Source organism: Phreatobacter aquaticus (genome assembly GCF_005160265.1).
Lineage (GTDB): Bacteria > Pseudomonadota > Alphaproteobacteria > Rhizobiales > Phreatobacteraceae > Phreatobacter > Phreatobacter aquaticus.
Map to the genome: position 1 here is coordinate 962,823 of NZ_CP039865.1, position 56,345 is coordinate 1,019,167.

Below are 56,345 nucleotides of genomic sequence, written 5' to 3' on the forward strand. Positions count from 1 at the left end.
ACGATTGCGCTGCCTTGCTGCAGAAGAACCTCGACGAGGAAAAGGCGGCCGACACCAAGCTGACCTCCCTCGCAGAGGCGCGGATCAACCTGCGCGCCGTCAGCGCCTGAACAACAGCCCTCAACACCGGATCGGTCCCAGCCGAACCGGCACTAGACCAGGCATCGTCGCGGCCCCCGCGATGCAGTCGAACACAAGGAAACGCATCATGCGACGCTCAACTTTGATGGCAGCTACTCTGCTTGGCACACTCGCCCTTCCGGTGGCGGCCTACGCCCAGGCCCAGGTTTCACCAGGCGTGGCGACGGGCGCGACCACCGGCGCGGTCGGCGGCGCGATCGTCGGCGGGCCGATCGGCGCTGTTGTGGGAGGTGTCGGCGGTGCTGTTGTCGGCGCCATCGCTGACAATAACCGCCCGCGCTTCCGCGAATATGTCGTGACGAAGCGCCACCCGTCCTACACCTATCAGTCCGAGGTGGTCGTGGGCGCCGAACTGCCGACCGCTGGCGTTCAGTACTACGAGGTCCCCCCGGACTACGGGCAGACCGAGTACCGCTACACGATCGTCAACAATCGGACGGTCCTGGTCGATCCCCGGACTCATCGGATCGTCCAGGTCATCGACTGATCCCTCCCGCAGGACGAAGGACGGGCGCCCTCGGGCGCCCGTCTTGCGTTGTTCACTCCCCATTCCGGCAGCGAGTCCCCCCATGCTCGATCCTGAGACGACCCGGCAGGCTGATCTTCGAGAGGGTCGAGGTCCCTGGCGCGACAATCGCATCGACCTGCCATGGCAGCCCAACACCGATGAGCGATGCGATATCCTTGTGGTGGGCGCCGGCATAACGGGCGCCCTGGTTGCCCATCATCTGACCGAGCTCGGACATCAGGTCCTGATCATTGATCGCGAAAGTCCGGGTGAGGGCAGCACGGCGGCCAGCACCGCACTGCTGCAATGGGAAATCGACACGCCACTTGGCAAGCTGTGCGACCTCTATGGTTTCGAGCGCGCCAGTCGGACCTATCATCGAAGCTTCCAGGCAGTGCGGGGCCTGAGCGCGCTTGCCGCTGCGCTGCCGGGACCGCATGGGTTGATCCGCCGTCCCACGCTCTATCTTGCGCCGCAGGCAAGCGGTGCCGAGCTTCTGGAGCGCGAACACGCCATGCGCCGACGCGCCGAGCTGCCGGGCGGCCTGCTGACGCGCGCCGACCTGCTCGCCCAGTTCCGCATCGATCGCGAAGGCGCGATCCTGTCGCCCGGTTCGGCCGAGGCGGACCCGTTGGCGCTGGCCCACGCCCTGCTCCGGCAGGCTGCCACCAATGGCGCGCGTCTCCGACACGGCGAAGCTTGCGCCTATGAGCCTCGTATCGGCGGCACTGTCGTGACCTTGGCCGATGGCTCGATCATCGAGGCCTCGCGTGTGGTCCTGGCGACCGGCTATGTCATGCCCGACTTCGCGCGCAGCCCGCTGCACAGCACGGCATCCAGCTTTGTGATTGCGACCGCCCCTCAGTCCAAAGAGAACCTCTGGCGCGACGGCGCTCTCATCTGGGAGGCCTCGGACGACTACATGTACGCCCGGACAACCACGGATAGCCGGATCATCCTCGGCGGAGGCGACGAAGATTGCGAGGATGCCGAAGCACGCGAGCGACTTGGGCCGGCCAAGACCGCGAGCCTGCAGCGCAATCTGGCCGAGCTCTGGCCCCATGCCGATTGCGAGGCTGATCGCGCCTGGTCGGGCGCGTTCGGAAAAACCTCAGACGGCCTGCCTTTGATCGGTCCGATCGCCGGCTATCCCGGTGTCTTCGCCGCCTATGGCTATGGCGGCAATGGCATCACATTCAGCTACATGGCATCCCGCATGATCGGCGCGATGATCGCAGGGGAAACGCGACCGTGGTTCGCCGATTTCTCCATCGACCGCCCCGACCCAGGAGGCTGACCGATCACGGCAGCTGGGGTTCGCCTGCAATCATGCTGCGCACACGCGACGCCAGCGCTTCCATCGCGAAGGGCTTGGTGATCATGGCCATTCCCGGCTCCAGAAAGCCGCCGGCAATGGCCGCGTTCTCGGCGTAGCCGGTCATGAACAACACTTTGAGGTTCGGTCGCTTCATGCGGGCAGCTTCCGCAACCTGCCGGCCGTTGAGCCCAGGCAGGCCGATATCGGTCACCAGGAGATCGATCCGTTCGCCAGACTGAAGAATGTCGAGGCCGGCCGGTCCCGTTGAGGCTTCAATGGCACGGTAGCCAAGTTCGGTCAGGACCTCGACCACCAGGCTGCGAACCACGGCCTCATCCTCAATCACGAGAACAGTCTCGCCGATTTCGGTCGCATGATCGTCGAGCAGGCCGGGCAGAATCTCCTCGTCTGTCGCCTCCCCGCGATAGCGCGGCAGGTAGATCTTGACCGAGGTGCCACGGCCGACCTCGGTGTGAATCTTGGAATAGCCCTCGGACTGGCGGGTGAACCCATAGATCATCGACAGACCAAGGCCTGTCCCCTGGCCAATCGGCTTAGTGGTGAAAAACGGGTCGAAGGCGCGCTCGGCAACATCGGACGTCATGCCGGTGCCGGTATCGCTGACGGCAATGCAGACATATTGCCCAGGCGTCACATCATGGGTGCGGGCCGCATAGGCATCGTCGATCTGGGCATTGCTTGTCTCGATGGTCAGCCGGCCACCATCCGGCATGGCGTCACGGGCATTGATGACCAGATTGAGGATGGCACTTTCCAGCTGGTTCGGATCGCAGCGCGTCAGCCAAAGCGAGGGTTCCGTCACCACGCTGAGCGCAATAGTCTCCCCGATCGTCCGGCGCAGCATGTCCTCCATCGACCCGATCAGCACATTCGCCCGGACGGGCTTCGGGCTCAGCGGTTGGCGGCGCGAGAAGGCGAGAAGGCGGTGTGTCAGGGATGCCGCACGGGTCGCCGCCGTCATGGCACCGGTGACGAAGCGATCAATGTCGTTGGTGCGGCCCTTCGCGATGCGCTTCTGGATGATGTCGAGCGAACCGACGATGCCCTGGAGGAGATTGTTGAAATCGTGGGCGATGCCGCCGGTCAATTGACCGACCGCTTCCATCTTCTGACTTTGACGCAGCGCCTCATGGGCTTCCGTCAAAGCGGCCGTGCGTTCGGCCACCCGCTCCTCAAGCGTTGCCGCCAGACGCGCCAGCGCCTCGACGGCCGACTTCTGGTCCTCGATATCGGTATTTGTGCCCAGCCAACGCCGTGATCCATCCGCAGCGCCGATCACGACCGCGCGGGCAATATGCCAGCGATAGACACCATCGAAGCGGCGAAGTCGAAACTCCACCTGATACGGGGTACCCGTTTCAACCGCGCGAGCCCATGCGACCGCTGAGTGGGCGATATCGTCGGGATGGACCATCAAGGCCCAGTTCGAATTGTCGAGTTCTCCAGGCTTCAACCCGGAATAGTCGTAGACCTGATCGTTGAACCAATCGAGGCGGCCATCTGCGGGCGCCGTCCAGACGTGGTTCGGCATGGCCTGCGCGAAGGTCCGGAATCGCGTCTCGCTCTGGGTGAGGGCCGCTTCGGCCGCCTTGCGCTTTCCAATGTCGAGGAACAGCACGGCGAAGCGTTCCGGGCCGGTCCGGTGGGCGCGTGCCTCGAACCACCGCTCGTCAAGCGTGCCGACGTGGATCTCAAGCGAGGCTGACTGGCCGCTGTCGACCACCCCGGCATAGGCTTCGATCACGGCCTCCTCGATACCCGGCAACACGTCTCGGCAATTGCGTCCGAGCGCTTGCTGGGCGGAAATCCCGGTATGCACCTCGAAGGCGGGATTGAGCTCCAGGAAGCGGAAATCGATCATTCGCCCATCAGCGGAACGGACCGCCTCTGCGAGGAAAAAGCCCTCCTGCATCTGACTGAACAGATCGAGCAGGCGTGCATCGCTCTCCTGCCGGGCCTCCTCCGCCTTCCGCCGATCCGTCACGTCCATCGTCACACCGACGTACCGGCGTCCGGCACTGTTCGGTGTGTCGACGATCTCACCCCTTCGGGCAATCCAGCGTTCTTCGCCAGTATCCCCCCGGTTGATGCGGTACTCGGCATATTCGAGCGGATTGCCGGATGAGATACGGCCCTTGGCCGAGAGCGGCCGATCGCTATCGTTGATCAAGTCGAGCAGCAGGGAATCGGTGGGTACAACGTCGGGAGACAGGCCCCATATGCGCCGGAACTCATCGGAAACTTCGAGAAGGCCCGTATCCGGGAACCACTCGAAGGCCCCGACCCCGCCCGCCTCCTGAGCGATCCGCAGTCGCTCTTCGGCACGCACACGAGCGGTCGTCTCGATGACGATGGCGAGGACCCCGCCGGGGCTTCCGCTCTCGTCAAGGACCGGGCTGTAATCGAGATCGAGCCATACATCCTCGGCGACCCGGCCCCGCTGCAGCACCAGATGCTGGTCCCGGTAACTGAGTGTCTGACCTTCGTCGCGCACCGACTTCAGAATGTGGGCGTTGAATTCGGAGACTTCCGGCCAGCCTTCCAGCACCTTGCTGCCGAGCAGCGTCGGATGCCGCTGGCCGGCAAATTCGGCATAACCGTCGTTGTAGATCATCACGCCATCTGGCCCCCAAAGCAGCACCATCGGCAGCTTGGAGCGCAGCAGCAGGCTGGTCGTGAACTTCAGGCTGACAGGCCAGGCTGACGGCGGGCCTAAGGTTTCAGACCAGTCGCGCGCAAGAATCAGCTCCCCGGCTTCACCACCATGGGCCAGGAATGCAGGTCTATCCTGATGGGATTGGGAGAGCATTGCACCTTTCGAGATCAGCAAGGCCTAAGCACGTTGAACGACCTCTGTGGCTCGGCCAGCGATCTATTGCGAATGCGAGCGGTCCGGGGACTTCTTGGGCAGCAGGCCCGCCAGCTTGGCCGAAAGATCGCGCTGCTGATAGGGCTTTCCCAGGCGGGGCAACGTACTGCTGACGCCGGGCGGCAATTCGGCATAGCCGGTTGCAAGCAAGATCGGAATGTTGGGCCGCAATTGGCGCGCTCGCTCGGCAAGTTCGGCCCCGGTCATGCCCGGCATCGCGTGGTCGGTGACAATGGCGTCGACATGTTCGCCGCTCTCCAGAATGGCGAGCGCTTCCTGCGCGGAGCTGGCTTCTATGACGCGATGACCAAGGTCTTCCAGCATGTCGACCGTGCTCATTGCGATCAGATAGTCGTCATCGACGAACAGAATGGTCGCCTCAGGAACGTCCTTCGGCTTGATTTCATCATCTTCTGACATGCCAATACGCGCCTTGCCGATGCACCTGATATCACCCGACAACAGATCCGAACCCTGATTCGCGCCTCGTGACGCAAAGCCGTTCAACGGCCCTGCTGCCCGGCTCCTAGAATGGAACCGACCTGATCAAACGCACCGGACATGGATCGGTTCCATACCTCCGGAAAGATTGTTCAAGACGCAGAATTCTCAGACTTTTCAGGCCTGTTGACCTGCCGTCACGAGTGGACAACACACCGATCCTCGCTCAGGTTCCCTCTCCAGTCGAAGATGGTTCTATCGCATTCGAGGGCGAGGCGGCTGATCCACGCTTGTACGTGGTCATCCAGTGGAACCCATTTGCGCGCCGCCGAGTTGGTCCCATCGGGCGAACTATGTGATGTCCGAGCCCCCCGAGGAATCCACCGCTTGAGTGCCGCCTCAGACGATTGCCAGGAACAAGCCGGCCCCCCGTTAGGCCACAATGACATCGAAGCGCGACTTCGCGCGCGGGAAGCCGAACTCGCGCGGGTCCAGAAGATCGGTCAGGTCGGAGGCCTGGAGGTCGACCTTCGGGGTGGCGCCTTCACCAATCGCCGGTCACCGGAATATCTGCGCGTGCACGGGCTGCCGCCCGAGGCTGCATCCGAGACGCACGAAGCGTGGGTGGCTCGCATTCATCCCGACGATCGCCAAAGGACCGAGCAGCATTTCCGTGAGGCGGTGACGGGCCGCGCGATGGAGTATGAAGCAGAATATCGGATCATCCGACCGAGCGACGGCGAGGTTCGCTGGATTCTCGCAAAGGCGGAGATCGAGCGCGACGTGATGGGCAAGGCCGTCCGGCTGGTCGGCGCGCATATCGACATCACCGACCGGCGATCGGCGGAAGAGCAGACGGAACTGATTGCCCAGGAACTGTCCCACCGGATCAAGAACATCTTCGCCGTGATCAACAGCCTCGTCATGCTCTCTGCCCGTGGCAAGGATGGCGATGGTGATTTTGCAAGGGCTCTGTGCGCACGCATTGGTGCCCTCGGCCAGGCGCACGAGTTTGTCCGGCGCCATGCTCTGGGGCAATCATCCGGCCGGGACGCCCAAAGCCTCAAGGCCCTTCTCGATCTGCTTCTCGCCCCCTATCGCTCGGAACTGTCCGATCAGATTTCGGTCGCGGGCGATGACGCCGTGGTCGGCGAGCAGGCGGCGACGGCCCTGTCGCTGGTGATCCACGAGCTTGCCACCAATGCAGTGAAATACGGCTCGCTTTCGATGTCCGCCGGCCGCCTGTCGGTCATCTGCCGGGTGGCCGGGGAGGCGTTCGTCATGACCTGGCAGGAGCGCAACGGTCCGGGCCTAAACGGGCGACCCGGTCGCCAGGGCTTCGGCACGATGATGTCGGAACGTGCGGCGAAATCGCAGCTCGGTGCGGTCGTCCGGCACGACTGGGCAGCCGAGGGCCTGACAATCGACCTCGAGATCCCACTGGCGAAGCTCGCTCGTTGACACCCTTCGACCGGTAGACCTTCAGCCGCGCGCGCAGCGGCCAGCCGTGGCATGATCGCGCCGGGCCGAATCGGCCACTGAAGACAGATCGAGAGACATCGCCCGGTGGTGCGTTTCGAGAATGTGGGCTTGCGGTACGGCCTCGGGCCGGAAGTGCTGAGGGACTTGACCTTTGGCATCGACCCGCATTCGTTCCAGTTCCTCACCGGTCCGTCGGGCGCCGGCAAGACCAGCCTGCTGAAGCTGCTTTTCCTGTCGTTGCGTCCAACCCGTGGCCTGGTGACGGTCTTCGACCACGATACGGCGCGGCTGACCAAGGACGAATTGTCGATCCTGCGCCGGCGCATTGGCATCGTCTTCCAGGACTTCCGGCTGCTCGATCACCTCACGACCTATGAGAATGTCGCGCTGCCGCTGCGTGTCATGGGCAAGGAGGAGGCGAGCTATCGTTCCGAGGTCGTCGATCTGCTGGAATGGGTCGGCCTCGGCCACCGGATCGACGCCTATCCGCCAATCCTGTCCGGCGGCGAGAAGCAACGCGCTGCGATCGCCCGCGCGGTCATCGTTCGTCCCGAGATGCTGCTCGCCGATGAGCCGACCGGCAATGTCGATCCGCCGCTTGCAAAGCGCCTGCTGCGCCTGTTCGTCGAGCTGAACCGCACTGGCACTGCCGTGCTGATCGCCACCCATGATCTGTCATTGCTGGAGCAGGTGGAGGCCCGCCGTCTGATCATCCAGCAGGGTTCCATCTCCATCATCGACCCGAACGGCGAGGAGGACGAAAGGTGGTGATACGCCATCTCCGTGCTGTCCTGGCGCGCGCGCGTTCGGAGCCGGACGATCAGGGGGCAGAGGACCAGCCACGCCCCAGCGGGGCCTCGCTTGTCCCGCCCTCCTCGATCGCCGGCCGGGCGCTGGTGGTCATCATTGCGATCATGACCTTCCTCGGATCTCTGACGGTTGGCGCGGTCAATCTGGTGCACACCGCGGCCGAGGACTGGACCAGTTCCATCATCCGCGAGGCGACCATCCAGATCAGGCCGATCACCGGCCGCGACCTTCAGGCCGACGTCGTCCGCGCCACCGAGATCGCGGTGCGCTTTCCTGGTGTCGCCGATGTCTCGCCCTACACGGCCGAGGAAACCGTCCGCATGCTGGAGCCTTGGCTCGGCACGGGATTGTCGGCCGAGGATCTGCCCGTTCCGCGCCTCATCGTGGTCAAGCTTGCCGACGATCGGCGCGCCGATCTCTCCGGCCTCCGCAAGGCCCTGACCGATGTGTTGCCATCGGCCAGCATCGACGATCACCGGCAATGGTTCGACCGACTCCGCGCCATGGCCCGCACCGTCGTTGTGGTTGGCATCGTCATCGTCACGCTGATGATTTCGACCATGGGACTATCGGTGATCTTCGCGACGCGCGCGGCCGTCGCCACGAATCGACCCGTGGTCGAAGTGCTGCATTTCGTCGGCGCGCGCGATGCCTTCATTGCCGGTGAATTCCAGCGCCACTTCTTGTGGCTCGCGCTGAAGGGCGGGATCGCCGGCGGCACGGCGGCGCTCGCCGTCATCCTGCTGGCAGGCTTCATTGCCAGCCAGTGGCGTGCAACGGCTGGAGGCGATCAGATCGAGGCGCTGTTTGGATCGTTCTCGCTCGGGACCGGCGGCTATGTCGGCATCGCCGTGCTGGTCGCGCTGGTCACAGGCGTTGCCGCGCTGACGTCGCGCTGGACCGTCATGCGCACCTTGTCGGCGATCGACTAAGCGGCCTATTGCAGGATGCGCTCGTAATTGATGCGGAACAGCCGCTGGTCCGGCCGGCGCGTCGTGTCGAGATTGTGCACGGCGACCGAAGTCTCGAAGCCCTGCGCGTCGAAGACCGTCCATTGACGCAGTGCGAAATCGGACGCGTTGAACAGGATCATCAGGCGATTGGTACCGCCGATGGCCTGGCGCTCCTCCAACATGACGATGACATAGTCGGGGTCGCGGGTGACCGAGGTCACATTGGCGTCGCGCAGGATGTCGACGCGATCCGACAGCAGGAAGCGCAGCGGCGTCTGCGAAAGCGGATAAATGTCCTGGGTGTTCAGCCGCCGGTCGCGCACCGCCACGGACTGGCCGTCAGCAATGATCTCCACCGGGCTCGGCGCATTGTACTGGAAGCGGATCTTGCCCGGCTTGTCGAGATAGAGCTTGCCGGTCGTGCGCCGCCCGTCCGGGCCGATCTGGACGAAATCGCCCTGCATGAAGCGGATGCCGTTGAAATAATTGTTCACCTGGGTGGCGATATCGCGCGCGGACGCATCGACACCGCGCGCCTGGCGCGGCGCGCTGGGCGGGCGCACAGGTGACGCCAAAGGCGCGCTAGCCGCCTGCGGGACGGCGGGCGCCGTCGGTGAATCGGTCGATGGGCGCGATGGCGGTGTACCCGGCCGTGCCGGTGCCGGTCCGCCAGGCGGCGGGCCAAGCTGCAGCGGCGCTCCCTGGGCGAGCAGGAACGGCGCTTCCGTTGCCGCAGCACCACCAATGGAGATCAGAGCCGCGACGCCGGCCGCGAGAAGGCGGGATAATCCCGCTTGGGTCGGGCGTCTGGTCATCGATCCTCCGAGAGCATGGTCAGGCGTGCCAGATAGGAAGGGGGTGGGGCGATTTCGAGGCGGCAAGACCCGCGAAGCCACAAAGCAGGGAGCGGCCTGACGGTCAATCCGCCGCTTCCGGCACAAGGATCTCGCGCTTGCCCGCGTGATTGGCGGCACCGACCAGACCTTCGCGCTCCATGCGCTCGATGAGCGAGGCCGCACGATTGTAGCCGATCTGCAACCGCCGCTGGATATAGGAGGTCGAGGCCTTCTTGTCGCGGATGACCACCTGCACCGCCCGGTCGTAGAGATCGGCGGGTTCGTCGCCAAAGGCGCCCTTGTCGAACACCGCGCCATCATCGCCGTCACCAGCGCCCTCGTCATCATCCGTCGTGACGGCGTCGAGATAGTCGGGCTGGCCCTGCATCTTCAGATGGGCGACGACGTGCTCGACCTCCTCGTCGGAGACGAACGGACCGTGAGTTCGGCTGATGCGGCCGCCGCCGGCCATGTAGAGCATGTCGCCGCGTCCGAGCAGCTGTTCGGCACCCTGCTCGCCAAGGATGGTGCGGCTGTCGATCTTGGACGTCACCTGGAAGGAGATGCGGGTCGGGAAATTCGCCTTGATCGTGCCGGTGATGACATCGACCGAGGGTCGCTGCGTCGCCATGATCAGATGAATGCCGGCGGCGCGTGCCATCTGGGCAAGCCGCTGGATCGCGCCTTCGATATCCTTGCCGGCGACCATCATCAGGTCGGCCATTTCGTCGACGATGACCACGATATAGGGGATGGCATCGAGACCCATCTCCTCCTGCTCGTAGATCGCCTCGCCGGTCTCGCGGTCGAAGCCGGTCTGCACGGTACGGGTCAGCACCTCGCCCTTGGCGCGGGCCTGTGCCATGCGCGCGTTGAAGCCATCGATGTTGCGCACACCGAGCTTCGACATTTTCTTGTAGCGCTCTTCCATCTCGCGGACGGCCCATTTGAGCGCCACGACGGCCTTCTTCGGATCCGTCACCACTGGGGTCAGCAGATGCGGAATGCCGTCATAGATGGAAAGTTCCAGCATCTTCGGATCGACCATGATCAGCCGGCACTGGGCCGGCGTGAGCCGGTAGAGCAGCGACAGGATCATGGTGTTGATGGCGACCGACTTGCCCGAGCCGGTGGTACCGGCGACCAGCAGATGCGGCATCTTGGCGAGATCGACGATGACCGGATCGCCACCAATGGTCTTGCCGAGAGCGATCGGCAGCTTCTCCTTGGCGGTGATGAAGTCCTGGCTCGACAGCATTTCGCGCAGCAGGACGTTCTCGCGCTTGGCGTTGGGCAGTTCGATGCCGATCGCATTGCGGCCGGCAACCAGCGCGACGCGGGCGGATATTGCCGACATCGAGCGGGCAATGTCGTCGGCAAGTCCGATGACGCGGTTGGAACGCGTGCCGGGGGCCGGCTCCAGTTCATAGAGCGTCACGACCGGGCCCGGCCGAACATTGATGATCTCGCCGCGCACGCCGAAATCGTCGAGGACGGCTGCCAGCGTCGTCGCGTTCTCCTGAAGCGCTTCCATCGACATGGACGGATGGCGCTCGGATGGCTTCGGCTCGGTCAACAGGTCGAGTGGCGGCAGTTCATAGGTGCCGGGCGCACCATCAGGCGGCGGCAGCGGCAATTTCTGCTGAATGGCGACCGGTCGCGGCGCAGGCGGCGGGGCGTGAATGCGGGGGCCCTGCTGCGGGACCGGCGGTCGCGCATCGACCTCGAACGGCGGCTCGTCGATCGCGTCGGGCTCGACCGGATCATAGCTGTGGTCGGGCGCAATCGGCGCCACGTGCTGCCCAGTAACATGCGGCTCGGTGACGGGCGGCTCGACAATGTCCGGGCGGCGATTGGTGACGGGCGCATGGTAGGTGCGCGGGTGCCGCTCGGGCTGAGCCTCCATCACCGGTTCGCGGCGCAGGCCCGTGACACGGGGACCGGCCGGCAGGGGCGCCTCGTCGGGCTCGGTGAAGAAGGCCTTGGCGCGGGCGGCAAGGCCGGGCGATGAGCGATCGTCCCCGGCGGCAACCGGGCGCGGTGCAACGCCCGCCGCCGCGCGAGCCTGGTCGGGCGCTTCCGACGCCATGCGACGAAGCTTCGCCTTGGCCGACAGGACCGAATGGGTAACAGCGCCCAACGTATTAGTCATCAGACCGCCGAAACGACCTGGTTCGTCTTCGTCGGACTGGTGACGGCGCACAGGCGCGATCACCGCGATGTCAGCCTCAAGCGTATCCTCCGCGGGGCGGATAAGGATGCCGGTCGCGATGGCAGCGACCACCAGACCGAGGAGCGTCATGCCGCTGCCGACGAAGAAGCGCGACGCGCCATCCAGACGCCCCAGCACGGACGAGAGCACGGCAAGACCGCCATCGCCGATGACGCCGCCAATGCCGGTCGGCAGCGGCCAGCCGGCAGGAGCTGGAAGCGTTGCGGCTGCGACCGACAGCACCATGGCGGCGGCAATTCCGAGCGGAATGCGCAGGGCTTCGCGGTCAAAGGCACGGTTGCGCAGAAGACGCCAGCCCCAGGATGCGCTGACCGCCAGGAGCACGATGGCCGCAAGGCCGAAAAGCTGCATGAAAAGGTCGGCGAGAATCGCGCCTGGACGGCCGATCCAATTCTTGACCGGAGCGTTGCTGGCCTGGCTTAGCGACGGATCGCCTGCGGTCCATGTCAGCATGGCGATTGTGGCAATGGTCACGGCGGAGAGCACGCCCAAGCCGATGAGCTGGCCCATCTTGCGGCGCAACGCGCCCTTCAGTCCCTCGGGAAGCAGGGAAAGTCCGGTGTGCTGGCGCGCCACAGCCATCTCGCTTGCATCCTGATCAGGGGAGTGACCGCGCGGGAAAGTCCACGTCGCCGCAGACGCCCAGACGACCACCCGGTTCGTCGAGCGACCTTAGGCGGGCAACGGTTGACGGGGGATTAACCATCGCCCTTCCGCCCATTCAGCCAAGGCGCCGGCCCCAAAGAAAAACCCCGGCGATGGCTCGCCGGGGTTTGCAGGCTCCAAGAGTTTGGAGGATCAGCTGTTGTAGGCGCGCTCGCCATGCTCGGCGAGGTCGAGACCCTCGCGCTCGCGGTCGGCGGTCACGCGCAGACCAACGATCACGTCGACGATCTTGAACAGGATGAACGATCCGACACCCGACCAGACAAGGGTGAAGAGCACCGCCTTGACCTGCGCGAGAACCGCATCGGACAGCACATAGGCGCCGACAGCCAGTTCGCCGGGCTTGGCTTCGTAATCCGGGATGCCAGCGCCGCCAAGGGCGGTGTTGACCAGGATGCCGGTGCCGATGGCGCCGATGATGCCGCCGACGCAGTGGATGCCGAAGACATCCAGCGTGTCGTCGTAACCGAAGGCATTCTTCACCGTCGAGCAGAAGATGAAGCAGACACCGCCGGCAACGAGGCCGAGGATGATCGAGCCCATCGGGCCGGCAAAGCCGGCAGCCGGCGTGATCGCGACGAGGCCAGCAACCGCACCGGAGGCGGCGCCCAGCATCGACGGCTTGCCCTTCGCTGCCCATTCCACGAACAGCCAGGCGAGCGTGGCAGCGCCGGTTGCGACGAAGGTATTGATCGCAGCCATGGCGGCCGTGCCGTTGGCCTCGAGGTTGGAACCGGCGTTGAAGCCGAACCAGCCGACCCAGAGAAGGGCAGCGCCGATCAGCGTCATCACCAGCGAGTGGGGAGGCATCAGCTCCTTGCCGTAGCCGATGCGCTTGCCGATGACGAGGCAGCCCACCAGACCGGCAATACCGGCGTTGATGTGAACGACAGTGCCGCCCGCGAAGTCGAGAGCGCCCCACTGGAACAGCATGCCGGCATCAGCCTTCACTGCGTCGAGCTTGGCCTGCGCTGCAGCCTTGGCGGCGGCATCGGTGCCGGCGGCGGCAAGCGCCTTGGCAGCATCGCCGATCGCGTCGGGGCCGGCCCAGTACCAGACCATATGGGCCATCGGGAAGTAGATGACGGTGACCCAGAGAACGACGAAGAGCAGCAGCGCCGAGAACTTCACGCGCTCGGCGAAGGCGCCGACGATGAGGGCCGGCGTGATGCAGGCAAACGTCATCTGGAACAGGATATAGGCGAATTCCGGAATGACGACGCCGTTGGAGAAGGTCGCGGCGGTCGAATTGGTGTCGACGCCCATCAGGAAGGCCTTGGAGAAGCCGCCGACGAAGCTGTTGAGACCGCCACCCGAGGTGAACGACAGCGAGTAGCCGTAGGTCACATAGATGATCGAGACCAGGGCGACGATGACGAACACCTGGGTCAGAACCGACAGCATGTTCTTGGTGCGGACGAGGCCGCCATAGAACAGCGCGAGGCCCGGGATGGTCATCATCAGAACGAGATACGAAGACACCAGAACAAAGGCCGTGTCGCCGGAATTGGGCTTCGGCGGGGTCGGCGCCGGCGTCTGGGCGAGAACCGGATCAATCAGGAAAGCGGCAGCTGCCAACAGCGCAAGCGCCGCGAGCCCCCACCGGGAAAGGAACGACTTGGTCATATGGAGGTACTCCGGAAGGATGTCAGGGCAGGATTCGCGAGGTCACAAGGCGTCGATGTCGGTCTCACCGGTGCGGATGCGCACTGCGTGCTCGATCGACGTGACGAAGATCTTGCCGTCACCGATCTGGCCGGTCTTGGCGGCGCCCGCGATGGTGGCAACCACCTTCTCGACATCGCTGGCCGGAACAGCCACTTCGATCTTCAGCTTGGGCAGGAAGCTGACGGCATATTCCGCACCACGGTAGATCTCCGTATGGCCCTTCTGCCGGCCATAGCCCTTCACTTCCGTCACTGTCAGACCATGAACGCCGACGCCGGTCAGGGCGTCGCGGACTTCCTCCAGTTTGAATGGCTTGATGATCGCCATTACAATTTTCATCTCGTCATCCCCGGTTTTGGCTTCCCTCGAGTTTCGCCCGATCGAAGCTTGGCTTGCTGCATTCGACGCGCTTTCCCAAAGGGTCCGAGCGCCGTACCGGGGACTCAGGAATCAAGTCGCGTGCCATCTCACCCAGCGCCTTGAAATCACGAGGATTTCGGCTCGAGTCGCTGTTCCCGGGGCCGGATGCCGCAGGGTTTCATCCCCGCAAGACGATCGATCCACGAGAGTCGCTTAATTATTGGGCATGAGACAGAGGGTGCGGCAAATGCGCCACGCAAATGCCGCGATTTATTGCCTATTTTTGTGGCACATCGTCCGGTGGCCGAACATCCCTGACCACCCCCTCCTGCGCGACCGACGCCACCAAGGTGCCATCGCGCGTATAGATCGAGCCCCGGGAGAAGCCGCGCCCCCGCTGCGCTGACGGGGAATCATGGGCGTAGAGCAGCCAGTCATCCGCCCGGAAAGGCCGGTGGAACCACAACGCATGGTCGAGACTGGCCGCCTGGATCGAGCCATCGAACAAGGTTCGTCCGTGAGGCACCATTGCGGCATCGAGCAATGTCATATCGGTCGCATAGGCCAGCACGCAGCGATGAACAATCGGATCGTCAGGGAGGGGTCCTGTCGTCTTGATCCAGACATTGAAACGGCCCTCAGGCTGTTTCTGACCGAGATAGCGTTCGAACTCGACCGGCCTCATCTCGATGGGACGATCCATCTCGAAGTAGGACCGCATGGTCTCCGGCATGCTGTCGCGCCACCGGCCGTTGACATCGGAATCCGGCGCCAGATCCTCCGGCGGTGGCACGTCGGGCATGCCGAACTGGTGATCGAAGCTCCCCTCCTCCTCGATGTGGAACGAGGCGGACAAGGCAAAGATCGGAGCACCGTGCTGGATCGCAAGGACGCGGCGGGTCGAGTAGCTGCGACCGTCGCGGACCCGCTCGACATTGTAGATTATCGGCGTCTTGGGATCGCCCGGCAGGATGAAATAGGCGTGCAGAGAATGGGGGTTCCGGTTTTCCACTGTACGGCATGCGGCGACCAGCGCCTGCCCGATCACTTGCCCCCCATAGACCCGCTGCCAGCGCGATTGCGGGCTCTGGCCGCGGAAGAGGTTCACCTCCAGCCGTTCGAGATCGAGGATCGACAGAAGGCCCTGGACGGCTGACGACATGGCGGAAATCCCTGCGACGGACATGAGCCATCACGAACACCGCCCGCGTGCAGCGGTCAATCCGGCTGCCCGGTTCTTTGATCCGCAAGAGCTGCGCGCTTGGTCGCGAGCGACGAGCCGATGACCAGAACAGCGACAATGCCGATCATGATCGTACAGATCGCGTTGATCTCCGGCGTCACGCCAAGGCGCACCTGGCTGTAGATGCGCATCGGGAGCGTCGTGGCGCCAGGCCCCGTGGTGAAGCTCGCAATGACCAGATCATCCAGCGACAGCGTGAAGGCCAACAGGAAGCCCGCGATGACCCCCGGCGCGATAAGCGGCAGGGTGATACGGCGGAACACCTGAAATGGCGCGGCGCCGAGGTCGGCGGCGGCTTCTTCCAGCGACCGGTCAAGCGTGACAAGACGCGACTGGACGACCACTGCCACAAAACCGGCTGTGAAGGTCGCGTGGGCCACCGTCACCGTCCAGAAGCCACGATCGATGCCCAGCGCCACAAACAGCAGCAGAAGCGACAGCCCGGTGATCACTTCCGGCATCACCAGCGGCGCATAGACCATGCCGGAGAACAGGATACGGCCACGAAACCGGGCGTAGCGGTTGAGGGCGAGTGCCGCGAAGGTGCCGATGACCGTGGCAAGCGTAGCCGAGGCCAGGCCAACCTTCACCGTCATCCAGCCCGCGTCGAGCAATTGCCGGTTCTCCAGGATCGCCCCGTACCAGCGGGTCGAGAACCCTCCCCAGACGGTCACCAGTTGGCTCGCATTGAACGAGAACACGATGAGGATGACGATCGGCAGGTAGAGGAACGCGAAGCCGAAGGTCAGCGCGGTCGCGTCGATCAGGCGGGATCCGCGCGTCATCGCCGGCTCTCGATCTGGCGGGCCTGAAGATGCTGGTAGACCATGATCGGACCGACCAGCACGACAAGCAGCAGGATGGCGACGCTGGACGCCACCGGCCAGTCGCGGTTGGAGAAGAACTCCGTCCACAGCGTCTTGCCGATCATCAGCGTGTCAGATCCGCCGAGCAGGTCCGGGATCACGACTTCGCCGACGATCGGGATGAAGCAGAGGAAGCATCCCGCGGCAATGCCGGGAAGCGTCAGCGGCACGGTGATGCGCCAGAACGCCCGCCAGGGCGGGCAGCCGAGATCGCCCGCCGCCTCCAGCAATGTCCGGTCGAGCCGTTCGAGCGCGGCATAGAGCGGCAGAACCATGAACGGCAGATAGGAATAGACGACGCCCACCAGCACGGCCGCCTCGGTATTGGCGATCTGCAGCCGCTCGGAGATGAGACCCACAGCCAGCAGAACCTCATTGAGCAGGCCCTCGGGCTTCAGGATGCCGATCCAGGCATAGATGCGGATCAGAAAGCTGGTCCAGAACGGCAGGATCACCGCCATCACGAGCAACGGCCGGATGCCGGCGCTCGCCCGTGCCATCGCATGCGCCATCGGATAGCCGATGATCAGCAGGATCAGGGTGCCGGTTGCGGCGATGCGGAGCGAAGTCAGGAACGCATCGATATAGAGGCTATCTCCGAGGACCACGGCATAATTGTCCGACGATAGCTCTCGCGCCTTGTCGAGCCAGCCGGACCATCCGTCGCCCCAGCCGAAGTTCGGCACATAGGGCGGCACGGCGGTCGCGACCTGAGACAGGGACATCTTCGCCACGATGCCGAACGGCACGAGGAAGAACAGCACCAGCCAGAGGTAAGGAATGAGGATGGTGATGCGGCGCGCGGCGCGGTCGGACATCGTTGTCACCGCGTCAGCAGGATGAGGGCTTCGGGCGCAACGACCAGGCGCACCGTCTCGCCGGCAACGATCGGCTGGTCGGAGAGCCGCGTCACATTGGCGACCGCCGCGCGCAGCGTCTGACCTGACGTCTCGACAACGTAAGTGGACCAGTCGCCGAGATAGCCGACATCGCGGACCTGGCCCGGCAAGACGATCCGCCCACCGGCGATCGGCTCAGCTCCGCGGACGAGCCGTGTCTTCTCCGGACGCCAAGCCACCGCCACCCGATGACCCACCGCGACCGCCTCGGCGCACTCCAGCGCGATGTCGCCGGCAAGTTCGGTCGACACCGTCACCCTGCGCCCATCGACCGCGGCGACCAGACCCTCGACCATGTTGATGTCACCAATGCAGCCGGCAACATAACGGCTCGCCGGCTGTTCGTAGATGATCCGGGGTGGCGCCACCTGGACAACGCGCCCCTTGTCCATAACGGCGATGCGGCTCGCCATGGAGATGGCTTCATCCTGATCATGGGTGACGATGACGAAGGTCATGCCCAGGCGCTCCTTCAGCGCCACCAGCTCGAACTGCGTCTCTTCACGCAGCTTGCGGTCGAGCGCGCCCAGAGGCTCGTCGAGCAGGAGCACCTTCGGACGCTTCACCAGCGCTCGGGCCAGCGCGACGCGCTGGCGCTGGCCGCCTGAGAGCTGATGTGGCTTTCGGCTGGCATAGGCATCGAGCCGCACGAGGGTCAGCATGGCCGCGACCCGATCGCGGATCTCGTCGCGGCCAATGCCATCCATTTCCAGTCCGAAGGCGACGTTCTTCTCCACGCTCATATGCGGAAAGAGTGCATAGGACTGGAACATCATGTTCACCGGCCGCTGGTGCGGCGGAACGCCGGCGAGATCGTTCCCGGCCAGAAGCACGCGGCCTTCGGTCGGCGTTTCGAAACCTGCGAGCAGGCGCATGAGCGTGCTCTTGCCGCAGCCCGACGGCCCAAGAAGGGCGAAGAACTCCCGCTCATGAATAGAGAGCGACAGGCCATCGACGGCTGTTTCGGATCCAAAGCGTTTGGTGACACGATCGAAGGTCACCAGCGGCAGAACCGACGGATCATCCCAGGGTGAAGGCGCGACGGGGGCGGCGGACTGAGATGCGTTCACGGTCGCGCGCAGCCTCAGCGTCCGGTCTTCGCGCGGGTCCAGGCGCGCGTAATGGTCCGCTGCAGGCGCGCATCCGGGCTGGTCACCGTGAACAGCCGCGCGATCACCGCATCCGGCGGATAGACGGAAGGATTGTCGCGCACGGCCGGCGCGACCAGCGGGCGCGCGGCGAGATTGCCGCTGGCATAGGACACGAAGCTCGCGATCTTCGCGATCACCTCCGGCCGCATCAGGTAATTGATGAAGGCGTGGGCGAGATCGGCATTCGGCGCATCGGCGGGGATCGCCATCTGGTCGAACCACATCTGCGCGCCTTCCTTCGGAATGACATACTGGATGTCGATCCCGTTATTGGCCTCTTGCGCCCGCTTCTGAGCCTGGAAGATGTCGCCCGAATAGCCAACGACCAGGCAGATATCGCCGTTGGCGAGCGCCGAAATGTACTCGGACGAATGGAACTTGGTGACCAGCGACCGCAAGATCTGGACATGGGCGGCGGCGGCCTCCCAGTCTTCCGGCTTCTTGGAATTGGGATCGCGGCCGAGATAGCGCATCACCGAGGGGAGGAAGTCCTCGGCCGTGTCGAGGAAATGAATGCCGCAATCCTTGAAGCGCTTCAGCGTGTCGAAATCGAAGGCGAGCTTCCAGGAATCGAGCGGCGCATCGGGCATGCGCTCGCGGATCTTCGCGGCATTGTAGCCAATCCCGGTCGTGCCCCAGAGATAGTTGACCGAATAGGCATTGCCCGGATCATAGGCGGCGATCCGCCGCTGGATGTCCGGCCACATGTTGGAGAGGTTCGGGATCTTTGCCGGATCCAGCCGCTGGTGCACATTGGCCGCGATCTGGCGCGACAGGAACGGCGCAGACGGCACCACGATGTCATAACCGGTCCGTCCGGCCAGCAGGCGGGTCTCCAGCACCTCGTTGGAATCATAGGTGTCGTAGATGACCTTGGCGTTGAACTCGCGCTCGAAGTCGCGCAGCACCTGCTCGTCGATATAGTTCGACCAGTTGAAGATCCGGAGCTCGCGCGGCGCCTGAGCCTGAACGGGTGACACAGCCCAAAGGCCAGCGCACGCCGCCAGAGCCATTGCGCCTCGCTTCACCGCGTCAACCATCGTCATGTCGATCCAAGCCCCCTTGTCCGGCGGAGGCGACCATGCCTTGCCTGCTGCTGATTTCCAAGAGGCGGTGTGACGGCCCCTGCCCGCTCAGCAGCAGCCGAGGCGGTCGCTGAAGTGCTGGCAGATGACGGTTTCAAGCTCCGGCAGGACGCAACGGAACGATTCGCGATCAGCCATGCCGGCGCGCAATTGTGCCCGCAGTTCCCGATGGATCGCATCGAGATCGACGCCCGAGACCTTGCCGACGAGCGCGACGGTGCGGCCGGCCACGATCGATTCCTTCAGATGGCGGGCAGCGCCTCGCGCGAACAGGAGATCGACCGGATCGACCGGCATCAGGGCATCGTCGTCGAGCGCGGCGCGATCGATGACCAGCAGATCCGCCGGCGCACCAGCCTCGATCAAACCCGTCACCGGCGAATTGACCGAGCGATGGCCGTTGACGAAGACAGCCCGCATCACATCCGCCGTCGAGACCTCCGCGTCGAAGCCCCAGCCGGCATGCAGCGACCAGACGAGCCGCATTTCGCGCAGCAGATCATCGTCCTCGTCGAAGGCCTGTCCGTCGATGCCAATACCCACCTTGCAGCCGGCCTTCAGCATGGCGGCGACCGGAGCAAGACCCGAACGCAGCGCCAGATTGGACGATGTGTTGACCGAAATGGTCGCGCCGCTCTCGGCGATGATCGCGAGATCCTCCGGCGTCGCCCAGGTGCAATGGGCGAGCGTCAGGCGCGTCGAGAGCAGACCGATGTCCTTCAGGTGTCGGGCAATGCCTTGAGGGAAATGCTGGTCGGCATAGGCGCGCTGGTACTTGGTTTCGAGCAGATGCATGTGCACCCGCCGCCCGGTCGCAGCGGATGCTTCCGCGATGGCCTCAAGCAGGGCGGGCGTCGACCATTGCACGCCATTCGGACCGTACTGGACATCGACCATCGGCGAGGCAATCGCCTCGGCGACCGCATCGACGCGGGCCAGCTGGTCTTTCACGCTCATCGGCGGGCTGAGGAACCGGCCTTCGACCTCGGCGCGAGCCGCATCCGATAGGCCCGCGAGGATCGGCTGGCTGTCGCCGTAGACCAGCGGATTGGTGTCGCGAAGCGCGATGCCGAAGGCGATCCTGAGACCCACGTCCTTGGCCGCCCGCGCCACCACCTTCGCTTCGCTCACATAGTCGGTCAGGCCCTGGGCGCGGGTATAGTGGACCATCGAGGCCCCCTGGCCGCCGAGCACGGCCCGACCGAAAGGCGCTGCCGCCGCCAGATATGGATCGACCGGTCCGAACAGCTGGAGCCGGTGCAGCCAGATTTCCAGCGGCTTGCCGAAGCCGCCGATCGACGAGGTCCGCACCTGCCGTCCATGGTCGTGTGCGTTGGCCAGCGCCGGCATGACCAGCACGTCGTCGAAGGATGCACCTGCCGGCAGGGCCGCAACCGACGTGATGCGGTCGCCCTCAAACGTGATCGCCGATGGCCCCCGGCTCTGGCCGCTGGCGTCGATGATGGCAGCGGCTGTCAGGATGCGGGTCATGGCAGGCTCACTCGACCAAGGGCGTTGAAGGCGTCAGGCGCCGACCGCACGCTCCGCTGCTGGCGGCAGGAAGGCGCGGCTGAAGACATCGGCCGGCGCGGGCGTCTTCGGCAATTGGAACACATCGACGATCTGGCCGATGGCCTTGGTCATCCGGGCATCATCGACATCGCCGAAGCCCAGCGACCGCACTTCCGGCGTGATCATCGAGGTCTTTGCGGCATAGTCGACGCGCCGGGCCTCAAGCGCCGCATTGAACAGCGGCTCAACCTTGGTCATCGGCGCCATGGCGGCGGTCGGGTTGGCAAGCGCTTCCTTCATCGCCTTGTTGACCGCGCCGACCAGGCCACGAACGGCGCCGGGATTATCCTTCGCGAGCTTCTGCGAGACCATGATGCCGTTCGAATAGGAAGCGATCCCATAATCGCCGAAGATGAACCAGCGGAAGTCCTTGTCCGGGTCCTGCCGCATGCCGACAAGGTTCATGTAGCTGGTCAGCGTGAAGATCAGGGAGGCCTGCACCTGGTCCTGGATGAGCATCTGCTCCTGCAGGTTGGGCGCCATGTTGATGATCTCGTTCTTGGCGGGATCGAGGCCGTTGAGCTTGGCGAAGGCCGGCCACATGCGCGTGGTGGCCGAGCCTGCCGGACCGCCGAGCTTCTTGCCCTCGAGGTCCTTGACCGTGTTGATGCCGCTGGAGGCCTTCACCACGGCGCCGAACGGGGCCTTGTTGTAGATCATGTAGACCATCAGCGGCTGTTCGCCCGGCCGCTGTGCGGCGTTCTGGATGATCGCGTTGATGTCGCCGAAGCCCGCATCATAGGCCCCGCCCATGATCCGCGTGACGGTCGCCGCCGAGCCCTCGCCCTGGTCGATGGTCACGTCGAGGCCGGCGTCGCGGAAATAGCCCTTGTCCTGCGCGAGATAGTACCAGGAATGGACGCCCTGGAACCGCCAGTCGAGCGTGAACTTGATGGCAGTGCGGGCCTGAGCGAGCGCGGGGGCTGCAATCAGCGACGTGCCGGCAGCAAGAACCAGGCGACGGGAAAGGGTCATGTCAGGTCCTCAAGGTCGGGGTTTGGGAGGAAATCCGGTCAGGTGACGGCGAGATCCTTGCGGTGCGCCCAACCAGTCACCCGGGATTCGAACACCGAGAAGATCGCGTAGAGACCCACGCCGAGGCCGGCGAGCACGAACAGGCCGGCAAAGACCAGCGGCACGTTGAAGGTCGACGATGCGATCATCATCATGTTGCCGATGCCGCGGTTGGAGGCGACCGTCTCGGCCACGACCGAACCCACGAAAGCCAGCGTGATGGCGACCTTCAGGGACGCGAAGAAATAGGGCATGGAGCGCGGCAGCGAGACATTCCACAGGATGTCCCACTTCGACGCCTTCAACGTCTTCATCACGTCTTCCAGCTCCGGCTCGACGGTGGCGATGCCGGTCGCGACATTCACGACGATCGGGAAGATGCAGATGATCGCGGCAGTCAGGATCGCCGGAACCGTCCCGGCGCCGAACCAGAGGACGAAGATCGGCACGACCGCGACCTTGGGGATCGACGAGAAGCCGACCAGCAGCGGATAGGCCGTGTCATAGGCGAGCTTGGACGAGCCGATCAGCACGCCGAAGAACATGCCGATGACCACGCCGAAGCCGAAGCCGACCAGCGTCGTGTAGAGGGTCTGGTAGGTGTGCGGCCAGATGGCCGGCCAGTACTGCCAGAGCGAGGCGACGATCTGGGTCGGGCGCGGCAGCACGATGTCGGAAATGCCGCCGACCAGGCAGGCCAGTTCCCAGAACACGAAGACACCGACGATCAGGCCGATCGAGGCGGCTTTCTCCCGGGCAAGCTCCACAAGACGTTCCATGTCAGTGGCTCCCTGCCTGAACGATGCCAGTGCCACCGCGCGCCGAAACGATCAGGCTGCGCAATTGCTGGTTCAGCGCGACGAAGTCGGGCTGGTAAGTCATGTCGATCGTGCGCGGCCTCGCAAAGGCCACCTCGGAATCGTCGAGAATGCGGCCCGGACGCGCTGACATCACGCAGATGCGGTTGCCGAGGAAAGCGGCCTCGCGCAGGTCGTGAGTCACCAGAAGAACGGTCGTCTTCTTGGTCATCCAGAGCTCCTGCATGATCTGCCAAAGCTCTTCGCGGGTGAACTGGTCGAGCGCGCCGAACGGCTCGTCGAGCAACAGAAGCTCCGGCTCGTGGATCAGCGCGCGGCAAAGATTGGCGCGCTGCATCATGCCGCCGGACAATTGCCAGGGAAACTTGTCGCCAAAGCCGCTGAGCCCGACCTGCGCCAGCAGCGCCTCGGCACGCTCGCGAAACTCGGTCTTGCGCTTCGCGCGGAACTCGCCCCGGAAGGGCGGCACGATCTTCAGCGGCATCATCACGTTGTCGCGGATGTTGAGCCACGGCAGCAGGGTCGGGTTCTGATAAGCCATGCCGATCCGCACCGGCTGGGCGCCGATCTCGCGACCCGCGACATAGACATAGCCGGACGACGGCTTGATCAGATCGCCGACCAGCTTCAGAAGCGTGGACTTGCCGCATCCGGACGGACCGACAAGCGCCACGAAATCGCCCTCGGCGATCTCCAGCGAGGTCTCCGACAGCGCCTGGACCTGCTTGGCGCCTCGGCCGAACGTGACTGTCACCTTCTCGAATTCAATGAACGGCTTCGGCCGCGACGGCACCGGACTGCCTGACATTTGGGCAGTCACGGTCTTGGCGACTGCGGCGAGCGCGGGGGGCATGGCGGCTCCTGTGGCCGGACGTCCGGTCATCCCGGACCTCGCAAGACGGATGCCAAGGTCTGGTCCTGGTTGTGGAGCACGGGCGTCGGCATCTTCTGGATGTCGGTCACCTGGCGGCCGTGACCCTTCGCTCCGGTCACGAGCGTCCGATCCCTCTGGACGAAGCGGCCGCGCACCAGCGTGTGGATCGGAATTCCGGTGACTGTCTCGCCCTCGAACGGCGTAACCTTGCCGCGCGACTGAAGACCGGCCGCGCGGATCGTCTCGCTGCGTGCCATGTCCACCACGGCGATATCGGCATGCGCGCCCGCGGCAATCCGCCCCTTCACCGGGAACAGGCCAAAGCGCTTGGCGGGGGCTTCCGCGGAATAGCGCACATAGTCCTCGAGGCTCATCCGGCCTTTCGACACCTGGTTGAGCATCAGCGGCATCTGCGTCTCGACGCCGGGAAAGCCGCAGTCAGCCTCCCAGATCACGGACTTGGTCTTCTCCTCCAGCGTGTGCGGCGCGTGATCGGTCTCGATCAGGTCGACCGTACCGTCCTTGAGCGCCGCCCAGATCGCCTCGGAATCGGCGGCATCGCGCACCGGCGGGTTGACCCGGATGACCGAACCGAGCCGTGCATAGTCGCTGCTGTCGAGCAGGAGATAGCAGGGGCAGGTGCCGCCCGTGATGTCGACGCCGCGCGCCTTGGCATCGCGCAGCGGCCCGAGTTCGAGGGCCGACGAGATATGCAGTACATGGACGCGCGCGCCGGTCCACTCGGCGAGGATGGCTGCGCGGGCGACCGCTTCGGCAGCCACGACAGCCGGCCGCGCTGCGATATGGGCGAGCGGATCGTTCCGGCCAGCCTCGACCAGGCGCTTCTGCCGCCAGGCCATGATGGAGGCGGTCTCGGCGTGAAGCGAAATGCGCAAGCCCGAGCGCGCGACGATCTCGAAACCTTCCAGCATTGCGCCGGTGGAGGGTGAGGGCAGGTTACCGAACGTATTGCCCATGAAGCACTTGAAGGCGTTGACCCCGCCGTCGATCAAGCCCTGCAACTCGTCGATATTGTCTTCCGCAAGCAGCCCGTAGAGGCCGAAATCCACATAGGCCTTTTTCGCGGCCTCCTGCTTCTGGCGCAGTTCCACCACCGAGCGGGTGGGCGGATGGGTGTTGGGCATCTCGAACACGGTGGTCGTGCCGCCCATGGCGGCCGCCGCAGTCCCGGTCTCCCAGTCTTCCTTGTGGGTGTAGCCGGGTTCACGGAAATGGACGTGGACGTCGATGGCACCTGGCAAGACGAATTGACCGGTCGCATCAAGCGTCTCGGTCGCGGAGCCGAGCGTGCCCGGCTGACCGACCGCTGCGATCAGGCCGTCCTTGATAGCGACGTCGGCCACAGACCGGCTGTCGCCGGTAACGACAGTGCCGCCTGTGATCAGCAGATCATGCATCATGTCGCTCACAGCATGGCCCAGCCGCCATCGACCGGGAGGTCGACACCGGTGATCTGGCGTGCCGCATCGGAGGCGAGGAACAGGCAGGCATTGGCGACATCGACATCGGTCGAGATGCGCCGCATCGCGTAATCGGCGGCGTGATGCTTGACCGCTTCCTCCTCCGTGATGCCCAGGCGCTTGGCCATGTCCGGGATCACCTTGGTCCGGAAGCGCTCGCCCTCGATCATGCCGGGTGCCACGCAATTGACGTTGATGCCGAGCGGCCCGACCTCGAGCGCGAAGCTCTTGGTGATGCCGCGCAGGCCCCATTTCGATGCGGAATAGGCCATGCGTCCGGCCCGACCACGCATGCCGAACGTTCCGCCGACATTGACGATCTTGCCGTAGCGCTGCTCGATCATGGTCGGCGTCACCGCCCGCATCGTGTTGAAGCAGCCGCGCATGTTGAGGTCGACGATCTCGTCGAACTCCTCCTCCGTCGTTTCCCAGCCGGTCTTGCCGATCGGACCGGAGCCGCCGGCGACATTGACCAGAATATCGATCCGGCCGCCAAAGGCCGTCTTCGCCGCCTCGACAGCCTTGTCGCAATCGGCGCCCTTGGTGATATCGCAGCCGACGATGATCGCTTCCGCGCCCTTGGCGCGCGCCTCGGCAGCCACCGGCTCGATGGCTCCAGTGTCGCGGCCAAGCAGCGCCAGACGGCAGCCCTCCGCTGCAAACAGGCGCGTCACGGCCGCACCCATGCCCTTGGCCGGTCCCGTGATGAGAACCACCCGGCCCTTCATGTTGAAATCCATGATCGCGAGCCTCAGCCGAGCTTCCGGATGCGTTCGGCCATGGGCGGCAGGAACGCGTCGTTGAAGATCTCGTCGGTGCCAGGCAGGCGCGGCAGGGCGTTCGCCTCCTTGACGATCGCGATCGATTTGGCGAGTCGCGCGGTATCGGGCGCGCCGAGACCAAGGGTCGCGATCTCCGGGTGGCCCATCTCGTCCTGAAGGGTTGCGATCAGGCGTTCCTTCTCCACCGCCTTGTTGATCAGCGGCTCGCGCTTGGCCACCGAGTCCACCGCGGCGTCATAGTCCTTCAGCGTGTCGACAAGACCGCGATTGAAGGCCCGCACAATGCCCTTCAGCGCATCCGGCTTCTCGGCGACCAGCTTGCGCGAGACGATCAGGCAGTTGGAATAGAGGTCCATGCCGTGGTCGCCGTAATTGATGAAGCGGAACTGCTTGTCGGGATCGATGCCGGCGAGCTTCGCCGAAAAGCGGATCGTGTTGACGAAGCCGAAGGCGCCATCGACCTGGCCGCGCTGGAGCATCTGCTCGCGCAGGTTGGGCGCCATGTTGGTGATGGTCACCTTGGATGCGTCGACGCCGGCGAGCTTGGCGAAGGCCGGAAAGAGCTGCAGCGCGCCATCGTTCGCAGGACCTCCAAGGGTCTTGCCCTCGAGGTCCTTCGGCGTCTTGATCGGGCCATCGGCCTTCACCGCGATGGTGAAGGGCGGACGATTGAACATCATGTAGATGCCGATCGGCGTCGACGGGTCCGGCGCCGGCTTCTTGCCGGCCAGGACCATCAACGCATTAATGTCGCCGAACCCCATGTCATACGAACCGGACGCGACCGCACCGACCGCGGCGCCCGAGCCATTGCCCTGGTCGATTTCCAGTTCGACGCCGGCCTCGCGCAGATAGCCTTTGTCCTGCGCGATGAAGAACCAGCTCTGCGGCCCTTGGTAGCGCCAGTTCAGCACCATCTTGAGCTTCGTCAGGGTCTGCGCAATGGCGGGAGCCCCCAGGGCGGCAGCGGCCAGAGACCCGCAGGCAAGGGCACCGAACGTGCGGCGAGAGTAGATCGGACCCATGGCGCAGCCTCCTTGAAGTGACGGCGGCGAGGCTAGGAGCGGGTTGACCAAGGGGCAATTGCATAATGTAGGCAGATATTGCCTTCTTGTTAGGCAACGGACTGTCCAGGGCAGCGCCATGCCTTCGGTTGCCCGATCGAGGCCCATGACCGAAGATCAGACGATGATTCCGTCCAGCACGCTCTCCCCGCCCTCACGCCGTCTGGACATGATCGACGCGCTGCGGGGCGTCGCCCTGCTCGGCATGTTCGCCTATCACCTGAGCTGGGACCTCGCCTATCTCGGATTCGTCCGCCAAAGCCTGCCATTCGAGCCTGCCATGGCCTGGTTTGCCCATGCGGTCGCCGGCAGTTTCCTGGCGCTGGCCGGCGCTGGCCTTGTGCTTGCGGATGACCGTGGCCGTGACCGCGCGGCCTATCTCAGGCGTCTGGCGCTGGTGGCCGGCGCCGCCACGCTCGTCACCATCGTGAGCTACTTCGCCATGCCGCAGGCCATGGTGACGTTCGGCATCCTGCACCTGATCGCCCTGATGAGCGTGTTGGGTCTGCCCTTTCTGCGCATGCCCCGGGTTGTCGCAGCCCTGGCCGCCATCGTGGTCGCCGCACTGCCGCTCGCATTCCGGTCACCGGCCTTCGATCACCCGACCCTTGCATGGCTCGGTCTCAGCACGACATCGCCGAACTCGATCGATTTCGTTCCGCTCTTTCCCTGGGCCGCGGCCGTGCTAGCGGGCATCGTGGCCATGCGCGCGATTCTCGAGAGCTTGCCCGATGGCGCATGGGCTCATTGGCGTGCCGAAGGGCGGTTCACGCGCCTGCTCGTCTGGGGCGGCCGCCGCAGCCTGTGGATCTATCTCGTCCACCAGCCGGTGTTCCTGGCGCTGCTCTTCGGCCTTGCCAATGTAACCGGTGTAAGGCCCGCAACCGTCGATCGCGGCGAGCTATTCATGAACGACTGCCGATCAAACTGCGCCGCATCTGGCGGTTCCGCCGACATCTGCCAGCGGGCCTGTTCCTGCACCGCCGACAATGCCCGCGCCGCAGGTCTCTGGGACCGGCTGATCACCAATCGCCTGACGCCGGAACAGACCACACAGATCGGCGAAATGGCGCGCGCCTGCGTACCGCAGCGCCGCCGCGGCTGATCCCCAGCCGAAACAAAGGAAACCGCCATGACCAAGGATCTCGCCACACTCGACCAGCAACTCGCAGAGGTCGCCGCGGACGTGGCGCACGCGCTGGTTGCGCGCCGAGAGACCATTGTCGTGGTCGAGTCCTCCGCCGGCGGGCTGATCTCGTCGGCGCTCCTCTCGCAGGCCGGCGCTTCGACCTACTTTCTGGGGGGCGCGGTCGTCTACACCGCGGCATCCCGCGAAGCGCTTCTAGGCATCACCCTTGACGACATGCAGGGCATGCGCTCGGCATCCGAGCCCTATGCCCAGCTGCTGGCCCGAACGGCAAGAGCGCGGCTCGGAGCCGGCTGGTGCCTGGCTGAAACCGGCGCCGCCGGGCCCAGCGGCAATCGCTATGGCGATGCCGCCGGCCATGCCTGCCTCGCCATCGACGGCCCGACAGCGGTGGAGGTCCAGACCCTTGAGACAGGATCTGGCGACCGCGCCGCCAACATGCGGGTCTTTGCGATCACCGCTTTGGCGATGCTCGCCAAAGCCCTCTGAGGCTTAGTCGCGCACCAGGACGTTGCGGAACTGCCAGGGATCGGACGTGTCGATGTCCTCCGGGAAGAAGCCGGGGCGGCCTTCCAGCGGCGTCCAGTCGGTATAGGCACCGATCACCGGTCCGAGATAGGGCCGCTGGACCTCGAGGCAACGGCGGAAATCGACATCGTCAGCCTCGACAATGCCGGCTTCCGGGTTCTCGAGAGCCCAGACCATGCCGGCCAGGACCGCCGACGAGACCTGCAGGCCGGTGGCATTCTGGTAGGGCGCGATCCGCCTGGTCTCTTCGATGGAGAGCTGCGAGCCATACCAATAGGCGTTCTTGCCATGGCCGTAGAGCAGCACGCCCAGTTCGTCGATGCCGTCCTCGATCTCGTTCTCGTCAAGGATGTGCCAGGACGGCTGGCGCTTGCCGGCCGCGCCGAACATCTCGTGCAGCGACAGCACGGCGTCGTTTGGCGGGTGATAGGCATAGTGGCAGGTCGGCCGGTAGGTGACGTTCCCGGCCGCATCGCGCACCGTGAAATAGTCCGCGATCGAGATCGCCTCGTTGTGGGTCACCAGGAACCCGTACTGCGCGCCCATGGTCGGGCACCACGAGCGCACGCGGGTATTGGCGCCGGGCTGCAGCAGGTAGATCGCGGCGCCGCAGCCCTTGCGGTGCTTGCGCGCGTTCTTCGGCATCCAGGTCTCGTGGGTACCCCAGCCGAGTTCGGCGGGCTGCAGGCCTTCGGACACGAAGCCCTCGACCGACCATGTGTTGACGAAGACGTTCGGCGGCTTGGGCTTCTTCGAGCGCTGGGTATCCCGCTCGGCGACGTGGATGCCCTTGATGCCCGCCTTTGCAGCAAGCGCTGCCCACTCGGCCTTGGACTTCGGCTCCGTGAAGGTCAGCCCGAGATCAGTCGCAACATTCAGCAGCGCCTGCTTGACGAACCAGGAGACCATGCCCGGATTGGCGCCGCAGCACGACACCGCCGTGGTACCGCCCGGGTTCTTCGTCCGCGCGTCCAGCACGCGCTCGCGCAGCATGTAGTTGGAGCGCGCGGCCGGACCCTTGGAGGAATCGAAATAGAAGCCGGCCCAGGGCTCGGCCACTGTGTCGATGTAGAAGCAGCCGAGCTTGCGGCAGAATTCCATGATGTCGACCGAACCGGTATCGACCGACAGGTTGACGCAGAAGCCCTGGCCCCCGCCCTTGGTGAGCAGCGGCTTGAGCAGCTTCTTGTAATTGTCCTTGGTGACAGCAGCCTGGATGTAGCGGATGCCGAGCTCGTCCAGGAGATGCCGGTCGGAATCGACAGGGTCGATCACCACAAGCCGCTTCTTGTCGAACGTGAAGTGGCGCTCCAGCAGCGGCAAGGTGCCGCGGCCGATGGAGCCGAAGCCGATCATGACGATCGGGCCGGTGATTTCGTGATAGACAGGCCACTGGCTCATGGAAGTCTCCAGAACGGACAGCTGCTAGGCTTCAGGACAACGCAAGACGGGGTCCCGGCCGCTCGGACGGAACCCCATCGATGATGGCGCGCATTGGCCACGCCAAGTCCCTCCCGTCAACGACTTTCCTGTGTCGGGACGATGACGGAACAAGTCTCTGGCCGTGATCGGCGCCTCGGTTATAGTTCAACGGTCGACCGGGATGCCGGTCAGGCCAACGAACAAATCGCATCAAGGGGAGAAGACGATGACGAAGCTGGAACGCTCTGTCGGCGAACTGTATCGCGACGATCCCGCCCGTGCCGAGGCCGAGATCTTCGGCCGTCGCGCCGAGGGCAGGGGCGCCTCCCGCCGTGGTTTCCTCGGCGGGGCCGGCCTTGCTGCCATGACCGCAGCCGTCGGCGGCACCATTGTCTATTCGGAACTCTTGCCTGAAGGCCTGATCCCGGCAGCCATGGCGCAGACCGCACCTCCGCCGCCCGCCGCGCCGGCGGCCGCACCATCGGGTCCGCAGCCGCTGACCTATCCGGGCAAGTCCAATGGCCTGATCCTGCTGCAGGACCGGCCGCTGGTCGCCGAAACGCCGGAGCACCTCCTCGACGACGCGACCACGCCGACCGACAAGTTCTTCGTCCGCAACAACGGCCAGATCGGCCCTGAGACCGCCAACCCGGATGCGCATGTCGTCGTCATCGATGGCGAGGTCAACACGCCGCTGCGCCTCACCGTCGGCGAGCTGAAGAGCCGCTTCCGGGCTGTAACTTATCGGCTCCAGCTGGAATGCGGCGGCAATGGCCGCGCGGCCTTCTCGCCGCAGGCCCGCGGCAACCAGTGGGGCAATGGTGCCATCGGCTGCGCCGAATGGACTGGTGTGCCGTTGCGCGACGTGCTGAAGGCGGCAGGTGTGAAGCCCTCCGCTGTCCACACCGGCTATTTCGGCGCCGATCCGCACCTCTCGGGCGATGCGTCGCGGCAGTCGATCTCCCGCGGCACGCCGATGGCCAAGGCCATGGACCGGCACACCCTGGTCGCCTTCGCCATGAACGGCCAGCCGATCCCGCACATCCACGGCGACCCAGTGCGCATCATCACGCCGGGCTGGCCCGGTTCCACCTCGCCAAAATGGCTGACCCGCGTCTGGGTCCGCGACAAGGTCCATGACGGCGCCGGCATGGGCGGCACGAGCTATCGCATCCCGACCGTTCCGATCGTTCCCGGGTCGAATGTCGATGGCCGCGAGAATTTCGCCGACATGCACTCCATGCCGGTGCGCTCGATCCTGACGAGCCACGCCAACGGCACGAAGCTCGCGAAAGGTACGCGCCGCCTCGACATCCGCGGTGCCGCGTGGGCAGGCGATCTCGATGTCCGGCGCGTCGATGTGTCTGTCGACTTCGGCCAGACATGGCGGCCGATGCGCATGTCAGAACTTCGCAACCGCTACGACTGGCGACGCTGGAGCGGCACGATCGAATTCCCGACCGACGGCTATTACGAGGTGTGGACCAGGGCGCAGGACCGCTCCGGCCGGTACCAGCCCCATGTCGCGGCCAACTGGAACCCGCAGGGCTATGGCGCCAATCCCTTCCACCGGATTGCCGTTCTGATTGGTTGAGCCCATGCATCTCCCCCGTGCACTGCTCGTCGCGCTGGCCGTCCTGGCCGGCGCGGCCACCCATCCGACCCTTGCCCAGCAACCCGCGTTCCAGCCGGGCGCCGAGACCCCGGAGGTGTGGCCAGCGGGCCCTGGGCGAGAGGAAACCTTCTACCAATGCACCGCCTGCCATGCGACCGGGCTGATCACCCGCATCGGCATGACCAGGGCTCAATGGAACGACATCATCGACCAGATGGTGGCGAAGAACGCCATGCCCGAACCCGAGGCGGCCGACCGGAAGGTCTATCTCGACTATCTCTCGGCGGCCTTCCCGCCGCGGGCACCCCAGCAGGGCGGCGGCAACTGGCGCAATCCGTTCCAGCCGCAACGATAACGGCGAAGCCGGGTTAGCGAGGGCGTGAGGCAAGAGGCCCCCGACACGCACTCCCCTTTACGGGGGCGGCCGGGTCAGCGCCGGGCCAGCGCCTTTTCGATCTCGGGCCGGATCACGGTGGCAAGACTCTGCTGCGTGATCGGCCCCACATGCTTGTAGGCGATCCGCCCGTCGCGACCGACGATGAAGGTCTCCGGCACGCCGTACACGCCCCAGTCGATCGAGGCGCGCCCGTTCGGGTCGACGCCAATCAGCTGATAGGGATTGCCGTTACGGCCGAGGAACCGGCGCGCATTGTCGGGCTGGTCCTTCTGGTTGATGCCGGCCATCCGGATTCGGGTGTCGCGGGCAAGCTCGACCAGCATCGGGTGCTCCTCGTGACAGGGCACGCACCAGGACGCGAAGACATTCACGACGGTGACCTGCCCCTTGAGATCGGCGGTCGAGAAGCCGGGCCGGCCGCTCTCGGGCAAGGGCGCGAGGCTGAAGACCGGAGCGTCGCGGCCGATCAAGGCCGATGGCAGGCGCTGCGGATCACCGCGCAGCCCCACCACGAACAACACGACCAGGCCCACGAACAAAACCAGCGGCAGCAGCGCCAGCCATGCACGCCGCCTTGGTGCGGGGCTTTCAGAATCGGGGCTGTCGACAGCGGGGCTCATGGCTGGTCCCCCTGGCGAGTGGATCGGCGGGTCAGACCGCGGCGTTCGAGATCGGCCAGCACGGCGCGCTGCTGGCGGTGGTCAACGACCACCCAGACGATCAGCCCGAGAACGGTCGCAGCCGTCAGCAGATAGGACCCGACAATGAACCCCGCATGGGGTCCCTGCCCGAGGAAGTCCGGACCAAACATGATCAGCCCCCCGCGGCCGGTTCGAAATGGGCCGGCGTGCTCTCACGCTGCGCATGGACCAACCGGATCGCCCTGACACGACGGCGCAGCACCTCGTTCCTCATGGCGGCAAGGTGGAGCACCACGAACAGAACGGTGAAGGCGAGGGCCGCCACCAGCAACGGCACCAGGATGGACGGGTGAATGGTCGGACCGCCCAGACGGAACACCGAGGCGGGCTGGTGCAGCGTGTTCCACCAGTCGACCGAGAACTTGACGATCGGGATATTGACCGAACCGACCAGCGTCATCACCGCGACGGCGCGGCCGGCTCGGCCGGGATCATCGACCGTTCGCCACAGCGCGATCAGCCCCAGATACATGATCAGCAGAACCAGTTCGGACGTCAGTCGCGCGTCCCAAATCCACCAGGTTCCCCACATGGGCCGGCCCCACAAGGAACCGGTCGCCAGGCAGATGAAGGTGAATGCGGCCCCGATGGGTGCAGCCGCCTTGGCTGAGACATCGGCCAGAGGATGCCGGAAAACCAGGGTTCCGAGCGCCGAGACTGCCATCAGCGAATAGCAGAACAGCGACAGCCAGGCAGCCGGCACATGGATGAACATGATCCGGACAGTGGCGCCCTGCTGGTAATCGTCCGGAGCTGAGGCAAAGGCGAGGTAGCCGGCCACGGCAAACAGCACGAAGGTACCCGCCGCGAGCCAGGGCAGGATGCGGGCGGTGAACGCCAGGAACCGGGTCGGGTTGGCGAGATCGAGAAGCGCCATGATGAGCACCACTTAGAGGCGCGACGGATCGCGCGCAATATGGCGAAACGCCTCGCGATAGCCTTGCGCCAACGCAAACGGCCCGGGACAGGGCCCGGGCCGTGGCAAAGTGGAATGTGGATCCGATCAGAAGCGGTAGTTCACGCCCGTGCGGATCTGGTGACCTTCGAAGCCCATGCGCGGGGTGCCAACAATGTTGGTGTAGTCGGCGCGCGTCAGGCCCGTGTAGCGATATTCCAGCAGGCCGGAAATGTTGCGGGTGAACATGTACTCGCCGCCGAGGCCGGCGGTCCAGCCGACCAGCGAACGCGACTGGCTGACGATGAGCGGGCTGTTCTCGTGGGCCCGGACATTGCCGAGGGCGAGACCTGCGGTGCCGTAGATCAGCATGTTGTCCTGCACCAGATAGCCGAGACGGCCGCGCAGCGAGCCGCTCCAGTTCTGGCTGGCACGCACGTCGATCGGCCCTGCTGCCACATAGCGACGGCTGATGCCGCCGTAGGAAAGGTCGGCAACGCCACCGACGACGAAGCGGTTGATCTGGTAGTCATAGCCGGCCTGGACGCCGCCGAGCAGGCCCGAGGCGCCGCCCATGGCATAGCCGGCAGTGTTGTTGAAGCGCGAGCCGAAGCCGAGGCCGAGATGGGCACCGACATAGAAGCCGGTCCAGACGCCAGCCGGCGCGATCACCGGTGAATAGACGGCGTCCGGAATAGCCCGGCGGCCCGAGAGGTCGGCGGCCATGGCCGGTGAGGCGAGGGTGGCGGCGATCGCCGTTGCCCAGATCACTTTTTTCATCGTCAACTCCTGTCCAACGAACGCCACTGGAGGTCGCCCCCTCAGCCGTCCCTATCGAAAGCGGTGAACGAACTATAACCGCATTCGTTCGCATTTTCGCGTCTTCGCTGGCACCGTCGTTAATGGAGCGTTACCAATGCGGCTTCCGCGATCGCATCTCTGCGACGGATACAGTCATTTTCATTGCAATCTGACTGAAATGAGACGCGATTTCGGCGGCCACAGTTGGAAATAATGTGTTACAATCTAGTATCGTGCCGTTAAATGCTACAATCCGGATAAATGTTGCTGTAGATTTACGCTCATTCGTGTCGTGATCGTGGCAATCGTGCGGCGGCTCAGGGTCTCCCCAAGTCGATCCACGCGCGAACAGCGGCACCTCACCTGGCAGGGCATCCCTCGAGCCGCCTGCCCAAGGTGAAGCGCTCCGCACTGCTGCGGCATCCAGGCATTTCCGCCCGCACACGCACCGTGGCAGGAAGGCGGCCGGAACCCCATCTTCGATCCTCACCCGACACATTCATCGAAGGCCGCGACCATGACCTCCCCCCAGGCCTCAGCCGATAGGCCCGCCCAAATCGCCCTCGTGACCGGCGGAGCCGTCCGTGTCGGCCGCGCCATCGTCCTGGCTCTCGCGGATGCCGGCTATGCCGTGGTCATTCACGCCAACCGCTCGCTAGCCGAAGCAGAACAGCTGGCGGTCGACATTCGCGAGCGCAGTGGGCGGGCCGCGACCGTTTCAGCCGATCTCGCCGAGCCCGACGCCGTCGATGCCTTGATTGCCAAGGCGGCACGCCCCTTCGGCCCACTCACGCTGCTGGTCAACAGCGCGAGCGCCTTCGAGGAGGACCATATCGGCAATCTCACCCGCGACCGCTGGAACCGGCAGTTTCGGGTCAACCTGCAGACACCCGCATTCCTGGCCCAGGATTTCGCCGCGCAGGCGCCGCGGGGTTCCGCCATCGTCAATATCGTCGACCAGCGGGTGTTCAAACCGACGCCGCAATTCTTCTCCTACACGCTGACCAAGATCGGCCTTGCGGCGGCAACCAAGACCATGGCCCAGGCGCTCGGACCGGCCATCCGCGTGAACGCGGTCGCGCCAGGCCCGACACTTGCCAACACACGGCAGGATCCCGGCGACTTCCGCCAGCAGGCTGAAGCAACGATCCTCGGCCACGCGAGCCCTCCCGAGGCGATTGCCGAGGCTGTCGTCTATCTCGCGGGAGCAACATCGGTGACGGGCCAGGTGCTGGCGGTCGATGCCGGCCAGCATCTGATCTGGCAGTCGGCCGATGTGTGGGGCATCAAGGAATGAACCCGATTCGCGAGCCATGAGCCGAAAGCCCGGAACCATCGATATCGATCCCGATCTCGCCGACCTCGACCCCGTCGAAGCCGACGAGGCTGAGGAGCTCGCGCTCGATCTGGTGCCTGAGGACGAAGCAGCACCAGCGCCCGGACCGCTGGCCGCCGGCATCGATGTCATCAAGCAGGCGGTAAGGCATGCCCCGAAGGGACCCGGCGTCTATCGCATGATCGGTGCGAACGGCGACGTGCTCTATGTCGGCAAGGCCAAGTCGATCGCCAAGCGGGTGATCTCCTATGCCCGCCCGACCGGCCTTGTCAGCCGCATTGCCCGCATGGTGGCCGCGACCAGCGCGATGGAATTCGTCTCGACCAAGACCGAGACGGAAGCGCTGCTGCTCGAAGCCAATCTGATCAAGCAGCTTCGCCCGCGCTTCAACGTGCTGATGCGCGACGACAAGTCGTTCCCCTATATCCTGATCACCGCCGACCATTCCGCGCCGCGTATCGTCAAACATCGGGGCGCGCGCTCCATGAAGGGCGACTATTTCGGCCCCTTCGCCTCGGCTGGCGCCGTCGGCCGCACGATCAATGCCCTGGAGCGCGCCTTCCTCATCCGCTCCTGCTCCGACCCCGTCTTCGAGAGCCGCACGCGGCCTTGCTTGCTGTTCCAAATCAAGCGCTGCTCGGGTCCCTGCACCGGCGAGATCGACCAGACCGGCTATGACGAGCTGGTCAAGGAAGCCAAGCTGTTCCTGTCGGGGCGCAGCAGCACGGTGAAGCAGGTTCTGGCCACCCAGATGGAGCAGGCTTCCGCCGATCTCGAATTCGAGAGCGCGGCCGTCTATCGCGACCGACTGGCGGCCTTGTCAGCGATCCAGTCGACGCAAGGCATCAACCCGCGCGGCGTCGAGGAGGCCGATGTCTTCGCCGCCACCCAGCAGGGCGGCCAGACCTGCATCGAGGTCTTCTTCTTCCGGACCGGCCAGAACTGGGGCAACCGCGCCTATTACCCCCGGGCCGACCGCTCGATGGAGCCCGCCGAGGTCCTCGGACCCTTCGTCGCCCAGTTCTATGACGACCGTCCCCCGCCGAGCCTTGTCCTGCTGTCGCACGACGTCGAGGACCAGGGCCTGCTTGCCGAGGCGCTGTCGACGCGCGCCGGCCGACGCATCGAAGTGGCCACCCCCAAGCGCGGGGAGAAGAAGGATCTGGTCGATCACGCGGCCCAGAACGCCCGCGAGGCGCTTGGCCGCAAGCTTGCCGAGAGCGCTTCCCAGATGAAGCTGCTGACCGGGCTGGCCGAGGCCTTCGGACTGGAAAAGCCGCCACGGCGCGTCGAGGTCTATGACAACTCGCACATCATGGGCACCAATGCGGTGGGCGGCATGATCGTGGCCGGCCCCGAAGGCTTCCGGCGCAAGGACTACCGCACCTTCAACATCAAGTCGGATATCGCCCCCGGTGACGATTTCGGCATGATGCGCGAGGTTCTGTCGCGACGGTTCAAGCGGCTCTTGAAGGACGGTGCCGCCGCGGAGACTGAAGCCAGCGTCGACGATGAGGCGGAATCCGCCTGGCCAGACCTGGTGCTGATCGACGGTGGCCAGGGGCAACTGACCGCCGCCCGGCAGATCCTGACCGATCTCGGAATCGACAACGTGCCGCTGGTCGGCATTGCCAAGGGCCGCGACCGCGAAGCCGGGCGCGAGACCTTCTTCATTCCAGGCCGCGAGCCATTCCGGCTCGAACTGCGCGATCCCGTGCTCTATTTCGTCCAGCGCCTGCGCGACGAGGCCCATCGCTTCGCCATCGGGGCCCATCGCGGCAAGCGCAAGAAGGACATCAAGGATGCCGGCCTTGCCGAAATCGCCGGCATCGGCCCGTCACGCAAGCGCGCGCTGCTCAATCATTTCGGCACGCTGAAGGCGATCGAGCGAGCAAGCCTCGACGACCTGCAGGGCGCGCCGGGTGTCAACGCCGCGACCGCCAAGGCAGTCTTCGACTTCTTCCACCCCAACGCCTGAAGGCTCAGGCGCCAGCCGCACGCGCCTCTTCGATCAACCGGCGCGTCGCGGTCTCGATGTCGTGCTCGAGCCGCGCGGCGAAGTCCTCGGGAGGGAGCCCAGGTGGAATCGGGGGCAGGAACTCGACCAGCACCTTGCCAGGCCTACGGATGATCGAGCGGCGGCGCCAGAACAGCCCGGCATTGAGCGCGACAGGCTGACAGGGAACACCGAGCTCCGAATAGAGATGGGTCACGCCGAACTTGTAGTCGGGCGGCGCATCAACCGCGCGGCGCGTGCCTTCCGGAAAGATCATCACCTGATGGCCACGGGCCACGGCGCGCTTCGCGCCGTCGGTGATCGATGCCAATGCCACACCCTTCTTGCCGCGATCGACTGGAATCTGGTCGGCCTTCCAGATCAGCCAGCCGAACAGCGGCACATAGGCGAGTTCGCGCTTGTAGACATAGGCCGGACGGCGAAAATGCAGGAAGAAGGCGAACGTCTCCCAGGCCGACTGGTGCTTGGCCGCGACCAGGATCGGACCGTCCGGAATGTTCTGGGCACCCCGGAACTCATAGGTCGTGCCGCAGATGACCCTGAGTGCCCAGAGATTGCCGACCCCCCAGACCAGCCCGATGAACAGGATCGGCCGTGACGTTGGCCACAGCAGGAAGGGCAGGATCACCACCATCAGCAGCAGCGTCCAGAGGTAGAAAAAGAGGTTGTAGACGAGCGAACGCAACAACAGCATCAGGCGGTTTCCCCCCGCCTTGGCCGGCGGTTATCGTGAGGCCGAGCGCACGGGGCGCAGGTCAGCCGTTGGCGGGTCGAGCCGTAACCGTACGGCAGCCAGCAGATATTTGGCATATTCGAAGCTGAGAATCTTCAGGCTTGGAATGTCTTTCCACCAGGCAGTGGTCTTCACCGCGCCACTCGGTACGGGATAGGCGACCAACTGGACATCGGGCAGGACGCGCTGCAGTTCCAGCATGGTGCGCGGCATGTGATAGCCCGACGTCACGACCAATACCGACTTGAAGGCATGAAGCCTGACCCAGCGGGCGGTTTCCATGGCGTTGCCGACCGTATTCAGAGCCCGGTGATCGAGATCGATACAGCACCGCATCATCGCAGCGGCGGCCGGTACGACGCGGGCGATCTCCCGCTCACCGACCATGGGATTGACCCCGCTGATGAGCAGGCGCCGGCCATGGCCGGTGCCAAGCAGCCCGACGGCATCGGAAATCCGCGACGATCCCCCGGTCATGGCCACAATGGCCTCGGTTTGCAAACCGGCCAGGTCCGGGCCTCTTGTCGCGGACCGGGCAAAGATCGGAAAGCCCGCGGCGAGACCAACGGCAGAGGCGGTGAGCAGCAGCATGATGGAGCGAAGCCGCCAGCGCGCCCGCCTCGGTTGACCGGCGGCGGGAGGGTGATCGGGCGCCACGCCGAGGGTGGCGGATGTGCGCGGCAGCGACATTGGGCTGATCATAGCATCGAATGAGGCGGTGACGAGACAGGACTGCGGCGGGCAGCCATGGTGCTTGCCGGGGTCTTAACGATCAGCCCTCGGGCAAAGGGCGGAGATTGACCGGCAGCCTCACGGCTGGTGTGGTCGCACCCGGAGGATCCCCCTATGAAAGCCGTGCTCTGCAAGACGTTCGGGCCACCCGAGTCCCTGGTCATCGAGGAAATGCCCGATCCAGTGGCCGGTCCCGGCGAGGTCGTTGTCGCCGTGACCGCCGTCGGCCTCAACTTCTTCGACAATCTGGTCATCAAGAACATGTACCAGATCAAGCCGCCCATGCCCTTCTCGCCCTGCTCGGAATTCGCCGGCCGCGTGGCGAGCCTCGGTGAGGGGGTGACGCGTTTCAAGGTCGGCGACCGGGTCGCCGGCAATGTGCCCTTCGGCGCGGCCCGCACCCATCTGGTCGCCAAGGCGGCCATGCTCGCGCCGATCCCCTCGGCGCTGACCGACGACCAGGCCGCAGGCCTGGTGATCACCTATGGTACGACCATCCACGCGCTCAAGGACCGCGCGAAGCTGCAGCCCGGCGAGACGCTGGCCGTTCTGGGTGCCGCGGGTGGTGTCGGTCTCGCCGCCATCGAGCTCGGCAAGGCCATGGGCGCCCGGGTGATTGCCTGCGCCTCCTCGCCCGAGAAACTCGCCTTCTGCAAGGCGCATGGCGCCGACGAGGTGATCGACTACTCGAAGGAAGACCTGAAGGAGCGCCTGCGTGCGCTGACCGACGGCAAGGGCGTCGATGTCGTCTATGATCCTGTCGGCGACAAATATGCCGAGCCTGCGATCCGGGCGCTCGCGTGGGAAGGTCGCTATCTGGTGATCGGCTTTGCCGGCGGCGAGATCCCGAAGATTCCGCTCAACCTGACGCTGCTCAAGAGTTCGGACATCCGCGGCGTATTCTGGGGCGAATATGCCCGCCGCAATCCGGAAGCCAATGCCGCCAATCTGGCCGAAGTGGCCCGCCTGACGGCGGAGGGCAAGCTCTCGCTCCACGTCCACGCGACCTATCCGCTGGAACGGATCGCCGATGGCCTCAACGAGCTGCTGACCCGCAAGGCCCAGGGCAAGGTGATCCTGAAGCCCTGAGGTCCGCCCGGAACCGGATCAGCCGGCGATGGCAGATACGGTTGCCGGCGACATCAGGTCGGCTTCGGCGTCTGCGCGATCCCGTTCGGTCTCGGCGATCAGATGGACATGGACTTCGTCGGCCTTCTTCATCTGGGCAAGCCGCGCGAGAGCGCGCGGCGACGCCGGCGACCGTCCAGCCCAGACAGCGACGCGCACGTCACCCTCGCGGCGCGCCAGCACGATGATCGCGCCCTCATAGGCAGGGGCCTCACCCGCTTCATAGACCGTTGTCAGATAGCGCCGGCCCGAAATGCCGCGCCAGCCATGGAAGCGCGAGCGGATTCCGGCGGCGGCCAGTGCCTGCGGCTGGCCTGCGTCAAAGGCATGGATGATTCGGCGCGTGTTCATGAGAACATAATGAGAACTTTCGAGAGCCATGGTCAAGCGTGACCTACCCCCGGAACAATCCTAATGCCCCACCGCCAGGGTCCCGCGCTGGCGCGGATCGGCAGCGCCGGTCCAGCCCTCGGCGGTGGCCAGAATGGCGTTCACATTGCCGAAGGCCGGACGCGGCATGATCCGGTGGCCGCGTGCTGCCAAGAGCCGCAGCGTATCCACCGACACACCCTGCTCGACGTCGATTGCGTCCGGCAGCCATTGGTGATGGATCCGCGGCGCGGCCACCGCCTCGGCGATGTTCATGCCGTGATCCACGACATTGAGGATCGTCTGCAATGTGATCGTGATGATGCGGCTGCCGCCCGGCGATCCCGTGACCATGGCCACCTTGCCGTCGCGAAACAGGATCGTCGGCGTCATCGAGGAGAGCGGCCGCTTGCCCGGTCCCGGCAGGTTGGCGGAACCCTGCACCAACCCAAACGCATTGGATGCCCCCGCCTTGGCAGCGAAATCGTCCATCTCGTTGTTCAGGATGATGCCGGTGCCGTCCGCGACCAGCCCGAGGCCATAGGAGAAGTTGAGCGTGTAGGTATTGGCGACCGCATTGCCGAAGCGGTCGACCACGGAGAAGTGGGTCGTCTGCTCGCCCTCATAGGGCGCCGGATCGCCCGGGCGGATATCGACGGAGGGCCGGGCCCGATCAGGGTTGATCGAGGGCCGGAGCGCAGCCGCATAGGCGCGGGACGTCAGACCGGCCACCGGGACCTGCACGCTGTCGGGATCGCCGAGATAGCGGGCACGGTCGGCATAGGCGAGTTTCATCGCCTCAACCATCAGGTGGATCGACTCGGCGCTGTTGTGGCCCCGGCTGCCGAGATCCATCGGCTCCAGCAGGTTGAGGAGCTGGACCAGATGGACGCCACCCGATGAGGGCGGCGGCATGGAGGCAATTTCGTAGCCCTTGTAGCGGCCCCGCACGACCTCGCGGATCACCGGCCGGTAGCCGCTGAGATCGGCGGCGGTCATGATGCCGCCATGGGCGGCAAGTGCGGCCACGATCCGCTCGGCGGTGGCCCCGTCATAGAAGCCGGCGGGTCCGCGCTGGGCGACCGCCTCCAGCGATCGCGCCAGGTCCGCCTGGACAAGCGTTTCGCCACGGCGAGGCGCGCTGCCGTCGGGCTTCAGGAAGATGCGCTGCGAGGCAGGAAACCGTTGGAAGCGCGGGGCGGCGCGGGGAAGGCTGTCGGCGAGGTCCTCGTCGACGACGATACCCTCGCGAGCAAGCGTGATGGCCGGCTGGATCAGCTGGGCCAGTGTGAAGCGGCCCGAGCCATAGCGCTTGTGGGCCTCGGCGAGCCCCGCGACCGTGCCCGGCACGCCGGCCGCCAGTCCGGAATCGCGCGACAATCTCGGGTCAGGCTCGCCATTGGGCCCAAGGAACATGGTCGGGGTGGAGGCCGCCGGCGCGGTCTCGCGATAGTCGATGGCAACCGTCCTGTTACCTTCCGCGAGATGGACAAGCATGAACCCGCCGCCGCCGATATTGCCGGCGCGCGGCAGCGTGACCGCCAGCGCGAAGCCGACCGCAACCGCGGCGTCCACCGCATTGCCCCCGCGTTCCAGCACCTGCACACCGATGCGCGAGGCCTTCGCCTCCTGGCTCGCCACCATGCCGTTCGGCGCGATCACCGGAAGGGTGCGCGCCGCATCCGAGATGATCGGCCACTGAGCCGGTGGCTGCGGCGCCGGCTGGGCCAGTGCCGCATGGCACGCCAGGGCAAGCGCTGCGGCCAACGCCGGCAGCCGCGCAATGTGGCGGCGGCAAATCTCGATCTGGTAGCCCATCGCTGCGATCCTCGTTCGTCGCATGGCCGGTCGCCCGAATGGCCCCTCTTGGCAAGCCGCCGGCAAAAGCCATGATGCGCGACCTTCGCACGCTCTGGCGCGCGAATCACCACATGCGCGAGACAACCATGGCCGCCCCTGATCGCCTGCCGCCCATTTCGCCCGCGGACTACACGCCCGAGCAGGAAGAGGCCGCGGCCGACTTCCGCCGGCGCCGCGGCGTCGAGCCGTTCGGCCCCTATGCCCCGCTCATGCGGTCGCCCAAGGTGATGATCGATGTCGAGGCACTCGGACGACGCCTGCGCTACGGCTCGTGCCTGCCGGAAGACCTCAAGGAACTGGCGATCTGCCAGGTCGCTCGGTCCTATTCGCAGCAGTTCGAATGGTCCGTCCACGCCATGGAGGCAGAGAAGGCCGGCGTCCCGAAGCCTCTGCTAGCGGCCCTTGCCGATGGCCGCCGTCCCGACGACATGACCGCCGATGAGGCCCTCATCTACGATTGCGTGGCCGAGCTCCTGTCCACCAAGCGCTGGTCTGACACGACCTATGCGCGCGTCGTCGCCCGCCACGGCGAACAGGGCGCGGTCGAGATTCCGACCCTGATCGGCATCTATTCCCTGCTGGCCCTGGTGCTCAATGTCGGCCGCACGCCAGCCGACGGCGCGGAAGGCCTTGCTCGTTGGCCCGAATAGGGCCAAGGCGAGGGGGACGAGGCGGCGCCTCCTCGACTGGTGCCATCAACGTCCTCACCCCGCCGGACCGCTAGCATTGCTGGCCGGCCTATTCTCGATAGGGTCACTCCATGCAATCCCCCGTGCTGGATACTGACGAAGCCCCTGCCGCGCCGGCCCCGCGATCGGCCATTGCCGGCTGGGTGCTGTTCGACTGGGCAGCTCAGCCCTATTTCACCCTCATCAACACCTTCGTCTACGCGCCGTTCTTTGCCAGCGCCGTCGCGGCCAATCCGGTCGAGGGCCAGGCCATGTGGGGGTTCGCCACCGCAACAGCCGGTGTCGCCATCGCCCTGCTCTCGCCGATCCTCGGGGCGATCGCCGACGCCGCCGGCCGCCGCAAGCCGTGGATCGCCTTCTTCGGCCTGTTCCTGGTGGCGGGCGCGACGCTGCTGTGGTTCGGACGGCCCGGCGCACCCGACACTGTCGCCATCGTGCTGATCGCCTTCGTGCTGGCGACCATCGGGGCGGAATTCGCCACCGTCTTCAACAATTCCATGATGCCCAATCTGGTGCCACCCGAGCGGATGGGCCGACTGTCCGGCCTCGGCTGGGCGATCGGCTATGTCGGCGGCATGGTCTCGCTCATCCTGATGCTTGGCTTCCTGGTGGCAAGCCCCGAGACCGGCAAGACGCTGCTCGGCTTCACGCCACTGTTCGGCCTCGATCCGCTTGGCCGCGAGGGCGACCGGGCCGCCGGCCCGCTGACCGCGCTGTGGTTCATCGCCTTCGTGATCCCGCTGTTCCTGTTTACGCCCGACGCACCGGCCCGGATGCCGCTGAAACAGGCCGCCAGAACCGGCATCCACAATCTCGTCGCGACGCTGCGCGAGGTCCGCCAGTACCGGAACGTCATGGCCTTCCTGATCGCCAACATGATCTACATGGACGGCCTGATCGCCCTGTTCGCACTCGGCGGCATCTATGCGGCAGGCGTGTTCGGATGGACGACGATCGAGATCGGCCTGTTCGGCATGCTGTTGACCATCACCGGCACGGCCGGCGCGCTCTATGGCGGCAGGCTCGACGATCTCATCGGCTCCAAACCGGTGATCCTTGGCTCCATCGCCTTCCTGACGCTTGCGACCTTCGCGATCCTGCTGATCGGGCCGGGCCACATCTTCTTCATCTTCGAGACGGCCAAGCCGATGCCGGGCGACGGCCTGTTCGCGACCGGGCCCGAGCGCGTCTATCTGCTGCTCGGCGGCGTGATGGGGGCGGCGGCCGGGCCGCTGCAGGCCGCCTCGCGCTCCCTGCTGGTGCGGCTCGCCCCGCGCGACCAGATCGGCCAGTTCTTCGGGCTGTTCGCACTGTCCGGCAAGGTGACGGCCTTTGTCGGCCCGTTCGTGTCCAGCGTCGTCACGCTCTGGCTCAACGATCAGCGCGCCGGCCTCGGCGTGCTGCTGGTCATGTTCTGCATCGGCGCGACTATCCTGAGCCAGGTCAGGACGACGGAGCCGACAGCTTGAGACCGATCAGGTCTTCAGCCGATAGCCGGTCTTGAAGATCCAGGCGACCACGGCAATGCAGGCGCCGAGAAAGACCAGCGTCATGGCAAGGCTGATGGCAATGTGGACATCGGCCCGTCCGTAGAAGCTCCAGCGGAAGCCGCTGATGAGATAGACGACCGGGTTGAACAGGCTGACCTTCTGCCAGAAGGGCGGAAGCATGCTGATCGAGTAGAAACTGCCCCCGAGGAACGTCAGCGGCGTGACGACGAGCAGCGGAATGAGCTGTAGCTTCTCGAATCCATCGGCCCAGATGCCGATGATGAAGCCGAACAGGCTGAAGGTGACCGCCGTCAGCACCAGGAAGACCAGCATCCAGACCGGATGCTCGATCCTGAGCGGCACGAACAGCGCGGCTGTCGCCAGGATGATCAGCCCGAGAATGATCGACTTGGTGGCGGCAGCCCCGACATAGCTGATTGCGATCTCCAGATAGGACACCGGCGCCGACAACAATTCGTAGATCGTGCCGGTGAACTTGGGGAAATAGATGCCGAACGACGCGTTGGCGATGCTCTGCGTCAGAAGCGACAGCATGATCATGCCGGGCACGATGAAGGCGCCATAGGGAACACCGTCGATCTCGGTCATGTGCGAGCCGATGGCGGCGCCAAACACCACGAAATACAGCGAGGTCGAGAGCACCGGCGAGATGATGCTCTGCATTAGCGTGCGCCAGGTGCGCGCCATCTCGAAACCGTAGATCGCCTGGACTGCGGTGATGTTCATCGGCGGGTGCTCACAAGATCGACGAAAATGTCCTCAAGGGAGCTCTGCCTGGTGCTGAGGTCCTTGAACCGGATGTTGAGGTCGCCGAGATCCTGCAACAGCGCGGTGATGCCGGTACGCTCGCCGCGGGTGTCGTAGCTATAGGTAAGCTCGGTGCCGTCGGCCGACAGCTCCAACTTGTAGGCCGCAAGTTCCGGCGGGAGCGCCGGCAGGGCGGCCTGCAGCTGCAGGGTCAGCTGCTTGCGGCCGAGCTTGCGCATCAGTTCGGCCTTCTCCTCAACGAGGATCAGTTCGCCGCCACTGATCACGCCGATCCGGTCGGCCATGTCCTCGGCTTCCTCGATGTAGTGCGTCGTCAGGATGATGGTGACACCCGTGGCGCGCAGCCCACGCACCATCTCCCACATGTCGCGGCGCAACTCGACATCGACGCCGGCGGTTGGCTCATCGAGGAACAGGATGTCGGGCTCGTGTGACAGCGCCTTGGCGATCATCACCCGGCGCTTCATGCCGCCCGACAGCGTCATGATCTTGCTGTCCTTCTTGTCCCACAGGGACAGGTCGCGCAGCACCTTCTCGATATGGGCGGGGTTGGCCCGCTTGCCGAACAGGCCCCGGCTGAATGTGACCGTCGCCCAGACGCTCTCGAAGGAATCGGTGTGCAGTTCCTGCGGCACCAGTCCGATCTTCGAGCGTGCGGCACGATAGTCGGCGACAATGTCGTGGCCATCGGCGGTCACAGTGCCGGTCGAGGCGTTGACGATGCCGCAGATGATGCTGATCAGCGTCGTCTTGCCAGCACCATTGGGGCCGAGCAGGGCAAAGATTTCGCCTCGGCGGATGTCGAGGTCGACGCCCTTGAGGGCCTGGAACCCGGACGCATAGGTCTTGGAGAGATTGGATATCGAGATGATGGGCTGCATACGCCCCTATATAGGGCGCCTGGCCGGATGCGCAGCACCACGCTGGCAGAATTGCCGCACCCTATCGACAAAACATGTTTTGCTACAATATCGTTGCCGGGCCCAAAGAAGACTGGACACATGCCCGGCGTTTCCCCCGACGCACATTCACCGCTCATTCTTGGAATTGCTGGACTGCCCGGAAGCGGCAAGTCGTGCCTTATCACGTCGGTTCTCGGCCACGGCCGATCCATTCTCGACGACATCAACAACGACTGGGCCGACGGTATCGCGCGTGCTCGCGCCGCGCTGGGGGCCGCGCAGCCGCTCATTGTGTCCGATATCATGTTCTGCCATGCGGGTTGGCGTCAGCGCCTGGCGGACGAACTTGGCCAGGCCGTCGACTGGACCTATTTCGCCAATGATCCCGTCCAGTGCGCGCGCAATTGCACCCGCCGCATCGCGGCCGGCGACGGGTCGCGAACGCTGACCCACGAACTCCGCATGATCGAGATCCTGTCAAAGATCTACCGGCCGGCAGGAGAGGTCAGGCCTGTCTACCGGCCGCCGGCTGGCTGATTGTCAGCCTCAGCTCCGCCCACCCCAGGGCGCCGTCTGAGGATAACCCGGCGCCGGTTGGGCCTGTGCCTGCGGCATCACCATCTCGACAAAGGCGGCCGTGCCGGTGACGCTGACCATCAGCATCGACTTGCCGAGGGTCTCATAGTCGATGTCGATCCCGACGATCGCATTGGCGCCGAGCCGCTGCGCTTCCGCGATCATTTCCTGGAACGCCGTGTTGCGCCCGTCGCGCAGCACCGTCTCGTAGGACCCGGCCCGGCCGCCGACGATGTCGCGGATTGAGGCGAAGAAGTCGCGGAAGATGTTGGCACCGAGGATCACCTCGCCGGTGACGATGCCCTGGTAGCGGATGATGCGGCCGCCCTCGATGGTCGGCGTCGTGGTCAGAAGCATGGAGTCCTCCTCAATGGCGACCGATTCTGCCGAACCAATGTATCGCTGATATGGCGCGACAACAGGGGGCCTGTGACGATCCGTCAGTGCCTGAAATGGCGGACGCCGGTGAACACCATGGCGAGACCGGCCGCATCGGCTGCGTCGATCACCTCCTGGTCGCGCATCGAGCCGCCGGGCTGGATCACCGCCGTAGCCCCTGCCTCGACCGCGGCAAGCAACCCATCCGCGAACGGGAAGAATGCGTCGGAGGCGACCACCGATCCCTTGGTGAGCGGAATGGTCCAGCCGCCGGCAACTGCCGCATCCTCGGCCTTGCGGGCAGCGATCCGGGCCGAATCCACCCGGCTCATCTGTCCGGCGCCAATGCCGACCGTCGCCCCATCCTTGGCATAGACGATCGTGTTCGACTTGACGTGCTTGGCAACGCGGAAGGCGAAGCGCAGGTCGGTCAGTTCCTGCGGCGTCGGCGCGCGCTTGGTGACGACCTTCAGTTGCAGGTCATCGACCACCGCGTTGTCGCGCGACTGGACCAGAAGACCGCCTGCCACCGTCTTGACCGTGATCCCCGCCGCCTTCGGATCGGGCAGGCCGCCAGCCAGCAGCAGGCGCAGATTCTTCTTGGTCGCGAGGATGGCCTTGGCCTCGTCCGTCGCATCGGGTGCGATGATCACCTCGGTCAGGATCTGGACGATCTTGCGGGCCGCCTCCGCATCGAGCGTGCGGTTCAATGCGATGATGCCGCCGAAGGGTGAAACCGGATCGCAGGCGAAGGCCTTCTCATAGGCCTCAAGCAGGGTCGATGCCTCGGCAACGCCGCAAGGATTGGCGTGTTTGATGATCGCGACCGCTGCAGTGCGCGCCGGATCGAACTCGCCGATCAGCTCATAGGCGGCGTCGGTATCGTTGATGTTGTTGTAGGAGAGTTCCTTGCCCTGCAGCTGGCGAATGGTTGCCACGCCCGGCCGGGCATTCGGGCCCTGCGGAGTCTTGTAGAACGCCGCCCACTGGTGGGGGTTCTCGCCATAGCGCAGGCCTTGAGCCAGCGTGCCACCGAAGGCGCGATAAGGCGTCGCGGTCTCGTCGAGCTCGTTGAACAGCCAGTTGGAAATGGCGGCGTCATAGGCGGCCGTCCGGGCATAGGCCTTTGCGGCGAGGCGGCGGCGCAGATCGAGCGTCGTTGCACCGCCATGGGCCTTCATGGCCTCGATGACGCGACCGTAGTCAGCACCATCGACCACGACGGTCACGGCGTCATGGTTCTTGGAGGCCGCGCGAATCATCGCGGGGCCGCCAATGTCGATATTCTCGATCGTGTCGTCCCACGACGCGCCACGCGCGATCGTTGCCTCGAACGGGTAGAGGTTCACGACCAGCAGATCGATCGGCAGGATGCCATGGGTCTTAGCCGCAGCCTCGTGCTCGGCATTGCCGCGAATGGCGAGGAGGCCGCCATGAACCTTCGGGTGCAGCGTCTTGACCCGGCCGTCCATCATCTCCGGGAAGCCGGTGAGATCGGCAACTTCGGTGACCGCAAGGCCTGCGTCCTTCAGGGTCTTGTAGGTGCCTCCCGTCGAGACCAGGGCGACGCCGAGGCCAGCGAGGTCGCGGGCAAAATCGACGATCCCCGCCTTGTCGGAAACCGAGATCAGGGCACGGGCAATGGGGCGATCGGCGGGTGCGGACACGAGGCGCTGTCTCCGGGAGGTCAGGAAGCGCGCGCCTTAGCACGCCCGTGCCGGTGCAGGAACCCGCTTCACTGAGGAAAGTCGAGCCTATCCGCCGCTTTCAGAGCGGCAATTCGGGTTCGGACGGCTGCGGAGCGGCCGCTGGCCGGTCCAGTTTGCGAAAGCCCCAGCGCACCCGCGTCGTGTCGGCGGAATTGGCCTCGATGACCAGTTGCGACGCGCGGCGCGGCCCCTCCGCCATCGCCAGCGACACGCTCGGCTCGATGGCAACCGGCTGGTCGGCGGCAAACACCCAGGCCTCGCCCGCCGGCAGGACCAGCAGGACCGACCGGCCATTCTCGGTCGGGATGGCCTGGACCACGGAATGAAGATGAAATCGCACCGCAAAGGGCTGGCCGGCGCCCTCGATACTGTCCTCGCCATCAAGGCGAAGACCGTCCTCGGCCAGCGCCATCGTCCGGCTGTGCTCGACACCGAAGCGGGCCCGGTAGCCGTCATGGACCGCCGTCAGCGTCAGGCCGCGCCGGCTGACGGCGACGTGCCGCGGCCCGGAGAGGACCGCGCCCTCGATAACGCCACGTGAGGCAAAGCGCATGGATGAACGGTCTGCGACCGATACCGTGGAATGCGCGGCGGTCTTGCGGGCCTCGCGCCGCCAGACGGAGCGGTTGATGGCGGGTGCGCCGCAATTGACCACCAGCATCTGCCGGCCGGCCGAAAGCTCGAAGGACAAGGTCCCGGCATGCGCGCCGATGCTGTAGGCGGCCGGCGGCGGGTGGCCTGCATCGACGATGATGACGGTCTTGCCGGCCTCCAGCCGCTCGAACCCGCTATGCGGCGCCGAGGCAGGAATGTTGCCGCGACTCTCGTCATAGACCAGCGCGGTGGCGACCAGATCGATCGCGGTCGGGCCCATGCCGTTGAAGCGCGCCAGCGATCCATCGCCGAATTGCAGGAACCGCACCATCGGCATCATCCGGTCGACCGCGGTCAGGATCGCGGCGGGCGGTGTGACGTTGCGCGCCGGGAACAGCTGGCGAAGCGGCAGGAGATCGAGGATCAGCCCGACCAGCACGCCGGGATTGCGGCTGACATGACCGCCATCGGCGAGAATCTGGCGGTCGAGCTCCTCAGCCAGCCGGCGGGCCGCCCATTTGAGCAGGCGCTCCTCACCCTCGATGCAGAGCCCCGCGGTGACCAACGCGATCAGCACCGACAAGCGGCCGGCACCGGGTGGCAATCCGACATATTGCGCCTGCAGCAACCGCATCTGGCGCCACAATGACCGGGCAAACCGGCGATAGAAGGCGGGCTCGGCGCCCGCAAGCAGAAGTCCCGATGTCGCGAGCCAGGCCTTCAACCGTTCCGCCATCACCTGCGGCTGCCAGCCGACCGGATGGCTGCGGCCCTGCGCCTCCATCCAGGCAAGGACGAGGCGGCGCGCGGCGTCGCTCGCTTCGGGCGTGCCAGCCGAACGCAGGTGCCGGAGCCAGCCGAACCCGGCCAGCGCCTCCATCCATTCATCCGAAGGAGGCGGTATGGCGAAGGGATCGGAGGTCGTGACCGTCTGGCCGGCAAAGACGTAGACGCCCTCGATGAACTCGTCGGCACGGACCGGGTCGGCGGTCCGCAGTTCCTGCGGCACCAGGATCACGTGCGGTGCCTGGCTCCGTCCGCGCCAGATCCGCATGGAGATGGCGGTGAACGGCAGGGCTCGTGCACCGCGTGCGCGAGCGGAGGCCGCAAGCCTCGTTGCCAGCAGCCGTTCCGAAAACCATGCGAGGGCCGAAAGCCTCAATGCGCCATGTCCGTTTCTGCCGGCGGGGAATCGAATCGGGGGGACCCGGCTGAAAGCTCCTAGAAGCCTTGCTTGGTCACCATCAAGTCATAGCCGCATTTCCAAGCCGTTAACCATTTCGCGCTTTGATGTCGGTGTGCGGCGCGCACTCGATTTGCCCCGCTGATCCTGGAGTTTGTCCCGTGTCCCGATCGGCTGTTGTTGTCGGCGTCGCCGCTCTGGTCTTGGCTGCCTTGCCCGCTCGCGCAGGCGAGACGGTGTCCGGCCGCTATGACATCATGATTGGCGGACTTCAGGTCGGCGTTGCCGGACTTGAAGGGCGCATTTCGGACGAGGCCTATGAAACCTCGATTTCGCTGAGACTGTCGGGCGTCTCGCGCCTGATCGCGTCCGGCCGCGGCACGGCGAGCGCATCGGGCCGCATCTCCGGCGGACGCGCCATACCGGCAAACTACAATCTCACGCTGAACACGACCCAGCAGAACGAAGCGATCCGCATGGCGATGACCGGCGGCGCGATCCGCAGCTTCTCCGCCGAGCCCGAACGCCCGGCCGCCGCCGACCAGGTGCCGGTGACGGCAGCCCATCGCCAGGGCGTGCTCGACCCGCTCGCAGCCGGCCTGTTCTTCGCACCCGGCGCCGGGCCGACCGTCACGGCCGCGGCCTGCGCCAAGACCTTCCCGGTCTTCGACGGGCGCCAGCGCTATGACCTGTCCTTCTCATTTGCCCGCACCGACACGATCAAGGTCGCCGGCTATGAGGGGCCGGTCGTCGTCTGCAATGCGCGGTACCGCGCCATCGCAGGCCATCGTCCGTCCCAGACCCAGGCGATGGAAGCCAACCGGGACATGCAGATCTGGCTGGCACCCATTGCCGGCACGCGCGCCCTGCTGCCGGCCCGCATCTCGATCCGGACGCCCGTCGGCGTCGCGCTGATCGAACCGACCAAGCTTGAACTGGGCAGCCCCTCGACGACCGCCAGCATCAGCCGCTGATGCCAAGAGGGCCGTCCGGTCAAGGACGGCCCCACTGGAGCATCAGCAACCGTGGTCAGCGAGTGAGCGGGCCTTACCGCTCCGCCTGCGCCGGCTGCGCATCGTCGTTCCGCGTCTTCCACAAGGAGACGGCAATGCCGCCGCCGATCAGAAGCACGGTGACGCCGAGCGAGATGGCCGGGTCGACCTTGGCGACGAGCTGGCTCCAGAAGATCTTCACACCGATGAAGACCAGCACCAGGGCCAGCGCATATTTGAGATAGGCGAACCGGTGCACCATGGCCGCGAGAGCGAAATAGAGCGCCCGCAAGCCCAGGATCGCCATGATGTTCGCCGTGTACACGATGAACGTATCCGTGGTGATCGCGAAGATCGCCGGCACCGAATCCACCGCGAAGACAAGGTCGGCGATGTTGATCACGATCAGGGCGAGCAGCAGCGGCGTCGCCCAGACGACGGTCCTGCCCGTCTGGGGATGCGGCTGACGGACCAGGAACTTCTGCCCGTGCAGCTCCGGCGTGACCCGGATATAGCGGCGCAGGAAGTTGATCATCTTGTTGTCGGCCATGTCCGTGTCGTGATCCGGCACCATCAGCATCTTGATGCCGGTACCGACCAGGAACAGGGCGAACACGTAGAGAATCCAGCTGTACTGCTGGACCAGCGCCGCGCCCACGCCGATCATGACGCCTCGCAGCACGATCACCGCCACGATGCCCCAGACGAGCGCCCGGTACTGATACTGGCGGGGAATGGCGAAGAAGCCGAAGATCAGCGAAATCACGAAGACATTGTCGATCGACAGCGCCTTCTCGATGAAATAGCCGGTGAAGAAGGCCATGCCCGCATGGACGCCGTCCTGCGTGACGATGAAGCCCCGCTCATAGGCCCACCAGACGCCGCCGCCATAGACGATGGCAATGACGAAGTAGAAGAGCGAAAGCCACAGGCTTTGCGCAATACCAAGTTCCTTGTCCCGGCGGTTGAGAATGCCGAGGTCAAAGGCGAGAAGGGTGATGACAAGCGTGAAGAAGCCCGCCCACATCCAGAGCGGCTTGCCGATCCAGTCGGCAACAAACATATCCATGATCAAGATTCCGATTGAGCCTGAAGAACGTCTCCGGCTCCGACATGACCCGCGGGAATGGAACCCGCAGGGCCAGAGGGGCCCGCAACCGGTGACGCTAAGATCGTCAAAGGCTGGCCGGCTTGCTAGGAGACACTTGGTCGCAGCCTTTTGCCCGTGCAGATCGCCACTTTATTAGGCAAATCCCGGCCTTTCGCCGAAGAAAGCGGTTGATGAACGGCCCGGCATGGTCTTTGCTGCGTAAGTGACTCTACGGCATGACCTTCGCTGGTTGTGTCGATCAGGCGCGCTGCGCTGCCGCCTGGCCAACGAGACCTCCCAGCCGACAAGGGCGTTCCATGACCAAGTTCCCGCGTTTTCGTCCAAGCCGCCGCGATGCCCTGAAGTTTGCCGGCGCGGCCTCGCTGTCGGCCCTCGCCGCTCCCGCCGTTCATGCCCAGGCGACGATCAACGTGCGCTTCACGCTCGACTGGCGCTTCGAGGGGCCAGCCGGCCTGTTCCTGATGGCGCTGGAGAAGGGTCATTTCCGGGCCGAAGGGCTGAATGTCTCGATCGACCCGTCGTCCGGCTCGCGCGAAGGCGTCACCCGGGTCGCCTCGGGCACCTATGACATGGGCTTCGGCGACTTCAACTCGATGATCCGGTTCCGCGACGAGAACCCGACGGTCGATGTGAAGGCCGTCATGATGGTCTATGACCGTCCGCCTTTCGCGATCATCGGCCGCAAGTCGCGTGGCATCACCACCGATGTGAAGAGCCTGGAGGGCAAGAAGTTCGGCGCCCCCGCTCCCGACGGTGCCTATGCCCAGTGGCCGATCTTCAAGGCGGTCAACAATCTCGACGATTCCAAGATGGTGTTCGAGAATGTCGGCTTCCCGGTCCGCGAGCCGATGCTGGCCTCGGGTGAGGTCGACGCCATCTTCGGCTTCGCCCACTCGTCCTACATCAATCTCAAGTCGCGCGGCGTTCCCGATGCCGACATCATCGTGCTGCACATGTTCGACTATGGCGTCGAGCTATACGGCAACGTGCTGATGCCGAGCGTCGGCTTCATGAAGGACAACCGCGCAGCTGTCGCCGGCTTCAACCGCGCTGTGGTCAAGGGCATCCGCGACTGCATCGCCGATCAGGCCGCGGCCGTGAAGCTGGTCCTCGCCCGCAACGACGTCGCCCGCCAGGAGACCGAGGCCGAGCGCCTCAAGATGTGCATCGACAATTACGTCATGACGCCCTGGGTGAAAGCCAACGGCATTGGCGGCATCGATCCGGCGCGTCTCGCCAAGTCGATCGACCAGATCGGCCTGACCTTCACCTACAAGAACAAGCCGAAGCCCGAGGACGTGTTCGTCAGCGACCTTCTCCCGCCGGCCGCCGAGCGCAAGCTGGTCTGATCCTTGCTGCCTCCCGATCCGGGCGAACACCGCCCGGATCATCGCACCCGACCGGAAGGCTTGTTCCCTTGCGTCCCTTCGTCGAACTGACCGACGTCAGCCATACCTATTCAACGGGCGGCACGCTTGCCGTCGACGGCTTGAGCCTGAAGGTCTCGGAGGGTGAGTTCGCCGCGGTTGTCGGTCCGTCCGGCTGCGGCAAGTCCACCCTCATGAAGCTCGCAACCGGCCTGCAGTTCCCGCAGAAGGGTGCGGTCATCGTTGACGGCAAGGAAGTCTCCGAGCCGGTCAAGATGGCCGGCATGGCATTCCAGGCCCCGACCCTGCTGCCCTGGCGCACGACGCTTGAGAACCTGATGCTGCCGCTGGAGATCGTCCAGCCGCACCGCTCCAGGTTGCGCAAGCACCGCGCCGAATATGTCGCAAAGGCCGAAGCCCTGCTGGAATCGGTGGGTCTCGGTGGCGCGGGTTCCAAGTTCCCGTGGCAATTGTCCGGCGGCATGCAGCAGCGGTCCTCGCTGTGCCGCGCGCTGATCCACGAGCCGAAGCTGCTGATGCTCGACGAGCCGTTCGGCGCGCTCGATGCCTTCACGCGCGAGGAACTCTGGTGCGTCATCCGCGACCTACATGCGCGCATGGCCGGCAAGCTGACAGTGATCCTCGTCACCCACGATCTTCGCGAGGCGACGTTCCTGGCCGACCGCATCTTCTGCATGTCGCAGCGGCCCGGTCGCATCATCACCGAGCGGGTGGTGGACTTCCCGCGGCCGCGCGATCTCGAAATCACCTACACGCAGGCCTTTTCCGACATTGTCCATGACCTGCGCGCCCGCATTGCGGAAGCGCGTTCGGCAGCGTGAGGCCCTGATGCAGCCGGTCATCGACTTTCTTCTGAACTATTGGCCGGCGGCGATCGCGATCGGATGTGTGGCCTTCCTCGCCAAGGTCCTGTTCGACGTGGTCACCGCCACCAGCATCGACAAGACGAAGCTGGCGCTGAAGCTGGCGCCGGTCATCTGCACCATCGGAACATTTCTGGTCTGGGAACTGTTCTGCAAGGCGTTGAACGTCTCGACATTCGTGCTGCCGGCGCCCTCCACCATCATCTCCGCGACCTGGGAATTCCGCCGCCAGATCGGCCTGCACTCGTTCCACACGGCCTGGATGACGCTGGCCGGCTTCGGCCTGGCCGTAGCCTTCGGCGTCGCGCTCGGCCTGGTTCTCGGCGCCAGCCGCTTCTTCTATGCCGGCTTCTATCCCCTGATGGTCGGGTTCAACTCGATCCCGAAGGTCGCCGTGGTTCCGATCCTGGTCATCTGGTTCGGCGTCGGCTGGCTTCCGGCCGTGCTGACCGCCTTCATGATCTCGTTTTTCCCGATCGTCGTGAACGTCGCGACCGGTCTTGCCACGATCGAGCCGGAAACCGAGGACGTGCTGAAGGCGCTTGGCGCGTCCAAGCTGCAGATCATGACCAAGGTCGGTATTCCCCGCTCGCTGCCCTATTTCTTCGGGTCGCTGAAGGTCGCCATCACGCTCGCCTATGTCGGCTCGGTCATTGCGGAGTACAACGCCTCGCGCTTCGGCATCGGCAACCTGATGGCCCGCGCCTCGGCGGACTTCAACGTACCGCTGCTGTTCGCTTCCCTCATCGCTCTCGCGATCCTCGGCGTCGCCATGTACATGGCCACCGTCTGGCTTGAGAACCGGATGACCGGCTGGGCCCAACGCTCGTCCTTCGCGGCCGGCT

The 56,345-nt window shown here is 65.2% G+C and carries 52 protein-coding genes and 1 pseudogene (2 of these 53 cut by a window edge); 20 read left to right on the forward strand and 33 right to left on the reverse strand.

From position 1 onward, the window contains the following. From E8L99_RS04485 to E8L99_RS04495, 3 genes are all read left to right on the forward strand, one after another. On the forward strand, positions 1-110 hold the end of the coding sequence (locus E8L99_RS04485; protein ID WP_137101952.1) for a YciE/YciF ferroxidase family protein. Its footprint begins 400 nt before the window's first position; 110 of the gene's 510 nt are visible here — the last part of the coding sequence; the start codon falls outside the window, past its left edge; it ends in the stop codon at positions 108-110. Positions 111-208: 98 nt separating this feature from the next. Further along, entirely contained in the window at positions 209-628 is a 420-nt protein-coding gene (locus E8L99_RS04490; RefSeq protein WP_137098421.1) for a DUF1236 domain-containing protein, read from the forward strand. 82 nt (positions 629-710) lie between these two features. Further along, positions 711-1,946 carry an NAD(P)/FAD-dependent oxidoreductase gene (locus tag E8L99_RS04495; protein WP_137098422.1) on the forward strand — a complete coding sequence of 412 codons (1,236 nt, stop codon included), beginning with the start codon at positions 711-713 and terminating at the stop codon, positions 1,944-1,946. 4 nt (positions 1,947-1,950) lie between these two features. On the opposite strand, the gene E8L99_RS04500 is transcribed toward E8L99_RS04495, so the two are convergent. After that, positions 1,951-4,797 carry a PAS domain-containing hybrid sensor histidine kinase/response regulator gene (locus E8L99_RS04500; protein WP_137098423.1) on the reverse strand — a complete coding sequence of 949 codons (2,847 nt, stop codon included), beginning with the start codon at positions 4,795-4,797 and terminating at the stop codon, positions 1,951-1,953. 63 nt (positions 4,798-4,860) lie between these two features. Next, positions 4,861-5,364 (reverse strand): response regulator, encoded by a 504-nt coding sequence (locus tag E8L99_RS04505; RefSeq protein WP_252511260.1) that lies wholly within the window; start codon positions 5,362-5,364, stop codon positions 4,861-4,863. Between the two features lie 252 nt (positions 5,365-5,616). On the opposite strand from E8L99_RS04505, the gene E8L99_RS04510 reads away from it, so the two are divergent. The 3 genes from E8L99_RS04510 (at position 5,617) to E8L99_RS04520 (ending at position 8,522) form a co-directional block, all read left to right on the forward strand. Then, positions 5,617-6,759: a PAS domain-containing protein gene (locus tag E8L99_RS04510; RefSeq protein WP_252511261.1), complete on the forward strand. Its 1,143-nt coding sequence runs from the start codon at positions 5,617-5,619 to the stop codon at positions 6,757-6,759. A 105-nt stretch (positions 6,760-6,864) separates the two neighbouring features. Next, positions 6,865-7,551, forward strand: a complete 687-nt coding sequence (gene ftsE, locus E8L99_RS04515; RefSeq protein WP_137098425.1) for a cell division ATP-binding protein FtsE — start codon at positions 6,865-6,867, stop codon at positions 7,549-7,551. Continuing rightward, on the forward strand, positions 7,548-8,522 hold the full coding sequence (locus E8L99_RS04520; RefSeq protein ID WP_137098426.1) for a cell division protein FtsX: 975 nt from the start codon (positions 7,548-7,550) through the stop codon (positions 8,520-8,522). Before ftsE ends, E8L99_RS04520 begins: the two co-directional genes overlap by 4 nt. Positions 8,523-8,527: 5 nt before the next feature. Here E8L99_RS04520 and E8L99_RS04525 read toward each other — a convergent pair whose 3' ends face one another. The 16 genes from E8L99_RS04525 to E8L99_RS04600 all read right to left on the reverse strand — a co-directional run bounded on the left by E8L99_RS04525 (position 8,528) and on the right by E8L99_RS04600 (position 27,116). Next, complete coding sequence (locus E8L99_RS04525) at positions 8,528-9,358, reverse strand: LolA family protein (RefSeq protein ID WP_137098427.1); 831 nt, start codon at positions 9,356-9,358, stop codon at positions 8,528-8,530. A gap of 103 nt (positions 9,359-9,461) precedes the next feature. Beyond that, the gene (locus E8L99_RS04530; RefSeq protein ID WP_137098428.1) at positions 9,462-12,194 is read right to left on the reverse strand and encodes a DNA translocase FtsK; all 2,733 of its coding nucleotides are present in this window, start codon (positions 12,192-12,194) and stop codon (positions 9,462-9,464) included. Positions 12,195-12,410: 216 nt separating this feature from the next. Then, on the reverse strand, positions 12,411-13,904 hold the full coding sequence (locus E8L99_RS04535) for an ammonium transporter (protein WP_137098429.1): 1,494 nt from the start codon (positions 13,902-13,904) through the stop codon (positions 12,411-12,413). 42 nt (positions 13,905-13,946) lie between these two features. After that, positions 13,947-14,285, reverse strand: a complete 339-nt coding sequence (locus tag E8L99_RS04540; RefSeq protein WP_137098430.1) for a P-II family nitrogen regulator — start codon at positions 14,283-14,285, stop codon at positions 13,947-13,949. A 298-nt stretch (positions 14,286-14,583) separates the two neighbouring features. Further along, positions 14,584-15,468, reverse strand: a complete 885-nt coding sequence (gene tesB, locus E8L99_RS04545; protein WP_137098431.1) for an acyl-CoA thioesterase II — start codon at positions 15,466-15,468, stop codon at positions 14,584-14,586. Positions 15,469-15,524: 56 nt separating this feature from the next. Beyond that, on the reverse strand, positions 15,525-16,334 hold the full coding sequence (locus E8L99_RS04550) for an ABC transporter permease (RefSeq protein ID WP_137098432.1): 810 nt from the start codon (positions 16,332-16,334) through the stop codon (positions 15,525-15,527). Then, entirely contained in the window at positions 16,331-17,233 is a 903-nt protein-coding gene (locus E8L99_RS04555) for an ABC transporter permease subunit (RefSeq protein WP_137098433.1), read from the reverse strand. Before E8L99_RS04555 ends, E8L99_RS04550 begins: the two co-directional genes overlap by 4 nt. 5 nt (positions 17,234-17,238) lie before the next feature. Beyond that, positions 17,239-18,384 carry an ABC transporter ATP-binding protein gene (locus E8L99_RS04560; protein ID WP_137098434.1) on the reverse strand — a complete coding sequence of 382 codons (1,146 nt, stop codon included), beginning with the start codon at positions 18,382-18,384 and terminating at the stop codon, positions 17,239-17,241. Positions 18,385-18,398: 14 nt separating this feature from the next. Beyond that, positions 18,399-19,505 (reverse strand): polyamine ABC transporter substrate-binding protein, encoded by a 1,107-nt coding sequence (locus E8L99_RS04565; protein ID WP_137101954.1) that lies wholly within the window; start codon positions 19,503-19,505, stop codon positions 18,399-18,401. Between the two features lie 93 nt (positions 19,506-19,598). Then, positions 19,599-21,041, reverse strand: a complete 1,443-nt coding sequence (locus E8L99_RS04570) for an amidohydrolase family protein (protein WP_137098435.1) — start codon at positions 21,039-21,041, stop codon at positions 19,599-19,601. A 33-nt stretch (positions 21,042-21,074) separates the two neighbouring features. After that, positions 21,075-22,097: an ABC transporter substrate-binding protein gene (locus E8L99_RS04575; RefSeq protein WP_137098436.1), complete on the reverse strand. Its 1,023-nt coding sequence runs from the start codon at positions 22,095-22,097 to the stop codon at positions 21,075-21,077. Positions 22,098-22,135: 38 nt separating this feature from the next. After that, on the reverse strand, positions 22,136-22,915 hold the full coding sequence (locus E8L99_RS04580; protein ID WP_137098437.1) for an ABC transporter permease: 780 nt from the start codon (positions 22,913-22,915) through the stop codon (positions 22,136-22,138). A 1-nt stretch (position 22,916) separates the two neighbouring features. Further along, positions 22,917-23,762, reverse strand: a complete 846-nt coding sequence (locus tag E8L99_RS04585) for an ABC transporter ATP-binding protein (protein ID WP_137101955.1) — start codon at positions 23,760-23,762, stop codon at positions 22,917-22,919. Positions 23,763-23,833: 71 nt separating this feature from the next. Next, positions 23,834-25,249 (reverse strand): allantoinase AllB, encoded by a 1,416-nt coding sequence (gene allB, locus E8L99_RS04590; protein ID WP_137098438.1) that lies wholly within the window; start codon positions 25,247-25,249, stop codon positions 23,834-23,836. Between the two features lie 5 nt (positions 25,250-25,254). After that, the gene (locus tag E8L99_RS04595; RefSeq protein ID WP_137098439.1) at positions 25,255-26,049 is read right to left on the reverse strand and encodes an SDR family NAD(P)-dependent oxidoreductase; all 795 of its coding nucleotides are present in this window, start codon (positions 26,047-26,049) and stop codon (positions 25,255-25,257) included. A gap of 11 nt (positions 26,050-26,060) precedes the next feature. Then, positions 26,061-27,116: an ABC transporter substrate-binding protein gene (locus E8L99_RS04600; protein ID WP_137098440.1), complete on the reverse strand. Its 1,056-nt coding sequence runs from the start codon at positions 27,114-27,116 to the stop codon at positions 26,061-26,063. Between the two features lie 145 nt (positions 27,117-27,261). Here E8L99_RS04600 and E8L99_RS04605 point away from each other — a divergent pair, with 145 nt between their 5' ends. Together E8L99_RS04605 and E8L99_RS04610 are read left to right on the forward strand one after the other, a co-directional pair. Next, positions 27,262-28,260 carry a DUF1624 domain-containing protein gene (locus tag E8L99_RS04605; protein ID WP_168201568.1) on the forward strand — a complete coding sequence of 333 codons (999 nt, stop codon included), beginning with the start codon at positions 27,262-27,264 and terminating at the stop codon, positions 28,258-28,260. Positions 28,261-28,287: 27 nt separating this feature from the next. Continuing rightward, positions 28,288-28,791, forward strand: a complete 504-nt coding sequence (locus tag E8L99_RS04610) for a CinA family protein (RefSeq protein WP_137098442.1) — start codon at positions 28,288-28,290, stop codon at positions 28,789-28,791. A 3-nt stretch (positions 28,792-28,794) separates the two neighbouring features. Here E8L99_RS04610 and E8L99_RS04615 read toward each other — a convergent pair whose 3' ends face one another. After that, a complete protein-coding gene (locus tag E8L99_RS04615; protein ID WP_137098443.1) occupies positions 28,795-30,231 on the reverse strand; it encodes a homospermidine synthase in 1,437 nt (478 codons plus the stop codon). Between the two features lie 247 nt (positions 30,232-30,478). Here E8L99_RS04615 and E8L99_RS04620 point away from each other — a divergent pair, with 247 nt between their 5' ends. Both E8L99_RS04620 and E8L99_RS04625 read left to right on the forward strand, forming a co-directional pair. Continuing rightward, complete coding sequence (locus E8L99_RS04620; RefSeq protein ID WP_137098444.1) at positions 30,479-31,846, forward strand: sulfite oxidase; 1,368 nt, start codon at positions 30,479-30,481, stop codon at positions 31,844-31,846. Positions 31,847-31,850: 4 nt separating this feature from the next. After that, positions 31,851-32,222 (forward strand): hypothetical protein, encoded by a 372-nt coding sequence (locus E8L99_RS04625; RefSeq protein ID WP_137098445.1) that lies wholly within the window; start codon positions 31,851-31,853, stop codon positions 32,220-32,222. A gap of 74 nt (positions 32,223-32,296) precedes the next feature. On the opposite strand, the gene E8L99_RS04630 is transcribed toward E8L99_RS04625, so the two are convergent. The 4 genes from E8L99_RS04630 to E8L99_RS04645 all read right to left on the reverse strand — a co-directional run bounded on the left by E8L99_RS04630 (position 32,297) and on the right by E8L99_RS04645 (position 34,640). Beyond that, entirely contained in the window at positions 32,297-32,884 is a 588-nt protein-coding gene (locus tag E8L99_RS04630) for a DsbE family thiol:disulfide interchange protein (RefSeq protein ID WP_137098446.1), read from the reverse strand. Then, positions 32,881-33,075 (reverse strand): heme exporter protein CcmD, encoded by a 195-nt coding sequence (gene ccmD, locus E8L99_RS04635; protein ID WP_137098447.1) that lies wholly within the window; start codon positions 33,073-33,075, stop codon positions 32,881-32,883. Before ccmD ends, E8L99_RS04630 begins: the two co-directional genes overlap by 4 nt. Before the next feature lie 2 nt (positions 33,076-33,077). Then, a complete protein-coding gene (locus tag E8L99_RS04640) occupies positions 33,078-33,842 on the reverse strand; it encodes a heme ABC transporter permease (RefSeq protein WP_137098448.1) in 765 nt (254 codons plus the stop codon). 126 nt (positions 33,843-33,968) lie between these two features. Continuing rightward, a complete protein-coding gene (locus E8L99_RS04645; RefSeq protein WP_137098449.1) occupies positions 33,969-34,640 on the reverse strand; it encodes an outer membrane protein in 672 nt (223 codons plus the stop codon). Between the two features lie 538 nt (positions 34,641-35,178). Here E8L99_RS04645 and E8L99_RS04650 point away from each other — a divergent pair. Together E8L99_RS04650 and uvrC are read left to right on the forward strand one after the other, a co-directional pair. After that, on the forward strand, positions 35,179-35,958 hold the full coding sequence (locus E8L99_RS04650) for an SDR family oxidoreductase (protein ID WP_137098450.1): 780 nt from the start codon (positions 35,179-35,181) through the stop codon (positions 35,956-35,958). Between the two features lie 16 nt (positions 35,959-35,974). Further along, the gene (gene uvrC / locus E8L99_RS04655) at positions 35,975-37,975 is read left to right on the forward strand and encodes an excinuclease ABC subunit UvrC (protein WP_137098451.1); all 2,001 of its coding nucleotides are present in this window, start codon (positions 35,975-35,977) and stop codon (positions 37,973-37,975) included. A gap of 4 nt (positions 37,976-37,979) precedes the next feature. Here uvrC and E8L99_RS04660 read toward each other — a convergent pair whose 3' ends face one another. Beyond that, positions 37,980-38,708 (reverse strand): lysophospholipid acyltransferase family protein, encoded by a 729-nt coding sequence (locus E8L99_RS04660; protein WP_137098452.1) that lies wholly within the window; start codon positions 38,706-38,708, stop codon positions 37,980-37,982. A 30-nt stretch (positions 38,709-38,738) separates the two neighbouring features. Continuing rightward, positions 38,739-39,437: a YdcF family protein gene (locus E8L99_RS04665; RefSeq protein ID WP_168201569.1), complete on the reverse strand. Its 699-nt coding sequence runs from the start codon at positions 39,435-39,437 to the stop codon at positions 38,739-38,741. Between the two features lie 156 nt (positions 39,438-39,593). Between E8L99_RS04665 and E8L99_RS04670 the strand changes: the two genes are divergently transcribed. Next, the gene (locus E8L99_RS04670; protein WP_137098454.1) at positions 39,594-40,568 is read left to right on the forward strand and encodes an NADPH:quinone oxidoreductase family protein; all 975 of its coding nucleotides are present in this window, start codon (positions 39,594-39,596) and stop codon (positions 40,566-40,568) included. An 18-nt stretch (positions 40,569-40,586) separates the two neighbouring features. On the opposite strand, the gene E8L99_RS04675 is transcribed toward E8L99_RS04670, so the two are convergent. Then, complete coding sequence (locus E8L99_RS04675; RefSeq protein WP_137098455.1) at positions 40,587-40,958, reverse strand: hypothetical protein; 372 nt, start codon at positions 40,956-40,958, stop codon at positions 40,587-40,589. Positions 40,959-41,018: 60 nt separating this feature from the next. Continuing rightward, on the reverse strand, positions 41,019-42,794 hold the full coding sequence (gene ggt / locus E8L99_RS04680) for a gamma-glutamyltransferase (protein WP_137101956.1): 1,776 nt from the start codon (positions 42,792-42,794) through the stop codon (positions 41,019-41,021). A 128-nt stretch (positions 42,795-42,922) separates the two neighbouring features. Here ggt and E8L99_RS04685 point away from each other — a divergent pair, with 128 nt between their 5' ends. Together E8L99_RS04685 and E8L99_RS04690 are read left to right on the forward strand one after the other, a co-directional pair. Then, complete coding sequence (locus E8L99_RS04685; protein WP_137098456.1) at positions 42,923-43,486, forward strand: carboxymuconolactone decarboxylase family protein; 564 nt, start codon at positions 42,923-42,925, stop codon at positions 43,484-43,486. A 110-nt stretch (positions 43,487-43,596) separates the two neighbouring features. Further along, positions 43,597-44,994 (forward strand): MFS transporter, encoded by a 1,398-nt coding sequence (locus E8L99_RS04690; protein WP_137098457.1) that lies wholly within the window; start codon positions 43,597-43,599, stop codon positions 44,992-44,994. Between the two features lie 6 nt (positions 44,995-45,000). Here the strand turns inward: E8L99_RS04690 and E8L99_RS04695 are convergent, their stop codons facing one another. Then, complete coding sequence (locus tag E8L99_RS04695) at positions 45,001-45,762, reverse strand: ABC transporter permease (protein WP_137098458.1); 762 nt, start codon at positions 45,760-45,762, stop codon at positions 45,001-45,003. After that, positions 45,759-46,685 (reverse strand): ABC transporter ATP-binding protein, encoded by a 927-nt coding sequence (locus tag E8L99_RS04700; protein ID WP_137098459.1) that lies wholly within the window; start codon positions 46,683-46,685, stop codon positions 45,759-45,761. The genes E8L99_RS04695 and E8L99_RS04700 overlap by 4 nt, the downstream gene beginning before the upstream one ends. A 120-nt stretch (positions 46,686-46,805) precedes the next feature. Between E8L99_RS04700 and E8L99_RS04705 the strand changes: the two genes are divergently transcribed. Then, on the forward strand, positions 46,806-47,243 hold the full coding sequence (locus E8L99_RS04705; RefSeq protein WP_137098460.1) for a hypothetical protein: 438 nt from the start codon (positions 46,806-46,808) through the stop codon (positions 47,241-47,243). A gap of 87 nt (positions 47,244-47,330) precedes the next feature. Here the strand turns inward: E8L99_RS04705 and E8L99_RS04710 are convergent. From E8L99_RS04710 to E8L99_RS04720, 3 genes and pseudogenes are all read right to left on the reverse strand, one after another. After that, positions 47,331-47,639, reverse strand: a pseudogene (locus E8L99_RS04710) (heavy metal-binding domain-containing protein); the annotation flags it as partial. An 83-nt stretch (positions 47,640-47,722) separates the two neighbouring features. Further along, the gene (gene purH / locus E8L99_RS04715; protein ID WP_137098462.1) at positions 47,723-49,327 is read right to left on the reverse strand and encodes a bifunctional phosphoribosylaminoimidazolecarboxamide formyltransferase/IMP cyclohydrolase; all 1,605 of its coding nucleotides are present in this window, start codon (positions 49,325-49,327) and stop codon (positions 47,723-47,725) included. A 100-nt stretch (positions 49,328-49,427) separates the two neighbouring features. After that, a complete protein-coding gene (locus E8L99_RS04720) occupies positions 49,428-51,125 on the reverse strand; it encodes a heparinase II/III family protein (RefSeq protein WP_137098463.1) in 1,698 nt (565 codons plus the stop codon). A 182-nt stretch (positions 51,126-51,307) separates the two neighbouring features. On the opposite strand from E8L99_RS04720, the gene E8L99_RS04725 reads away from it, so the two are divergent. Next, on the forward strand, positions 51,308-52,120 hold the full coding sequence (locus E8L99_RS04725) for a DUF3108 domain-containing protein (RefSeq protein ID WP_168201570.1): 813 nt from the start codon (positions 51,308-51,310) through the stop codon (positions 52,118-52,120). Between the two features lie 73 nt (positions 52,121-52,193). Here the strand turns inward: E8L99_RS04725 and E8L99_RS04730 are convergent, their stop codons facing one another. After that, positions 52,194-53,207 carry a TerC family protein gene (locus tag E8L99_RS04730; RefSeq protein WP_137098465.1) on the reverse strand — a complete coding sequence of 338 codons (1,014 nt, stop codon included), beginning with the start codon at positions 53,205-53,207 and terminating at the stop codon, positions 52,194-52,196. Between the two features lie 338 nt (positions 53,208-53,545). Between E8L99_RS04730 and E8L99_RS04735 the strand changes: the two genes are divergently transcribed. The 3 genes from E8L99_RS04735 to E8L99_RS04745 all read left to right on the forward strand — a co-directional run. Further along, positions 53,546-54,598: an ABC transporter substrate-binding protein gene (locus E8L99_RS04735; protein WP_137098466.1), complete on the forward strand. Its 1,053-nt coding sequence runs from the start codon at positions 53,546-53,548 to the stop codon at positions 54,596-54,598. 68 nt (positions 54,599-54,666) lie between these two features. Further along, positions 54,667-55,458: an ABC transporter ATP-binding protein gene (locus E8L99_RS04740; RefSeq protein ID WP_137098467.1), complete on the forward strand. Its 792-nt coding sequence runs from the start codon at positions 54,667-54,669 to the stop codon at positions 55,456-55,458. A gap of 7 nt (positions 55,459-55,465) precedes the next feature. Beyond that, positions 55,466-56,345: the 5' portion of an ABC transporter permease gene (locus E8L99_RS04745; RefSeq protein WP_137098468.1), read on the forward strand. It continues 2 nt past the right edge of the window; only the first 880 of its 882 coding nucleotides appear in the window; it begins with the start codon at positions 55,466-55,468; its stop codon straddles the right edge of the window (only 1 of its three bases is visible, at position 56,345).

What these genes read in the sequence shown, in the direction of transcription:
- E8L99_RS04730 (WP_137098465.1), bottom strand. Translation starts at nt 53,207, where the DNA reads ATGGATATGTTTGTTGCCGACTGGATCGGCAAGCCGCTCTGGATGTGG.
- E8L99_RS04550 (WP_137098432.1), bottom strand. Translation starts at nt 16,334, where the DNA reads ATGACGCGCGGATCCCGCCTGATCGACGCGACCGCGCTGACCTTCGGC.
- E8L99_RS04645 (WP_137098449.1), bottom strand. Translation starts at nt 34,640, where the DNA reads ATGAAAAAAGTGATCTGGGCAACGGCGATCGCCGCCACCCTCGCCTCA.
- E8L99_RS04700 (WP_137098459.1), bottom strand. Translation starts at nt 46,685, where the DNA reads ATGCAGCCCATCATCTCGATATCCAATCTCTCCAAGACCTATGCGTCC.
- E8L99_RS04535 (WP_137098429.1), bottom strand. Translation starts at nt 13,904, where the DNA reads ATGACCAAGTCGTTCCTTTCCCGGTGGGGGCTCGCGGCGCTTGCGCTG.
- E8L99_RS04600 (WP_137098440.1), bottom strand. Translation starts at nt 27,116, where the DNA reads ATGGGTCCGATCTACTCTCGCCGCACGTTCGGTGCCCTTGCCTGCGGG.
- E8L99_RS04690 (WP_137098457.1), top strand. Translation starts at nt 43,597, where the DNA reads ATGCAATCCCCCGTGCTGGATACTGACGAAGCCCCTGCCGCGCCGGCC.
- E8L99_RS04640 (WP_137098448.1), bottom strand. Translation starts at nt 33,842, where the DNA reads ATGGCGCTTCTCGATCTCGCCAACCCGACCCGGTTCCTGGCGTTCACC.
- E8L99_RS04605 (WP_168201568.1), top strand. Translation starts at nt 27,262, where the DNA reads ATGACCGAAGATCAGACGATGATTCCGTCCAGCACGCTCTCCCCGCCC.
- E8L99_RS04525 (WP_137098427.1), bottom strand. Translation starts at nt 9,358, where the DNA reads ATGACCAGACGCCCGACCCAAGCGGGATTATCCCGCCTTCTCGCGGCC.
- uvrC (WP_137098451.1), top strand. Translation starts at nt 35,975, where the DNA reads ATGAGCCGAAAGCCCGGAACCATCGATATCGATCCCGATCTCGCCGAC.
- E8L99_RS04735 (WP_137098466.1), top strand. Translation starts at nt 53,546, where the DNA reads ATGACCAAGTTCCCGCGTTTTCGTCCAAGCCGCCGCGATGCCCTGAAG.
- E8L99_RS04705 (WP_137098460.1), top strand. Translation starts at nt 46,806, where the DNA reads ATGCCCGGCGTTTCCCCCGACGCACATTCACCGCTCATTCTTGGAATT.
- tesB (WP_137098431.1), bottom strand. Translation starts at nt 15,468, where the DNA reads ATGTCGTCAGCCGTCCAGGGCCTTCTGTCGATCCTCGATCTCGAACGG.
- E8L99_RS04540 (WP_137098430.1), bottom strand. Translation starts at nt 14,285, where the DNA reads ATGAAAATTGTAATGGCGATCATCAAGCCATTCAAACTGGAGGAAGTC.
- E8L99_RS04580 (WP_137098437.1), bottom strand. Translation starts at nt 22,915, where the DNA reads ATGGAACGTCTTGTGGAGCTTGCCCGGGAGAAAGCCGCCTCGATCGGC.
- E8L99_RS04530 (WP_137098428.1), bottom strand. Translation starts at nt 12,194, where the DNA reads ATGGCTGTGGCGCGCCAGCACACCGGACTTTCCCTGCTTCCCGAGGGA.
- E8L99_RS04575 (WP_137098436.1), bottom strand. Translation starts at nt 22,097, where the DNA reads ATGACCCTTTCCCGTCGCCTGGTTCTTGCTGCCGGCACGTCGCTGATT.
- E8L99_RS04670 (WP_137098454.1), top strand. Translation starts at nt 39,594, where the DNA reads ATGAAAGCCGTGCTCTGCAAGACGTTCGGGCCACCCGAGTCCCTGGTC.
- E8L99_RS04595 (WP_137098439.1), bottom strand. Translation starts at nt 26,049, where the DNA reads ATGGATTTCAACATGAAGGGCCGGGTGGTTCTCATCACGGGACCGGCC.
- ccmD (WP_137098447.1), bottom strand. Translation starts at nt 33,075, where the DNA reads ATGTTTGGTCCGGACTTCCTCGGGCAGGGACCCCATGCGGGGTTCATT.
- E8L99_RS04585 (WP_137101955.1), bottom strand. Translation starts at nt 23,762, where the DNA reads ATGTCAGGCAGTCCGGTGCCGTCGCGGCCGAAGCCGTTCATTGAATTC.
- E8L99_RS04570 (WP_137098435.1), bottom strand. Translation starts at nt 21,041, where the DNA reads ATGACCCGCATCCTGACAGCCGCTGCCATCATCGACGCCAGCGGCCAG.
- E8L99_RS04625 (WP_137098445.1), top strand. Translation starts at nt 31,851, where the DNA reads ATGCATCTCCCCCGTGCACTGCTCGTCGCGCTGGCCGTCCTGGCCGGC.
- allB (WP_137098438.1), bottom strand. Translation starts at nt 25,249, where the DNA reads ATGATGCATGATCTGCTGATCACAGGCGGCACTGTCGTTACCGGCGAC.
- E8L99_RS04610 (WP_137098442.1), top strand. Translation starts at nt 28,288, where the DNA reads ATGACCAAGGATCTCGCCACACTCGACCAGCAACTCGCAGAGGTCGCC.
- E8L99_RS04565 (WP_137101954.1), bottom strand. Translation starts at nt 19,505, where the DNA reads ATGGTTGACGCGGTGAAGCGAGGCGCAATGGCTCTGGCGGCGTGCGCT.
- E8L99_RS04650 (WP_137098450.1), top strand. Translation starts at nt 35,179, where the DNA reads ATGACCTCCCCCCAGGCCTCAGCCGATAGGCCCGCCCAAATCGCCCTC.
- E8L99_RS04490 (WP_137098421.1), top strand. Translation starts at nt 209, where the DNA reads ATGCGACGCTCAACTTTGATGGCAGCTACTCTGCTTGGCACACTCGCC.
- E8L99_RS04685 (WP_137098456.1), top strand. Translation starts at nt 42,923, where the DNA reads ATGGCCGCCCCTGATCGCCTGCCGCCCATTTCGCCCGCGGACTACACG.
- E8L99_RS04615 (WP_137098443.1), bottom strand. Translation starts at nt 30,231, where the DNA reads ATGAGCCAGTGGCCTGTCTATCACGAAATCACCGGCCCGATCGTCATG.
- ggt (WP_137101956.1), bottom strand. Translation starts at nt 42,794, where the DNA reads ATGGGCTACCAGATCGAGATTTGCCGCCGCCACATTGCGCGGCTGCCG.
- E8L99_RS04555 (WP_137098433.1), bottom strand. Translation starts at nt 17,233, where the DNA reads ATGTCCGACCGCGCCGCGCGCCGCATCACCATCCTCATTCCTTACCTC.
- E8L99_RS04660 (WP_137098452.1), bottom strand. Translation starts at nt 38,708, where the DNA reads ATGCTGTTGTTGCGTTCGCTCGTCTACAACCTCTTTTTCTACCTCTGG.
- E8L99_RS04500 (WP_137098423.1), bottom strand. Translation starts at nt 4,797, where the DNA reads ATGCTCTCCCAATCCCATCAGGATAGACCTGCATTCCTGGCCCATGGT.
- E8L99_RS04630 (WP_137098446.1), bottom strand. Translation starts at nt 32,884, where the DNA reads ATGAGCCCCGCTGTCGACAGCCCCGATTCTGAAAGCCCCGCACCAAGG.
- E8L99_RS04495 (WP_137098422.1), top strand. Translation starts at nt 711, where the DNA reads ATGCTCGATCCTGAGACGACCCGGCAGGCTGATCTTCGAGAGGGTCGA.
- E8L99_RS04665 (WP_168201569.1), bottom strand. Translation starts at nt 39,437, where the DNA reads ATGTCGCTGCCGCGCACATCCGCCACCCTCGGCGTGGCGCCCGATCAC.
- E8L99_RS04620 (WP_137098444.1), top strand. Translation starts at nt 30,479, where the DNA reads ATGACGAAGCTGGAACGCTCTGTCGGCGAACTGTATCGCGACGATCCC.
- E8L99_RS04675 (WP_137098455.1), bottom strand. Translation starts at nt 40,958, where the DNA reads ATGAACACGCGCCGAATCATCCATGCCTTTGACGCAGGCCAGCCGCAG.
- E8L99_RS04695 (WP_137098458.1), bottom strand. Translation starts at nt 45,762, where the DNA reads ATGAACATCACCGCAGTCCAGGCGATCTACGGTTTCGAGATGGCGCGC.